The sequence below is a fragment of the Streptomyces sp. NPDC057697 genome, assembly GCF_042799335.1.
GTDB lineage: Bacteria > Actinomycetota > Actinomycetes > Streptomycetales > Streptomycetaceae > Streptomyces.
The window spans coordinates 224,199-279,221 of sequence record NZ_JBHVJA010000006.1 but is presented as its reverse complement, the minus strand read 5'-3'; the positions used below and the strand labels follow the sequence as shown (position 1 = coordinate 279,221).

General features: G+C 72.5%; 54 protein-coding genes (1 of these 54 cut by a window edge). 19 read left to right on the top strand and 35 right to left on the bottom strand.

The features are described from left to right. On the top strand, positions 1–177 hold the end of the coding sequence (locus tag ACFVFH_RS18735; RefSeq protein WP_383769636.1) for a lysophospholipid acyltransferase family protein. 495 nt of this gene lie to the left of the window's left edge; 177 of the gene's 672 nt are visible here — the last part of the coding sequence; its start codon lies beyond the left edge, outside the window; its stop codon occupies positions 175–177. A gap of 115 nt (positions 178–292) precedes the next feature. Here the strand turns inward: ACFVFH_RS18735 and ACFVFH_RS18730 are convergent, their stop codons facing one another. Both ACFVFH_RS18730 and ACFVFH_RS18725 read right to left on the bottom strand, forming a co-directional pair. Continuing rightward, entirely contained in the window at positions 293–1,837 is a 1,545-nt protein-coding gene (locus ACFVFH_RS18730) for an MFS transporter (RefSeq protein ID WP_383769633.1), read from the bottom strand. Beyond that, positions 1,834–2,385, bottom strand: a complete 552-nt coding sequence (locus ACFVFH_RS18725; protein ID WP_383769631.1) for a TetR/AcrR family transcriptional regulator — start codon at positions 2,383–2,385, stop codon at positions 1,834–1,836. The genes ACFVFH_RS18730 and ACFVFH_RS18725 overlap by 4 nt, the downstream gene beginning before the upstream one ends. Positions 2,386–2,466: 81 nt before the next feature. Here ACFVFH_RS18725 and ACFVFH_RS18720 point away from each other — a divergent pair, with 81 nt between their 5' ends. Then, the gene (locus tag ACFVFH_RS18720; RefSeq protein ID WP_383769946.1) at positions 2,467–2,982 is read left to right on the top strand and encodes a hypothetical protein; all 516 of its coding nucleotides are present in this window, start codon (positions 2,467–2,469) and stop codon (positions 2,980–2,982) included. Between the two features lie 20 nt (positions 2,983–3,002). Here the strand turns inward: ACFVFH_RS18720 and ACFVFH_RS18715 are convergent, their stop codons facing one another. Together ACFVFH_RS18715 and argH are read right to left on the bottom strand one after the other, a co-directional pair. Next, positions 3,003–3,974 (bottom strand): aldo/keto reductase, encoded by a 972-nt coding sequence (locus ACFVFH_RS18715; protein WP_383769629.1) that lies wholly within the window; start codon positions 3,972–3,974, stop codon positions 3,003–3,005. A gap of 112 nt (positions 3,975–4,086) precedes the next feature. Beyond that, positions 4,087–5,520, bottom strand: coding sequence for an argininosuccinate lyase (gene argH, locus ACFVFH_RS18710; RefSeq protein WP_383769627.1), 1,434 nt, complete (start codon positions 5,518–5,520; stop codon positions 4,087–4,089). A 282-nt stretch (positions 5,521–5,802) separates the two neighbouring features. Here argH and ACFVFH_RS18705 point away from each other — a divergent pair, with 282 nt between their 5' ends. Further along, complete coding sequence (locus tag ACFVFH_RS18705; protein WP_383769624.1) at positions 5,803–6,417, top strand: pyridoxamine 5'-phosphate oxidase family protein; 615 nt, start codon at positions 5,803–5,805, stop codon at positions 6,415–6,417. Between the two features lie 55 nt (positions 6,418–6,472). Further along, complete coding sequence (locus ACFVFH_RS18700; RefSeq protein WP_383769622.1) at positions 6,473–7,174, top strand: L,D-transpeptidase; 702 nt, start codon at positions 6,473–6,475, stop codon at positions 7,172–7,174. Positions 7,175–7,197: 23 nt separating this feature from the next. Here ACFVFH_RS18700 and ACFVFH_RS18695 read toward each other — a convergent pair whose 3' ends face one another. The 6 genes from ACFVFH_RS18695 to ACFVFH_RS18670 all read right to left on the bottom strand — a co-directional run bounded on the left by ACFVFH_RS18695 (position 7,198) and on the right by ACFVFH_RS18670 (position 12,967). Further along, on the bottom strand, positions 7,198–7,734 hold the full coding sequence (locus ACFVFH_RS18695) for an arginine repressor (protein ID WP_072484461.1): 537 nt from the start codon (positions 7,732–7,734) through the stop codon (positions 7,198–7,200). A 10-nt stretch (positions 7,735–7,744) separates the two neighbouring features. Continuing rightward, a complete protein-coding gene (locus tag ACFVFH_RS18690; protein ID WP_383769619.1) occupies positions 7,745–8,941 on the bottom strand; it encodes an acetylornithine transaminase in 1,197 nt (398 codons plus the stop codon). Further along, entirely contained in the window at positions 8,938–9,840 is a 903-nt protein-coding gene (gene argB, locus ACFVFH_RS18685) for an acetylglutamate kinase (RefSeq protein ID WP_383769617.1), read from the bottom strand. The genes ACFVFH_RS18690 and argB overlap by 4 nt, the downstream gene beginning before the upstream one ends. Beyond that, on the bottom strand, positions 9,837–10,991 hold the full coding sequence (gene argJ, locus ACFVFH_RS18680; protein ID WP_383769615.1) for a bifunctional glutamate N-acetyltransferase/amino-acid acetyltransferase ArgJ: 1,155 nt from the start codon (positions 10,989–10,991) through the stop codon (positions 9,837–9,839). Before argJ ends, argB begins: the two co-directional genes overlap by 4 nt. Then, the gene (gene argC / locus ACFVFH_RS18675) at positions 10,988–12,016 is read right to left on the bottom strand and encodes an N-acetyl-gamma-glutamyl-phosphate reductase (protein ID WP_383769612.1); all 1,029 of its coding nucleotides are present in this window, start codon (positions 12,014–12,016) and stop codon (positions 10,988–10,990) included. Before argC ends, argJ begins: the two co-directional genes overlap by 4 nt. Before the next feature lie 144 nt (positions 12,017–12,160). Beyond that, the gene (locus ACFVFH_RS18670) at positions 12,161–12,967 is read right to left on the bottom strand and encodes a DUF6796 family protein (protein ID WP_383769609.1); all 807 of its coding nucleotides are present in this window, start codon (positions 12,965–12,967) and stop codon (positions 12,161–12,163) included. A gap of 208 nt (positions 12,968–13,175) precedes the next feature. Between ACFVFH_RS18670 and ACFVFH_RS18665 the strand changes: the two genes are divergently transcribed. The 3 genes from ACFVFH_RS18665 (at position 13,176) to ACFVFH_RS18655 (ending at position 15,114) form a co-directional block, all read left to right on the top strand. Beyond that, positions 13,176–13,673 (top strand): peptidylprolyl isomerase, encoded by a 498-nt coding sequence (locus ACFVFH_RS18665; protein ID WP_383769607.1) that lies wholly within the window; start codon positions 13,176–13,178, stop codon positions 13,671–13,673. Between the two features lie 109 nt (positions 13,674–13,782). Beyond that, on the top strand, positions 13,783–14,286 hold the full coding sequence (locus ACFVFH_RS18660) for a hypothetical protein (protein ID WP_383769604.1): 504 nt from the start codon (positions 13,783–13,785) through the stop codon (positions 14,284–14,286). A gap of 84 nt (positions 14,287–14,370) precedes the next feature. Beyond that, entirely contained in the window at positions 14,371–15,114 is a 744-nt protein-coding gene (locus ACFVFH_RS18655) for a Clp protease N-terminal domain-containing protein (RefSeq protein WP_383769601.1), read from the top strand. Positions 15,115–15,346: 232 nt separating this feature from the next. Here the strand turns inward: ACFVFH_RS18655 and ACFVFH_RS18650 are convergent, their stop codons facing one another. Next, on the bottom strand, positions 15,347–15,922 hold the full coding sequence (locus ACFVFH_RS18650) for a histidine phosphatase family protein (RefSeq protein WP_383769598.1): 576 nt from the start codon (positions 15,920–15,922) through the stop codon (positions 15,347–15,349). A gap of 505 nt (positions 15,923–16,427) precedes the next feature. Here ACFVFH_RS18650 and ACFVFH_RS18645 point away from each other — a divergent pair. Beyond that, a complete protein-coding gene (locus ACFVFH_RS18645; protein ID WP_383769595.1) occupies positions 16,428–16,637 on the top strand; it encodes a DUF1918 domain-containing protein in 210 nt (69 codons plus the stop codon). A 129-nt stretch (positions 16,638–16,766) separates the two neighbouring features. Here ACFVFH_RS18645 and ACFVFH_RS18640 read toward each other — a convergent pair whose 3' ends face one another. Beyond that, positions 16,767–18,017 (bottom strand): glycoside hydrolase family 10 protein, encoded by a 1,251-nt coding sequence (locus tag ACFVFH_RS18640; protein WP_383769592.1) that lies wholly within the window; start codon positions 18,015–18,017, stop codon positions 16,767–16,769. 216 nt (positions 18,018–18,233) lie between these two features. Between ACFVFH_RS18640 and ACFVFH_RS18635 the strand changes: the two genes are divergently transcribed. Then, complete coding sequence (locus ACFVFH_RS18635) at positions 18,234–19,094, top strand: 3-hydroxybutyryl-CoA dehydrogenase (protein WP_383769589.1); 861 nt, start codon at positions 18,234–18,236, stop codon at positions 19,092–19,094. 73 nt (positions 19,095–19,167) lie between these two features. On the opposite strand, the gene ACFVFH_RS18630 is transcribed toward ACFVFH_RS18635, so the two are convergent. The 9 genes from ACFVFH_RS18630 to infC form a co-directional block, all read right to left on the bottom strand. Continuing rightward, positions 19,168–19,698 (bottom strand): NUDIX hydrolase, encoded by a 531-nt coding sequence (locus tag ACFVFH_RS18630; RefSeq protein ID WP_383769586.1) that lies wholly within the window; start codon positions 19,696–19,698, stop codon positions 19,168–19,170. 85 nt (positions 19,699–19,783) lie between these two features. Then, positions 19,784–21,133 (bottom strand): transcriptional regulator, encoded by a 1,350-nt coding sequence (locus tag ACFVFH_RS18625; protein WP_383769583.1) that lies wholly within the window; start codon positions 21,131–21,133, stop codon positions 19,784–19,786. Positions 21,134–21,550: 417 nt separating this feature from the next. Then, on the bottom strand, positions 21,551–24,064 hold the full coding sequence (gene pheT / locus ACFVFH_RS18620) for a phenylalanine--tRNA ligase subunit beta (protein ID WP_383769580.1): 2,514 nt from the start codon (positions 24,062–24,064) through the stop codon (positions 21,551–21,553). Continuing rightward, on the bottom strand, positions 24,064–25,191 hold the full coding sequence (pheS, locus tag ACFVFH_RS18615) for a phenylalanine--tRNA ligase subunit alpha (protein ID WP_383769578.1): 1,128 nt from the start codon (positions 25,189–25,191) through the stop codon (positions 24,064–24,066). The genes pheT and pheS overlap by 1 nt, the downstream gene beginning before the upstream one ends. 146 nt (positions 25,192–25,337) lie before the next feature. Beyond that, on the bottom strand, positions 25,338–26,489 hold the full coding sequence (locus tag ACFVFH_RS18610) for an ATP-binding protein (RefSeq protein ID WP_383769575.1): 1,152 nt from the start codon (positions 26,487–26,489) through the stop codon (positions 25,338–25,340). Between the two features lie 103 nt (positions 26,490–26,592). Beyond that, positions 26,593–27,423: a TrmH family RNA methyltransferase gene (locus tag ACFVFH_RS18605; RefSeq protein ID WP_383769573.1), complete on the bottom strand. Its 831-nt coding sequence runs from the start codon at positions 27,421–27,423 to the stop codon at positions 26,593–26,595. A 116-nt stretch (positions 27,424–27,539) separates the two neighbouring features. Beyond that, positions 27,540–27,923 carry a 50S ribosomal protein L20 gene (rplT, locus tag ACFVFH_RS18600; RefSeq protein WP_072484442.1) on the bottom strand — a complete coding sequence of 128 codons (384 nt, stop codon included), beginning with the start codon at positions 27,921–27,923 and terminating at the stop codon, positions 27,540–27,542. A 109-nt stretch (positions 27,924–28,032) separates the two neighbouring features. Beyond that, positions 28,033–28,227: a 50S ribosomal protein L35 gene (rpmI, locus tag ACFVFH_RS18595; RefSeq protein WP_072484441.1), complete on the bottom strand. Its 195-nt coding sequence runs from the start codon at positions 28,225–28,227 to the stop codon at positions 28,033–28,035. A 121-nt stretch (positions 28,228–28,348) separates the two neighbouring features. Further along, entirely contained in the window at positions 28,349–29,047 is a 699-nt protein-coding gene (infC, locus tag ACFVFH_RS18590) for a translation initiation factor IF-3 (protein ID WP_266421725.1), read from the bottom strand. A gap of 344 nt (positions 29,048–29,391) precedes the next feature. Here infC and ACFVFH_RS18585 point away from each other — a divergent pair, with 344 nt between their 5' ends. Then, positions 29,392–29,754, top strand: a complete 363-nt coding sequence (locus tag ACFVFH_RS18585) for a DUF1844 domain-containing protein (protein ID WP_383769570.1) — start codon at positions 29,392–29,394, stop codon at positions 29,752–29,754. Positions 29,755–29,824: 70 nt separating this feature from the next. Here ACFVFH_RS18585 and ACFVFH_RS18580 read toward each other — a convergent pair whose 3' ends face one another. The 3 genes from ACFVFH_RS18580 to ACFVFH_RS18570 form a co-directional block, all read right to left on the bottom strand. Next, positions 29,825–30,553: an SseB family protein gene (locus ACFVFH_RS18580; RefSeq protein WP_383769568.1), complete on the bottom strand. Its 729-nt coding sequence runs from the start codon at positions 30,551–30,553 to the stop codon at positions 29,825–29,827. 393 nt (positions 30,554–30,946) lie between these two features. Next, positions 30,947–32,143, bottom strand: coding sequence for a type VII secretion-associated serine protease mycosin (gene mycP / locus ACFVFH_RS18575; RefSeq protein WP_383769566.1), 1,197 nt, complete (start codon positions 32,141–32,143; stop codon positions 30,947–30,949). Continuing rightward, positions 32,140–33,045, bottom strand: coding sequence for a hypothetical protein (locus ACFVFH_RS18570; RefSeq protein WP_383769943.1), 906 nt, complete (start codon positions 33,043–33,045; stop codon positions 32,140–32,142). Before ACFVFH_RS18570 ends, mycP begins: the two co-directional genes overlap by 4 nt. A gap of 458 nt (positions 33,046–33,503) precedes the next feature. Here ACFVFH_RS18570 and ACFVFH_RS18565 point away from each other — a divergent pair, with 458 nt between their 5' ends. Continuing rightward, positions 33,504–34,706: an amino acid deaminase/aldolase gene (locus tag ACFVFH_RS18565; RefSeq protein ID WP_383769563.1), complete on the top strand. Its 1,203-nt coding sequence runs from the start codon at positions 33,504–33,506 to the stop codon at positions 34,704–34,706. 15 nt (positions 34,707–34,721) lie between these two features. Here the strand turns inward: ACFVFH_RS18565 and ACFVFH_RS18560 are convergent, their stop codons facing one another. After that, positions 34,722–35,636 carry a DUF2510 domain-containing protein gene (locus tag ACFVFH_RS18560; RefSeq protein WP_383769560.1) on the bottom strand — a complete coding sequence of 305 codons (915 nt, stop codon included), beginning with the start codon at positions 35,634–35,636 and terminating at the stop codon, positions 34,722–34,724. Between the two features lie 498 nt (positions 35,637–36,134). Here ACFVFH_RS18560 and ACFVFH_RS18555 point away from each other — a divergent pair, with 498 nt between their 5' ends. Further along, positions 36,135–36,830 (top strand): FadR/GntR family transcriptional regulator, encoded by a 696-nt coding sequence (locus ACFVFH_RS18555; RefSeq protein WP_093541616.1) that lies wholly within the window; start codon positions 36,135–36,137, stop codon positions 36,828–36,830. Positions 36,831–37,087: 257 nt separating this feature from the next. On the opposite strand, the gene ACFVFH_RS18550 is transcribed toward ACFVFH_RS18555, so the two are convergent. Both ACFVFH_RS18550 and ACFVFH_RS18545 read right to left on the bottom strand, forming a co-directional pair. Beyond that, positions 37,088–37,630 (bottom strand): hypothetical protein, encoded by a 543-nt coding sequence (locus tag ACFVFH_RS18550; protein WP_383769557.1) that lies wholly within the window; start codon positions 37,628–37,630, stop codon positions 37,088–37,090. Positions 37,631–37,697: 67 nt separating this feature from the next. Beyond that, positions 37,698–38,633, bottom strand: a complete 936-nt coding sequence (locus tag ACFVFH_RS18545) for a LysR family transcriptional regulator (protein WP_383769554.1) — start codon at positions 38,631–38,633, stop codon at positions 37,698–37,700. 70 nt (positions 38,634–38,703) lie between these two features. Here ACFVFH_RS18545 and ACFVFH_RS18540 point away from each other — a divergent pair, with 70 nt between their 5' ends. Further along, entirely contained in the window at positions 38,704–39,873 is a 1,170-nt protein-coding gene (locus ACFVFH_RS18540; protein ID WP_383769551.1) for a TDT family transporter, read from the top strand. Here ACFVFH_RS18540 and ACFVFH_RS18535 read toward each other — a convergent pair. From ACFVFH_RS18535 to ACFVFH_RS18520, 4 genes are all read right to left on the bottom strand, one after another. Then, on the bottom strand, positions 39,812–40,519 hold the full coding sequence (locus tag ACFVFH_RS18535) for a helical backbone metal receptor (RefSeq protein WP_383769548.1): 708 nt from the start codon (positions 40,517–40,519) through the stop codon (positions 39,812–39,814). The two genes, ACFVFH_RS18540 and ACFVFH_RS18535, sit on opposite strands and share 62 nt — an antisense overlap. Positions 40,520–40,530: 11 nt before the next feature. Continuing rightward, complete coding sequence (locus ACFVFH_RS18530; RefSeq protein WP_383769545.1) at positions 40,531–41,076, bottom strand: helix-turn-helix domain-containing protein; 546 nt, start codon at positions 41,074–41,076, stop codon at positions 40,531–40,533. A gap of 159 nt (positions 41,077–41,235) precedes the next feature. After that, positions 41,236–43,872 (bottom strand): ABC transporter permease/substrate binding protein, encoded by a 2,637-nt coding sequence (locus tag ACFVFH_RS18525; RefSeq protein WP_383769541.1) that lies wholly within the window; start codon positions 43,870–43,872, stop codon positions 41,236–41,238. Beyond that, entirely contained in the window at positions 43,865–44,947 is a 1,083-nt protein-coding gene (locus ACFVFH_RS18520) for a glycine betaine/L-proline ABC transporter ATP-binding protein (protein WP_383769538.1), read from the bottom strand. The genes ACFVFH_RS18525 and ACFVFH_RS18520 overlap by 8 nt, the downstream gene beginning before the upstream one ends. Positions 44,948–45,345: 398 nt before the next feature. Here ACFVFH_RS18520 and ACFVFH_RS18515 point away from each other — a divergent pair, with 398 nt between their 5' ends. Further along, positions 45,346–46,254: a 5'-3' exonuclease H3TH domain-containing protein gene (locus ACFVFH_RS18515; RefSeq protein ID WP_383769940.1), complete on the top strand. Its 909-nt coding sequence runs from the start codon at positions 45,346–45,348 to the stop codon at positions 46,252–46,254. Positions 46,255–46,300: 46 nt separating this feature from the next. Next, positions 46,301–47,143 carry a siderophore-interacting protein gene (locus ACFVFH_RS18510; RefSeq protein WP_383769535.1) on the top strand — a complete coding sequence of 281 codons (843 nt, stop codon included), beginning with the start codon at positions 46,301–46,303 and terminating at the stop codon, positions 47,141–47,143. A gap of 118 nt (positions 47,144–47,261) precedes the next feature. On the opposite strand, the gene ACFVFH_RS18505 is transcribed toward ACFVFH_RS18510, so the two are convergent. Next, positions 47,262–47,966 (bottom strand): MerR family transcriptional regulator, encoded by a 705-nt coding sequence (locus tag ACFVFH_RS18505; protein WP_383769532.1) that lies wholly within the window; start codon positions 47,964–47,966, stop codon positions 47,262–47,264. 104 nt (positions 47,967–48,070) lie between these two features. Here ACFVFH_RS18505 and ACFVFH_RS18500 point away from each other — a divergent pair, with 104 nt between their 5' ends. Both ACFVFH_RS18500 and ACFVFH_RS18495 read left to right on the top strand, forming a co-directional pair. Continuing rightward, positions 48,071–49,069 carry a hypothetical protein gene (locus tag ACFVFH_RS18500; protein ID WP_383769529.1) on the top strand — a complete coding sequence of 333 codons (999 nt, stop codon included), beginning with the start codon at positions 48,071–48,073 and terminating at the stop codon, positions 49,067–49,069. Beyond that, the gene (locus ACFVFH_RS18495; RefSeq protein ID WP_383769527.1) at positions 49,066–49,536 is read left to right on the top strand and encodes an ABA4-like family protein; all 471 of its coding nucleotides are present in this window, start codon (positions 49,066–49,068) and stop codon (positions 49,534–49,536) included. Before ACFVFH_RS18500 ends, ACFVFH_RS18495 begins: the two co-directional genes overlap by 4 nt. Before the next feature lie 9 nt (positions 49,537–49,545). Here the strand turns inward: ACFVFH_RS18495 and ACFVFH_RS18490 are convergent, their stop codons facing one another. The 3 genes from ACFVFH_RS18490 to ACFVFH_RS18480 form a co-directional block, all read right to left on the bottom strand. After that, positions 49,546–50,325, bottom strand: a complete 780-nt coding sequence (locus tag ACFVFH_RS18490; RefSeq protein ID WP_383769524.1) for an ABC transporter permease — start codon at positions 50,323–50,325, stop codon at positions 49,546–49,548. After that, positions 50,322–51,335 (bottom strand): ATP-binding cassette domain-containing protein, encoded by a 1,014-nt coding sequence (locus ACFVFH_RS18485; protein ID WP_383769522.1) that lies wholly within the window; start codon positions 51,333–51,335, stop codon positions 50,322–50,324. Before ACFVFH_RS18485 ends, ACFVFH_RS18490 begins: the two co-directional genes overlap by 4 nt. Positions 51,336–51,571: 236 nt before the next feature. Continuing rightward, positions 51,572–52,273 (bottom strand): PadR family transcriptional regulator, encoded by a 702-nt coding sequence (locus ACFVFH_RS18480; RefSeq protein ID WP_383769937.1) that lies wholly within the window; start codon positions 52,271–52,273, stop codon positions 51,572–51,574. Positions 52,274–52,446: 173 nt separating this feature from the next. Between ACFVFH_RS18480 and ACFVFH_RS18475 the strand changes: the two genes are divergently transcribed. After that, positions 52,447–54,057, top strand: a complete 1,611-nt coding sequence (locus ACFVFH_RS18475) for a molybdopterin-dependent oxidoreductase (RefSeq protein WP_383769519.1) — start codon at positions 52,447–52,449, stop codon at positions 54,055–54,057. Between the two features lie 262 nt (positions 54,058–54,319). After that, a complete protein-coding gene (locus ACFVFH_RS18470; protein ID WP_383769517.1) occupies positions 54,320–54,763 on the top strand; it encodes an SPW repeat protein in 444 nt (147 codons plus the stop codon). The last annotated feature ends 260 nt before the right edge of the window (positions 54,764–55,023 follow it).

Sequence of the window (55,023 nt, the reverse complement as noted above, 5' to 3'; positions counted from 1 at the left end):
CGCCCCGGGAAGGTGACGGTCCGCTTCGGTGAGCCGATGGAGTTCTCCCGGTACGAGGGCATGGACCGCGACCGCTATGTGCTGCGGGCGGTGACCGACTCGGTGATGGCCGAGGTGATGCGGCTGTCCGGTCAGGAGTACGTCGACATGTACGCCACGAAGGCCAAGGCCGCGTGAGAGCGGGCGCGACGCGCTGATCGCGGCGGAGCGCCGCGCGCAGGACGTACGGAAGGGCCCGTACCCCGGTTTCCGGTGGTACGGGCCCTTTCGCGTGTCCGGGTGACCGGGGCGGCTACTGGTGCACGATGCCGTCCTCCAGCCTCTGACCGCGCAGCAGGAACCAGGCGGCGACGGCCGTCGCCAGCAGGACCGCCGCGCCGACCCCCGCGGCGAGCCGCAGCCCCTCGACGAAGGAGTCCTGCGCCACGGCGACCAGGGCGTGCCCCTGTGGGACCGGCAGGCCGTGGGCGGCCTCGACGGCGCCGCCCAGTGACTCGTGGGCCGCGGCGGCGGGGGCCGCGGGGACGCCGTGGGGGGTGTCGAACGTCTGGTAGACGCCGGTGACGATGGAGCCGAGCAGGGCGATGCCGAGCGCCGCGCCGAGTTCGTACGCCGTCTCGGAGACGGCTCCGGCGGAGCCCGCCTGCTCCTTGGGGACGCTGGAGAGGATCACGTCGGAGGTGACGGTGAAGGCGAAGCCCGCGCCCACTCCGACGACGAGCAGCACCGCCCCGATCAGCGGGTAGGCGGTCTCCCGGTGGATCAGGGTGACCGCGGCGAGCGCCAGCCCGATCGCCCCGAGGCCGCCGGTCACCACCGAGCGCACCGAGAAGCGGCGGGCCGCCCGCCCGGCGATCAGACCGGCGACGACGGCTCCGACGGCCGCGGGCAGCTCCGCGAGACCGGCCTCCAGCGGGCCGCGCCCCTGCACCAGTTGGAGGAACTGGGAGAGGAAGAAGACCAGTCCGGACAGGCCGAGGATGGTCAGCAGGTCGGCGAGGACCGCGCCCGAGAAGCCCCGGTGGTGGAAGAGCCGCATGTCCAGCAGGGGCGCGGGAAGCGTGAGCTGTCTGCGGACGAACCAGCAGAGCGCGGCCACACCGCCGATGCCGGCCAGGACCGTCGGCCAGCTCGCGCCGTGCGCCGCCAGTTCCTTGATGGCGTACACGACGCCGATCATGCCGACGAAGGAGAGCCCGACGCTGGCGAGGTCCCAGGGGCCGGGGGACGGGTTCCTGGACTCGGGGATCATGCGGGCGCCGACGACCACGAGGACCGCCATGACCGGCAGGTTGATCAGGAAGACCGAGCCCCACCAGAAGTGCTCCAGCAGGAGCCCGCCGACCACGGGTCCGACGGCCGCGCCGGCGGAGGCCATCGCTCCCCAGATCCCGATGGCGAGGCTGCGCTCGCGGGGGTCGTGGAAGAGGTTGCGGATCAGGGCGAGCGTGGAGGGCATGAGGGTGGCGCCCGCGACACCGAGCAGCGCCCGCGCCAGGATCATCATCTCGGGGGTGTGCGCGTAGGCGTTGAGCACCGAGACCGCGCCGAACGCCGTCGCACCGCAGAGCAGCAGCTTCTTGCGGCCGATGCGGTCGCCGAGGCTGCCCATGGAGACCAGGAGTCCGGCGATGACGAAGGAGTAGACGTCGCCGATCCACAGGAGCTGGGTGCCGGTCGGTTCGAGGTCCTCGGTGAGGAAGGGGGTCGCCAGGCCGAGGACGGTGGCGTCGATCGCCACGAGCAGCACGGCGAGGACGAGGACGGCCAGGGCGATCCACCGCCCGGGGCGGTGCAGTTCGTCCGAGGTTTCCACGCGCTGTTCGATACGGCTCATTGCTCCACGCTCCGGCGTGCACCGCCGAGCAGCAACTCGACGATCATGTAGGGGAAGTCCTGGCTCGCGACCCGGCCGTCCTGGACGGCCCAGGCGCCGGACGAGATGAGCCCGTAGAGGGCCTCGGTCAGCCAGGCGGGGGTGAGGTCGATCCGGAATTCGCCGCGCTCCTGGCCGCGTCTGAAGAACGCGGAGACCCGGGCGTCGAGACGGTTCCAGCCCTCGTTCACCTCTTCGCCCTCGAAGAGCTGGTTCTCGGTGACGAGGAAGGCGAGCAGCCCGGCGCACGGTTCGACGGCCACGACCAGGCGGCGCAGCGCGTCGGGCGCGGCGCCCTCGTCGAGCGCGGCGGTGTCCAGAGCCGCTTCGAACTCCTGGATGCCCAGGGTCTCCAGCGCTCTGACCAGGGCGTCCCGTCCGGCGAAGTGCCGGTGCAGGGTGGCGCGTCCGATGCCCGCGGCTCTGGCGACCTCGTCCATCGTGGCGGTCGATTTGCGGGTCAGCAGAGCGGCGGCGCTCCGTAGCACCTGCTCACGGTCGAGACTCATGAGACAACAATAAACCATATGAGACATCAACGTCTCACCGGAATCCTGTCCTCCCTTCGGGGCAGGGAGGACCATGGCGCCATGAAGCCGCTGCTGCTGATCGACATCGACGGCCCCCTCAATCCCTACGAGGCCCTGGCGCGCCGCCGCCCGCCGGAGGGATACGCGAGGCATCTGATGCGGCCGACGGGGTGGGCCTGCGGGCCGCCGCTGCCCGTTCTGCTCAACCCGGAGCACGGCGGGGCGCTGCGCGCGCTGACCGACCGGTACGAACTGGTCTGGGCGACGACCTGGAAGGACGAGGCAAACGTCTGGATCGGACCGCGTCTCGGGTTGCCCCCGCTGCCGTACATCGACTGGCCCTCGGTGCACGGCAGCGCCCCGGACGGCACGTACTGGAAGACGCAGTACGTCGTGGAGTACGCGGCCGGGCGGCCGTTCGCCTGGGTGGACGACGAGATCGGTCCGGCGGACCGGGAGTGGGTCCTCGGCCAAGGCCCCACCGAGGCGCTGCTCCGGTGGATCGATCCCGGCGTCGGGCTGCTGCCGCCCGATTTCGCGGCGCTCGCGGCCTGGGCGGACGGTGCGTCCCGCTGACCGGGGAGCGCGCTCCCCGGTCAGCTCCAGCGCAGCCCCGCGCGGTGCCGCCAGTAGGCCTCGGGCTCCTCCACCAGCGCGTCGAGCCGGGCGAGCCGCTCCTCGTCGAAGTCGACGAGGGGTGCGTGCAGGTTCCCGGCGAGCTGGCCGGCGGTCGCCGCGCCGGAGAGCACCACCCCCGCCCAGGGCTGGTGCAGCACGAAGGCCAGGGCCACCGCGTCGCTGCCGAGACCGGCCTCGGCGGCGAGTTCCTGGACCACGGCGGGGGCTTCCGTACCGGCGAGCCGCCCGTTGGCCATGGCCTCCTTGACGATCACGGTGAGTCCGGCGGCACGGGCCTCGGCGAGCGCCGCCCCGGCGGAGGTCTCCAGGGCGTTGTAGGTGGCCTGGACGGTACGGAAGAGCGGCTCGCCGTCCACGGTGACGGTGAGGGCGGCCCGGATCGCGTCGGCCTGGGCGGGTCCGCTGGTCGAGAGGCCGACGCTGACGCCCTCCTCGGCGAGCCCGGCCAGCCGTGCGTGCAGTTCCTTGTCGGTGAGGGCCGGGCTGTCGGCGGTGACCGAGTGGATCTGGTAGAGGTCGAGGCGGTCGCCGAGCAGTGCGCCGGTCTCGGCCCGCTGGCGCAGGAAGGTCGCGAGGCCGTGGTCCTTGACCTCGTGCGCCTCTGCCTCGACGCTCCACCCGGCGGTGTAGGTGTAGCCCCATTTGCTGCCGACGACGAGGTCGTCCGCCTCCGGGTGCGCGGTCAGCCAGTCGGCCAGGAACTCCTCCGAGCGGCCGTAGGAGCGGGCCGCGTCGACGTAGCGGACGCCCTGTGCGTAGGCGGCGTCGAGCAGGTCGTGGGTGCGGGCGCGCATCGCCTCGACGCTGCGGTCGGCGGGCAGATCGCGGTCGCGGTGGAGGTTGATGTAGCCGGGCCTGCCGACCGCCGCCAGGCCGAGCCCGATGTGGGCGGTCGGTGTGGTCGCTGTGGCCAGCCTGGCGAAAGGCATCCTCGGGCTCCTCGTCGATCGGGGTCTGCTCCCCCGTCAACGTAACCCAGCCCGGGGAAACCGGAAGGCGGGGGCGTACGGCCGCTCCCCGCCCCGGTACCGCCCCGCGGCGTCAGTTCTTCGCGGTGGCCCAGCTCCGCTGGACGGCGAGGTCGGCCTTGAACTCGGCGAGCTGGACGGCCACGGCCGACGGGGCCGTACCGCCGCGGCCGCTGCGGGAGGCGAGCGCGCCCGCCACGTCGAGGACCGTGCGCACCTCGGGGGTGAGGTGCTCGGAGATCTTGGCGAACTGTTCGTCGGTCAGCTCGTCGAGCTCGATGCCGTGCCGCTCGCACTCCTTGACGCACTCGCCTGCGACCTCATGGGCGACACGGAACGGCACGCCCTGCCTGACCAGCCACTCCGCGATGTCGGTGGCGAGCGAGAACCCGGCCGGGGCCAGCTCCTCCATACGGGCGCGGTTGACGGTGAGGGTGGCCATCATGCCGGTGAAGGCGGGCAGCAGGACCTCCAGCTGGTCGCAGGAGTCGAAGACCGGCTCCTTGTCCTCCTGGAGGTCGCGGTTGTACGCGAGCGGCAGCGCCTTCAGCGTGGCCATCAGACCGGTCAGATTGCCGATCAGCCGGCCGGACTTGCCGCGGGCCAGCTCGGCGATGTCCGGGTTCTTCTTCTGCGGCATGATCGAGGAGCCGGTGGAGAAGGCGTCGTGCAGGGTGACGAAGGAGAACTCCTTCGTGTTCCAGATGATGATCTCCTCGGCGATGCGGGAGAGGTTCACGCCGATCATCGCGGTGATGAAGGCGAACTCGGCGACGAAGTCGCGGGAGGCCGTTCCGTCGATGGAGTTGGCGACGGACCCGTGCTCGAAGCCGAGGTCGGCGGCGACCGCCTCGGGGTCGAGGCCGAGGGACGACCCGGCCAGGGCGCCGGAGCCGTACGGGGAGACGGCGGTCCGCTCGTCCCACTGGCGCAGCCGCTCGGCGTCCCGGGACAGGGACTGGGCGTGGGCCAGGACATGGTGGGCGAAGAGCACCGGCTGGGCGTGCTGGAGGTGCGTGCGGCCCGGCATCGCGACGTCCGGATGCGCCTCGGCGAGGCCGACCAGGGCGTCCTGGAGGTCGGCGATCAGGCCGCCGATGATCCGGGCGTGGTCGCGCAGGTACATCCGGAAGAGCGTGGCGATCTGGTCGTTGCGGGACCGTCCGGCCCGCAGCTTGCCGCCGAGGTCGGGGCCGAGTCGCTCCAACAGCCCGCGCTCCAGCGCGGTGTGGACGTCCTCGTCGGCGATGGTGCCGGTGAAGGAGCCGTCGGCGACATCGGCTTCGAGCTGGTCGAGACCGGCGGTCATGCGGCCCAGCTCGTCCTCGGTGAGCAGGCCCGCCTTGTTGAGGACACGCGCGTGGGCGCGGGAACCGGCGATGTCGTAGGGCGCGAGCCGCCAGTCGAAGTGGACGGAGGCGGACAGCCTGGCCAGTGCCTCGGCCGGACCGTCGGCGAAGCGGGCGCCCCAGAGGCGTACGTCGCTGTTGCCGTTGCCGTTGCTCACTGCGTGCTCCTCGGGAGAACAGGGTGGTGGGTGTGCGACCGCCTCCCCGCGCGGTGGGGCCGGGGAGGCGGAGTCGTAACTGCTGGGGGCCGGGCGAGGTCACGCTCTCCGGGCTTCCGTCCGGTCACGGGACTCCCCGTACGACACGACCACCAACAGGTATAATTATGCGGACCTCTGCATGCTTTGTCAAAGATCCGGTCGGCATCCCCGGCCCGGAAGGGAGGTCCGACCCGTGGAATCACCTCGCCACCGCCGGACCCGGCGCCGACAATGGCCACCATGGGGAAAACATACGAACGCATCGACGGACGGATCAGGACCTTCATCGAAGAGCAGCACATCTTCTTCACGGCGACGGCGCCCCTCGACGACGAGGGCACGATCAACCTGTCGCCCAAGGGCGTCAGCGGTTCGTTCGCCGTCGTCGACGAACTGACCGTGGCCTATCTGGACTTCGCGGGCAGCAACGCCGAGACCGTCGCCCATCTCCGCGAGAACGGCCGGATCACCCTGATGTGGTGCGCCTTCCAGGGGCCGCCGAACATCGTGCGGGTGCACGGGCGCGGTGAGCCGGTCTTCCGGGACGACCCCCGGTTCGGCGAGCTCCTCACCCACTTCCCGGACGTGGACCCCGGCCTGCACGGGCTGCGCGCCATCGTCGTGGTGCGGGCCGAGCTGATCCGGGACACCTGCGGATTCGCGGTGCCGTTCATGACGTACGACAAGGACCGGCCGCTGCACGCCAAGCGCTTCGCCCGCGAGGACGACGCCTCGCTCAACGCCTACTTCGAGAAGAAGGAACACATCGCGACGAGCATCGACGGCCTTCCGGGGCTGCCGCTCCCGCTGCCCGCGATGCCCCGCACGGTCCGGGACACGGCGGATCGGTATTGAGCCGTACGGAGCAGATCCACGGGTGGCGCCCGCCCCGGGGGTCTACCGTCCGGGCATGCGCAGATCCCTGGTGACCCTCTCGGTACTGCTCGCGCTGGCGGGCTCGGTCGCGGCCCGGCCCGCCGCCGCGCCGCCGCTCCCTCGGCGGATGGCCGACACGGGCGGCGGCACCCAGCTGATCACGGCCGAGGCCCCGGCCAAGGGCTCCACCACCGGCACCGTCACCTGGTGGAACCTGCGCCGGGGGGTCTGGGTGAAGGGCGGGTCCACGCCCGCCAGGTTCGGCGCCCAGGGCCTGGCCGAGGGGGCCTCGCGCAAGCAGGGCACCGACACCACCCCCACCGGCCTGTACGACCTGCCGTACGCCTTCGGGACCGGGCCCGCACCGGCCGGCACCGCCCATCCGTACCGCAGGATCAACAGCCGGTCGTGGTGGTGCCAGGACAACGCGGCACGCGACTACAACCGCTGGGTGGAGCCGCGGCCCGCGGACTGCCGGGCGGGCGAGGCGGAGCGTCTGAGCGCGTATCCGACGCAGTACGCCCGCGCGCTGGTCATCGGGTTCAACTACGCGAAGCCGGTGCGCGGCCGCGGCGCCGGGATCTTCCTCCATGTCAACGGCCGCGGCGCGACGGCCGGTTGCGTCTCCGTGCCGGCGGCCGCGATGGACCGGATCCTCGACTGGGTGGATCCGGTCCGCCGTCCGCACATCGCCATCGGGACCCGGTCGGGCCCGACCGCGATCACGCGCTACTGACGGGCCCGCGGGCGCGGGGCCGCTCAGCGCTCGTTCTGGGCCAGCCGCAGCAGATGGTCGGCGAGCGCCTGGCCGCCCGCCGGGTCACGGCTGATCAGCATCAGGGTGTCGTCGCCCGCGATGGTGCCGAGGATGTCGTGCAGTTCGGCCTGGTCGATGGCCGAGGCGAGGAACTGGGCCGCGCCCGGGGGCGTGCGCAGCACCACGAGGTTGGCCGACGCCTCCGCGGAGATGAGCAGTTCGGCGGAGAGCCGCCGCATCCGCTCCTCCTTCGCCGAGCCGCCCAGCGGTGCCTGCGGGGTGCGGAATCCGCCCTCGCTCGGCACCGCGTAGATCAGCTCGCCCCCGGTGTTGCGGATCTTCACCGCGCCCAGCTCGTCCAGGTCGCGGGAGAGCGTCGCCTGGGTGACGCTCAGCCCGTCGTCGGCGAGGAGCTTGGCCAGCTGGCTCTGCGAGCGCACCGGCTGCCGGTTCAGGATGTCCACGATCCGGCGGTGGCGTGCGGTGCGGGTCTGCGGCACGGACGGCCCCCCGTACTCGGTCTCCTGCGCCTCGGTCATCGTCGTCGCCTCATTCTCCGGATCGTCCGTCCCCGCCTGCCGCGTCGAGAGCGCCGGGCAGTGCCCCGAGCAACGCGTCCACTTCCGCGTCGCCGATGATCAGCGGCGGCATGAGCCGCAGCACATCGGGGGCGGGTGCGTTCACCAGGATTCCGGCGCTCTGAGCCGCCTGTTGCACCCGTGGTGCGAGGGGCTGGTTGAGCACGATACCCAGCAGCAGACCGGAGCCGCGCACATGGGATACCAGCGGGTGGCCGAGGCCCTCCACACCATTGCGGATCTTCTCGCCGAGCCGCTTGACCCGGTCGAGGACGCCTTCGGCGGCCAGGGTGTCCAGGACGGCGAGACCGGCGGCGCAGGCGATCGGGTTGCCGCCGAACGTCGTGCCGTGCTGGCCCGGCCGCAGCAGGTCGGCCGCCGGGCCGAAGGCCACGGCCGCACCGATCGGCAGTCCGCCGCCGAGGCCCTTGGCGAGGGTGACGACATCGGGCTCGATGCCCTGGTGGGCCTGGTGCTCGAACCACTGGCCGCAGCGGCCGATGCCGGTCTGCACCTCGTCGAGCACCAGCAGGGTGCCGGTGGCGCGGGTGATCTCCCGGGCGGCCTCCAGATACCCGGCGGGCGGTACGACCACACCGTTCTCGCCCTGGATCGGCTCGATGATCACCAGCGCGGTGTCGGTGGTGACGGCGGCTCGCAGGGCCTCGGCGTCGCCGTACGGCACGTGCGTGACGTCGCCGGGCAGCGGGAGGAACGGCTCGCGCTTCGCGGGCTGGCCGGTCAGCGCCAGCGCGCCCATGGTCCGGCCGTGGAAACCGCCGTCGGTGGCGACCATGTGGGTCCGCCCGGTCAGCCGGCCGATCTTGAAGGCGGCCTCGTTGGCCTCGGCTCCCGAGTTGGCGAAGTAGACGCGGCCGGTCCGGCCGAAGAGCTGGAGCAGCCGTTCGGCGAGGGCGACGGGCGGTTCGGCGATGAAGAGGTTGGAGACGTGGCCGAGGGAGGCGACCTGGGCGGAGACCGCCTCGACGACGGCGGGGTGGGCGTGGCCCAGCGCGTTCACCGCGATCCCGCCGACGAAGTCGAGGTACTCGGTGCCGTCGGCGTCCCACACACGGGCGCCCTCGCCGCGGACCAGGGACAGCTGCGGGGTCCCGTAGTTGTCCATCAGCGTGCGGCTCCAGCGCTGTGCGAGCTCCTGGTTGCTCATGACTCCCCCTGCGCGTCGGGCACGACCATCGTGCCGATTCCTTCGTCGGTGAAGATCTCCAGCAGGATCGAGTGCTGGACCCGGCCGTCGATCACCCTGGCCGTCTCGACGCCGTTGCGCACGGCGTGCAGACAGCCCTGCATCTTCGGCACCATGCCGCTGGAGAGTTCCGGCAGCAGCTTCTCCAGCTCGGTCGCGGTGAGCCGGCTGATGACGTCGTCGCTGCTCGGCCAGTCCTCGTAGAGGCCCTCGACGTCGGTGAGGACCATCAGCGTCTCGGCGTCCAGCGCCGCGGCGAGCGCCGCGGCGGCGGTGTCGGCGTTGACGTTGTAGACGTGGTTGTCGTCGGCGGAGCGGGCGATGGAGGAGACGACCGGGATCCGGCCGTCGTCCAGCAGCGCCTGGATCGCGCCGGTGTCGATGGCGGTGATCTCGCCGACCCGGCCGATGTCGACCAGCTCGCCGTCGATGGTCGGCCGGTGCTGGATGGCGGTGATGGTGTGGGCGTCCTCGCCGGTCAGGCCGACGGCGAGGGGTCCGTGCTGGTTGAGCAGGCCGACGAGTTCGCGCTGGACCTGTCCGGCCAGCACCATCCGTACGACGTCCATCGCCTCCGGCGTGGTGACGCGCAGACCCGCCTTGAACTCGCTGACCAGGCCCTGCTTGTCGAGCTGGGCGCTGATCTGCGGGCCGCCGCCGTGCACGACGACGGGCTTGAGGCCGGCCTGGCGCAGGAAGACCACGTCCTGGGCGAAGGCCGCCTTCAGCTCGTCGTCGACCATGGCGTTGCCGCCGAACTTGATGACGACGGTCTTGCCGTTGTGGCGGGTCAGCCAGGGCAGCGCCTCGATGAGGATCTGCGCCTTCGGGAGTGCGGTGTGCTTCCGCGCCGGGGTCATGAGCTGTACGCGCTGTTCTCGTGGACGTAGTCCGCGGTGAGGTCGTTGGCCCAGATGACGGCGGACTCGGTGCCGGCGGCGAGGTCGGCGGTGATCCTGACCTCCCGGTAGCGCATGTCGACCAGGTCGCGGTCCTCGCCGACGCCGCCGTTCTTGCAGACCCAGACGTCGTTGATGGCGACGTTCAGCTGGTCGGGCTCGAAGGCGGCCTTCGTCGTGCCGATCGCGGAGAGGACGCGTCCCCAGTTGGGGTCCTCGCCGTGGATGGCGCACTTGAGGAGGTTGTTGCGGGCGATGGAGCGGCCCACCTCGACGGCGTCGTCCTCGGTGGCCGCGTTGACCACCTCGATCCGGATGTCCTTGGAGGCGCCTTCGGCGTCGCCGATGAGCTGGCGGGCGAGGTCGGCGCAGACGGTCCGTACGGCCTCGGCGAACTCCGCCTGCTCCGGGGTGATCCCGCTCGCACCGGAGGCCAGCAGCAGCACGGTGTCGTTGGTCGACATGCAGCCGTCGGAGTCGATCCGGTCGAAGGTGGTGCGGGTGGCGGCGCGCAGCGCGGAGTCGAGTCCGGCGGCGTCGACGTCGGCGTCGGTGGTGAGGACGACCAGCATGGTGGCGAGGCCCGGGGCGAGCATGCCCGCGCCCTTGGCCATGCCGCCGACGGTCCAGCCCTCGCCGCCGGCGACGGCGGTCTTGTGGACGGTGTCGGTGGTCTTGATCGCGATGGCGGCCTTCTCGCCGCCGTGCTCGCTGAGGGCGGCGGCGGCCTGCTCGATGCCGGGCAGCAGCTTGTCCATCGGGAGCAGCGTGCCGATCAGCCCGGTCGAGGCGACCGCGATCCCGCCCGCGTCGTGGCCGGTGAGCACCTCGGCGGCCTTCTCGGCGGTGGCGTGGGTGTCCTGGAAGCCCTTCGGCCCCGTACAGGCGTTGGCGCCACCGGAGTTGAGCACGACGGCGGTGACCTCGCCGCCCTTCAGTACCTGCTCCGACCAGAGGACGGGGGCGGCCTTGACGCGGTTGGAGGTGAAGACGCCCGCGGCGGCGCGACGCGGACCGCGGTTGACCACGAGGGCCAGGTCCGGATTACCGCTCTCCTTGATTCCCGCGGCGATGCCCGCCGCGGAGAACCCCTGTGCTGCCGTGACGCTCACGGTGCGACTCCGATCGTGGAAAGACCTGTGTCCTCGGGGAGTCCGAGGGCGATGTTCATGCTCTGCAGGGCCCCGCCGGCGGTGCCCTTGGCGAGGTTGTCGATGGCGCTGATCACGATGATCCGGCCCGCGGCCGCGTCGTGGGCGACCTGGACCTGTACGGCGTTGGAACCGTGGACGGACGCCGTGGCGGGCCACTGCCCCTCGGGGAGCAGGTCGACGAAGGGTTCGTCGGCGAACGCCTTCTCGTACACCTCGCGGAGGGACTCGGCGCTCACGCCCGGCTTCGCCTTCGCGCTGCAGGTGGCGAGGATGCCGCGGGGCATCGGTGCCAGGGTCGGCGTGAAGGAGACCGTGACCGGTTCGCCCGCCGCCGCGCTGAGGTTCTGGATCATCTCGGGGGTGTGCCGGTGGGCGCCGCCGACGCCGTACGGGGACATGTTGCCCATCACCTCGGAACCGAGCAGGTGCGGCTTGGCCGCCTTGCCCGCCCCGGAGGTGCCGGACGCGGCGACGATCACGGCCTCCGGCTCGGCCAGCCGGGCCGCGTACGCCGGGAAGAGCGCGAGCGAGACGGCGGTCGGGTAGCAGCCGGGCACGGCGATACGCTTGGTTCCGGTCAGCGCGGAGCGGCCGCCGGGCAGTTCCGGCAGGCCGTAGGGCCAGGTCCCGGCGTGCGGCGATCCGTAGAACTTCTCCCAGTCCGCGGCGTCCTTGAGCCGGAAGTCGGCGCCCATGTCGACGACCAGCACCTCGTCGCCGAGCTGCTCGGCGACCGCGGCGGACTGGCCGTGCGGGAGTGCGAGGAAGACGACGTCGTGGCCGGCGAGGACCTCGGCGGTGGTCGGCCGGAGCACCCGGTCGGCGAGCGGCCGCAGATGCGGTTGCAGCGCACCGAGCCTCTGGCCCGCGTTGGAGTTGGCCGTCAGCACCCCGATCTCGACCTGGGGGTGAACCAGCAGGAGGCGGAGCAGCTCCCCGCCGGCGTATCCACTCGCCCCTGCCACTGCTGCGCGTACCACCATCGGAACCTCCTCATCGATGGCATGACTATACGTAACGCTGCACTTTTATGCAACGATTCGTCTCACCGACGGTCGGCCCGTTGTGACGGTGCGCTCCGCCGACGCCACCGCCGGAGCGCACCCCGCCCGTTCAGCACCCGGCGGTCACGCGGGGGACGTCTCCCGCCCCGCCGCCCCGTCCGCGTCCGGCGCCGCCGCCGGCGGCCGCTCCGCCCCGGCCTCCGGGCGGGCCTTCCAGAGCACGACGGTCGACAGGGTGAAGAGCAGCAGGTTGCCGATGCTCAGCTGCGCCCCCTGGAGCGCGGTCCCCGGCGCCGCCATCGCGACGAGGCCGCCCACGGGGAGGCAGACCAGCGGATTCACGAACCACGCCCACCGCGGGAGGGTCGCCCCGCCCCGGAGCACGCACACGGCCATCCAGACCGAGCCCAGCACCCAGCAGACCATCAGCGCCCCGTAGGCGATGAACAGCACGTCCGCCATGTCGCCCGGCAGGTCGGCGAGAGCGGCGGACCGGCTCCCCGAGGCGTCCACCGCCTTGACCGCCTGACCCCAGTAGAAGAACGAACCGTGGACGAAGGGGGCGATCGCGAAGCCCGAGATCAGCAGCAGGAACGGCGGCCGGGCGAGCAGCCGCCCGGCCGGACGGAGCCCTTGGTACAGGTGCCAGCAGGCGAGCAGATAGAGCGGACCGGTCAGCACCCCGAGCAGCGCGCCCCACGCGAGCCGCGCCGTGGACGCCGGGAGCATCGCCGCCAGCGAGGCGCCGGTCATTCCGTCGTAGCCGCTCAGCACCGAGTGCTGGGCGGCCGCCACCTCCGGCTTGCCCAACAGCAGAATGTCGCCCGCGAGCCAGGCGACCGAGGCCACGATCCCCGCGATCCCGGCGAGCCTCACTCGCCCGACCGCCTTGTCGTCCAACACCGTGCCGACCTCCCCAATCGTGATCAAATTTAGGCAAGGCTAACCTTACTAATGGGTCATCGGCCATGAACCGGCACCCCCCGCAGGACCGCATACGACTTCCCGCCGCACCGGGAGAGACGCTCCGCTCGGCCCCGGGCCGCCCCGCACCTCCGGGAGCCCCCGGACGCACCCGGGAGGAGGAATCGACCCGCCCGCCCGACCGCGCCGGACACGTCGATGTCAGGATGGTTCCATGACGAGCAAGGTTTACTTCGACATCACCATCAACGACGAGCCCGCAGGGCGGATCACGTTCAAGCTGTTCGACGACGTCGTCCCCAAGACGGCGGAGAACTTCCGCCAGCTGGCGACCGGCGAGAAGGGCTTCGGTTACAAGGGGTCCTCCTTCCACCGGATCATCCCCGAGTTCATGCTCCAGGGCGGCGACTTCACCCGGGGCGACGGCACCGGCGGCCAGAGCATCTACGGCGCCAAGTTCCCGGACGAGAACTTCAAGCTGTCGCACACCAAGCCGGGCCAGCTGTCCATGGCCAACAGCGGCCCGGACTCCAACGGCTCGCAGTTCTTCATCACGACGATCGTGACGTCGTGGCTGGACGGCAAGCACGTCGTCTTCGGCGAGGTCGACGACGTGGAGAGCATGAAGCTCGTCAAGAAGATCGAGTCCCTCGGCTCCCAGAGCGGCCGCCCGCAGGCGAAGATCACCATCGCGGACAGCGGCACCGTCTGAGCCCCGCACCCCTCCGCTGAACGAGCGCGCCGCCCGGCAGTCCGCCGGGCGGCGCGCTCCGTCGTACCGGCGGCCGGACGGCGCCCGCCGCGCTCGGTACCGTGCCGGGATGGGGAACTTCTTCCACGGCGGAGGCCGTGATCTGTCCATGTCCAACGGAGGCACGGCCGTCTTCGTCGAGGTGCTGATGCTGGCCGTGTCCGATCTCGCCGAAAGCCGCTGGGAGTACCGCTTCGCCACCCTGGTGACCTTGCAGGACCAGAGCGTCATGGGCCGTGGGGTGGTCGGATTCGATCTGGAGGACATCGACTGGGGCCGCTCCCCGCGCGAGCGGGCGGCGACGAAGGACTTCGTCCTGCGCGTGCTCGATCTGGCTCTGCGCGGGCACCGGTGGGACGAGCTGGGCTACGACCCGCCTTTCGCCGAGGGATATCTGCGGCGGTACCGGGAGATGGTCGAGGCGTTCGACCCCGCCGACGGCGGACGGACGGGCGGCACCCTCCCTTTCCCGGGGCCGGAGGAGGCCGCCATGGCGATGTGCGTACGCCATCGCGTGCTGTGCGCGCCCGCGTACTGGGAGCCATGCGTCTTCTGCAACGCGTCACCCGGCTGACACCGCGGCCCCACGCACATCCACCCCACCCCGCACTGTCAACCGGTGGTTGACAGTGCGGGGCCGTCAACCTACGGTTGACACATGGAGAATCCCGTACGCCCGACCCATCCCGTGCGCCTCGACGACCTGATCGAGGCCATCAAGAAGGTCCACACCGACGCCCTCGACCAGCTCTCCGACGCGGTGATCGCCGCGGACCACCTCGGCGACATCGCCGACCACCTGATCGGCCACTTCGTGGACCAGGCCCGGCGCTCGGGCGCCTCCTGGACCGAGATCGGCACGAGCATGGGGGTGACCAGGCAGGCGGCCCAGAAGCGGTTCGTGGCCAAGGACCCCGGCGAGGTGTCGGACCTCGACCCCAGCCAGGGGTTCAGCCGCTTCACCCCGCGGGCCAGGAACGTCGTGATGGCCGCGCAGAACGAGGCCCGCGCGGCCCACAACGACCAGGTGGGCACCACACACCTGGTGCTGGGGCTGCTCAGCGAGCCGGAAGGGCTGGCCGCGGCCTTCGTCAAGGCCCAGGGCATCACGCTGGAGGAGCTCCGCCGGGCCGCGACCGAGGCACTGCCACCGGCCGCGAGCGGCGAGCTGCCGGAGATCCTCCCGTACGACGCCGGGGCCCGCAAGGCGCTGGAGCTGACGTTCCGGGAGGCCCTTCGGCTGGGCCACAACTACATCGGGACCGAGCACATCCTCCTGGCACTGCTGGAGCAGGAGGACGGCACCGGGGTGCTGACGGGCATCGGTCTCGACAAGGCCACCGCCGAGGCGGGCATCGCCGAGGCCCTCACCCTGATCACCATCACGCCCGGGAAGGACTGAGGGGGCGGGGCACGGCAGGGGCCCCGGAGTCGACCGTCGTACGTCGGCTCCGGCCCCCGGCACAGCCAATTCCGGCCAGGAGACATCCTTCTCGGCGCGGGAGCGGACCGGAGCGGTCCGCAGGGGGTCCGGCCGTGCTGAGCGGTCGGGCCCCGGCCGCTCACCGGCCGCCGACCAGGGATTCCCGCTGCCGGGCGTCCACGGGAGCTCGCCCGCCGGGCGCGGCGGACGGTCAGCCGACCCCCGCTTCGAGCCTCAGGCTCCAGCGGCCCGGCGCGCCGGTGAGGGTGACCGTGGAGAGCGGTCCGACCTCCACGTTCCAGTACATCGACGGCGGAGCCTTGAGCGCGTAGACGAGCGCGGCCCGGACGACCGCCGGTTCGGCGACCGCGACGATGGCGCCGTCGCACGGCGGGCGGGTGTCCAGCCAGCCCCCTATCCGCGAGATGAAGGCGAGCAGCGGCTCACCGCCGTGCGGGGCGGCGCGCGGGTCGGCTAGCCAGGCGTCCACCGCCGCGGGTTCACGGGCCGCGACGTCGGCGAGGGTCCAGCCCCTCCATCGCCCCATGTCGCAGTCGCGCAGGGCCGGCTGGACGAGCGGGTGGAAGCCGAGTACGTCACCGGTGGCGCGGCTGCGCGGGGTCGGCGAGCAGTAGCGAAGCTCGGCGGCGCCCAGGGACATGAGGGTGGGCGCGGCGAGCCGGACCTCGTACAGACCGGTGGGGTCGAGCGGCCGGTCGTCGTCGAAGCGCTCGGCGAGCAGGGCGGAGCTGCGTGCCGCGGCGACCAACGAGACGCGAGAAGTCATGGCGGTGATCGTGGATCCGAACACTCTGTCGGTCAAGGGGGCCGTCACGAGTCCTTCCGGCCCGGCCCGGTGGGGGTCGTGTCCGGTGGATCGCGCCCTCGATTGGCCTGAATCGGCCCTTCTCACGGGTCTCATGAGGACCACCGGTCAGGCCCGGAGGCCGCTCCCGGCACCGTCACGGCGGTGCGGGGCCGAGGGTTCCGCGCGGAAGTACGGGCGGGCGGGCGCGGCGGCGGCGCCTGCGCCCTGGGCCACCGCGACCGCCGCGATCACCGGACCGATCGCCGCCCGCGAGGACCTGTACAAGCGTGGGGCGAGCAGCTCAGGGCCCAGGGCCGCCTCGTCGGCCGCGCCGGTAAGGCCGTCCCGCCCGCCTGCCTCCCGCTCGGCGGGCAGGGGCCGGTGGGGGCGGCACGGCGAGGCCCGGCCCGCTCCACCGGGCGAAGCCGCCGTTCGGTCATAGACTTGTCGACATGGACCGCCACCCGTGAGGAGGTCAGTCCCGATGGAGGCACACACGGGCGACCGGCTGGTGACGCACGGCAGGACCGTGGGCCGGCACGACAAGGTCGCAGAGATCGTCGAAGTGCTCGGCGACGGGGGTGCTCCCCCGTACCGCGTCCGCTCCGACGACGGACACGAACATCTGATCGCACCCGGTCCCGACAGCGTCGTGGATCACACCTGCGTCCGGAAGCAGACCCCGATTCCGTAGCGGCCTCCGGCGGACGGCAGCGTCCTTCGCCCCGGGCCGCGGGCGGGCCGGCCGGTTCCCGGCGGCCCGCCCCCGACACCCTCGCGCCCGCTCCGCCCCTCGCGTCGGCGGAGCGGGCGCGCCGTCCTGTCAGCGGGGCGGGCGGACCCGGCTGCGGTAGTGGTCGCGCACCACCCGGTCCATGGCCCCGATGCGGTCCGTGACCACGTCCCTCCCCGCGAAGTAGATGTGCCCGCGCACCTGGTCGTGGGCGGCGGCGAAGTCGATGTGCCGGGAGAGTTCGGCGGGGTCCTGCCAGGCGGCCGGCTGGGCGGGGTCACCGGCCTTGTAGAGCGCCTCCCCCACGAACAGGTCGACCCCCGTGCCGCGCACCACCTCGCTCCACCAGGGCACCAGCTTGGCGTAGTCGGCGGCGGCGAAGCCGATGTTCCAGTAGATCTGCGGGCAGATGTAGTCGATCCAGCCCTTCCTGATCCAGCCGCGGGTGTCGGCGTACAGATCGTCGTAGGTCTGCACCCCCGCCTCGGTGTCGGAGCCGAGCGGGTCGGTCGCGGCGTTGCGCCACACCCCGAACGGGCTGATCCCGAACCGGACGTCCTTCTTGAGCTTCTTGATCCGCTCCGCGGTCTCGCGCACCAGCTTGTCGGTGTTGTCGCGCCGCCAGGCGGCCTTGTCCGGGAAGCCCGCGCCGTACTTGGCGTAGGTGGCGTCGTCGTCGAAGACCTGTCCGGCCACGGGGTACGGGTAGAAGTAGTCGTCCCAGTGCACGGCGTCGATGTCGTAGCGGCGGACCGCGTCGAGCATCGCGTCCTGGACGAAGCGGCGGACCTCCGGGATTCCGGGGTTGTAGTAGAGCTTCCCGCCATATGGCAGGACCCAGTCGGGGTGCAGCCGCGCCGGATGGGTGGAGGCCAGCCGGGACGGGTCGGTGTGGTTGGCGACCCGGTACGGGTTGAACCAGGCGTGCAGCTCCAGGCCGCGGCGGTGCGCCTCTTCGACCGCGGTGCCCAGCGGGTCCCAGCCGGGGTCCTTGCCCTGGACGCCGGTGAGGTACTGGGCCCACGGCTCGTAGGGCGAGGGCCACAGCGCGTCGGCGGTGGGACGGACCTGGAGGACGACGGTGTTCAGCCGCCGGGCCACGGCCTCGTCGAGGTAGGCGATCAGCTCGGCCCGCTGCACGGCCGGCGAGAGACCGGGCGCCGACGGCCAGTCGAGGTTGGCGACGGTGGCGATCCACATGCCGCGCAGCTCGCGCCGCTCGACGTGGTGTCCCCCCGGGCGTGCCGGTACGCCGGGCCGCCGGTGCCTCACGGCGGCCGCCGCACCGGTCGCGGTGACGGTGGTCACCACCCCCGCGACCACTCCGGCCGCACCCGCCACAAAGCCTCTTCGGGCCAATTGCCGCATTTCGTTTGCACCTGCCGTCTCTCTGTCCGCATCCGACACCCTGGTATCCGGGCGTAACGCAGAGCATGCCCGCCCCGGCCCACGATGACCCGTAGGTCGCGGGTAACGTCGGGGGGTCGGGGCGGGCACCGGAATCAGACGGGAACCTGCGACACGCAGAACAGCGAAAGGCACGAGGTGACGGACTCTATGGCCGACATTGCACGCGTCGGAGTGGTGGGCTGTGGCCAGATGGGCGCGGGTATCGCGGAGGTGTGCGCCCGCAGCGGTCTTGAGGTCCTGGTGGCCGAGACCACCGGCGAGGCGTTGGAGATCGGCCGCACCCGGCTGCACAACTCCCTCACCAAGGCCGCCGAGCGCGGCAAGATCACTCCCGAGGAGCGCGACGGGACACTCGCCCGGCTGAGCTTCACCACGGACCTGGGCGAGTTCGCCGACCGCGATCTCGTCATCGAGGCCGTCGTGGAGAACGAGCAGGTCAAGACCGAGATCTTCCAGGTGCTCGACCAGGTGGTGACCCGGCAGGACGCGATCCTCGCCTCGAACACCTCCTCCATCCCGCTGGTGAAGCTGGCCGTGGCGACCTCCCGCCCGGACCAGGTCATCGGCATCCACTTCTTCAACCCGGCCCCGGTGCAGAAGCTCGTCGAGCTGATCCCCGCGCTGACGACGTCCGACGAGACGGTCAAGCGGGCCGAGGCGCTGGTGCAGGACGTGCTGGGCAAGCACCCGATCCGCGCCCAGGACCGCTCCGGCTTCGTCGTCAACGCGCTGCTGATCCCGTATCTGCTCTCCGCGATCCGGATGTTCGAGTCCGGGATCGCCAGCCGCGAGGACATCGACAACGGCATGGAGCTCGGCTGCGCCCACCCCATGGGCCCGCTCAAGCTCTCCGACCTCATCGGTCTCGACACGGTGGCCTCGGTCGCCGACTCGATGTACGCGGAGTTCAAGGAGCCGCTGTACGCCGCTCCCCCGCTGCTCCAGCGCATGGTGGACGCGGGCAGGCTCGGCCGGAAGACCGGCTCGGGCTTCTACCCGTACTCCTGATCCTTCTCCGCGTGCCCGTACGGGGCCGGTCCGGGCGACCCCCGGACCGGCCCCGTACGCGGTTTCCGGTGTCTCATCCCAGCCGTAAGTGCCGGAGCATCATCAGCCCGGCGGCCATCCCGGCGGCCGGGACCTCGCCCCGGGCGATCATCCCGGGCACCCGTTTGAGCGGGATCCACTCGCGGCGCGAGGACTCGAAGCCGTCGCGGGGCGCTCCGGTCCAGGCGGCCTCCTCGGACCAGAAGAAGTGGTGCCGGGCGTCGGTGAGTCCGTTCGACGGCTCCACGGTCAGCAGCGGGTGCAGCGGTCCGGGGCGCCAGCCGGTCTCCTCCTCCATCTCCCGGGCGGCCGCCACCGCGGGGGACTCCCCGTCCTCGACGACACCGGCGGCCAGCTCCCAGCCCCAGCTGTCCGTGATGAACCGGTGCCGCCAGAGCAGGAGCACCTCGTCGGAGCCGTTGACCGCGGTGGCCGCGGCGACGGGGCGGAGCCGGATGAGGTAGTGGTCGAGATGGCGCCCGTCGGGGATGACCACATCCGCCAGATTGACCTGGAACCAACGGTTCTCATACACAGTTTGCTCGTTCAGATTCACCCATTGCACGTTTCTGCCACCTTCCGACACGTAGGTGGCAACATCGGAGCAGGAGTGAGTACGGAACGGAACACACCGTTCCCCCGCCGGGCCCTCACAGCGGTACGCGCAACGCCCCGTCGATCAGATCCGCGGCCCGGCCCGCCTCGGCGCAGCCGCTCGCGACCAGGTCCTCGCGCACCGCGCGCAGCCGCTCGCGCAGCCGTCTGGACTCCATGCCCCTGGCCCGCTCCGCCATCTCCTCCGCCGTGGCCGCCGCCCGGTCCGCCTCGCCCTGGCGCAGCTCGACATGGGTCAGCACGGCCAGCCGGTGCACCCGGCCCCGGTCGTGCGCCGGAATCCGTACGGCCTGCGCCGCGTGCTCCCGGGCGCCCGGGAGATCGCCGATACCGAGCAGCGCCTCGGCCACCTGCACATCGACCAGCCCCGGCTGGACGTACCCCGTCTCGTCCGGCTCATGGCCCGGCCTGATGCGCCCGGCCTCCGACTCCGCGCGCCGGATGCACTCCCGGGCGCCGCCCGCGTCGCCGAGGCGGGCGTACGCCTTCGCCTGCATCGCGTACAGATCGGCGGCGAGCGCCGGGCTGATGTGTCCGCCCGCGGACCGCAGCGCCGCCTGGGCGAAGGCCACGGACTGCCGGTAGTCGGCGAGCAGAAGCGACTGGTTGACCAGCAGGGCGATCACATAGCCGCCGAACCCCCGGTCCCCGCTCGCCTTGGCCAGCCGCAGCGCCTGGTGGAAGTAGCGTTGGGCGAGCCCGTGCGCGTCGGAGTCGTAGGCGCAGATCCCCGCGACCGCGACCAGACCGCCCGCCGCCCGGTGCAGTCTGCGGCCCATCGCGTCGGTGTAGCCGCCGCGCAGCAGCGGGGCGGTCTCGGCGTTGAGGAAGCCGACGACACGGGACCGGGTCGCCATCCCGCCCGCCCTGCGGTACATCAGTTCGTAGTGGGCACGGGCCGCGCGCAACGTCACTATGTCGGCCATGCAGACCCGGACCGGACCGCCGCGCGACACGTCGGTGTCCTCCGGCGGGTTCTCCCACTCCCAGACGGGCATCACGGCCGCGGTGCCGGTGACGGCGGCCGGGACGAGGGCGTGCGGGCGCCGCCCCTCGTCGGAGCGCCACAGCGCGGTGGCCCGGTCCACGAAGCCGGTGAGCGGGGAGGCGGGCGCGGCCGGGCCGGTGCCCGGGGCCGCCATGCCGATGTCGTCCAGCGCGAGGGGCCTGCTCAGCCGGTCCCCGAGCACCTCGCAGATCAGATCGGGCACCTGACCGCGCGGGCGCTGCCCCTTCAGCCAGCGGGCCACCGCGGTGTGTTCGTACCGCAGGCGCAGCCCCCGGGAGCGGCCGGCCCGGTTGATGTGGGCGGCGAGACCCGCCCGGGAGACCCCCGCCTCCTCGATCAGGGCAGCCAGCAGAATGTTGGGCTCCGTTGCCCCCATGCGCCCCTCCGGTGGTTCGGCACGCCGAGGCGTGTCGCACCAGTGGAGCACGATTCACACGGGGTGTGAACGCAATGCCCGAACCGTCCCGCCGCGCACCCTGTCGTACCGGCGCGCGGATCGGTTGAATCAGTCGTCTCGCAAGAGGCGGACGGGTCGTCTGCTCCCCCTCGTACAGCACGACGACCCGCATCCGCGCCGTCCGCTCTGCCGACCTGCCCGACGCTCCGCGGCAGCGCGGACGGCGCCGGACCGCACGACCCACTGCCCACGGATCGGAGGGTGGCTGCGGGGTCGGCCCGGGTTCCCCCCGGGCCGTTCCGGAGCCCGGGTGCGGTCCGGGCCGCTCGGCGAGCATGCGGGAGGGGCGCACCCGGTCACCGGATGCGCCCCTCCCGCCGTGTCTCCCGTGCGGTGCTACGCGCCCCGCAGCACCGCGCCCGTCCGCTCGGCGGCCAGGGCCACCGCCGCGTCGCGCGCGGCCGAGGCCTCGTCGACGGTCAGCGTGCGGTCCGCCGCGCGGAAGCGCAGCGCGTACGCCAGGGACTTGCGGCCCGCACCGATCTGCTCACCGGTGAAGACGTCGAACAGCCGCACCGATTCGAGGAGTTCGCCCGCGCCCTCGCGCAGCGCCCGTTCCACGTCGGCGGCCGGGACGTTCTCCGCGACGATCAGCGCGACGTCCTGGGTCGCCACCGGGAAGGTGGAGATCCGGGGTGCCTGGAGCGCGCCGTCGACGGCCTGCTCCAGGACGTCGAGCTCGACCTCCATGGCACAGGTGCGCTCGGGCAGGTGGAGGTCCTTCACCACGCGCGGGTGCAGCTCGCCCGCGTGTCCGAAGAGGGTCTCCTCGCCGTCGACCACGACATACAGCGCGGCGCACCGGCCCGGGTGCCACGGCGCGTGCCGGTCGCTGCGGACGGTCACCTCGACGCCCGCCTCGCGGGCGATGGTGCGGGCGGCCTCGATGGAGTCCGCCCAGTCGGCCGGGCGGCCCTTGCCCCACCAGCCGGCCTGCTCGCGGGCGCCCGCGAGGACGACCGCGGCACGGCGCGGCTGACGCGGCAGCGCGGCGTCGAGCGCGGCGATCTCCTCGTCGGTGGGACGGCGGTCGACGGGCAGCCGTACGGCCCTGGTCTCGGTGCCGGTCGGCCTGAAGACCAGACCGGTCTCGAAGAGCGCGAGGTCGTGGCTGCCGCGGCCGTCGTTGCGCCGCAGCGCGCCGAGCAGGCCCGGCAGCAGCGTGGTGCGGAGCGCCGGCTCCTCGTCGGAGAGCGGGTTGACGAGCTCGACGGTCCGGCGGCGGGCGTCGTCGGCGTCGAGCCCGAGCTGGTCGAGGACCGCTTCGCCGATGAACGGGTAGTTCAGCGCCTCGACGTAGCCCGCTCCGGCGAGCGCCCGGCCCACCCTGCGGTGCAGCCGCTGGCGGTCGGTGAGGCCGCGGCCGGACGGCGGGGTCGGGAGGGTGGACGGGAGGTTCTCGTACCCCTCCAGCCGGATGACCTCCTCGGCGAGGTCGTTCGGCTCGTTGAGGTCGGGGCGCCAGGACGGCACGGTGACGATCAGCTCGTCCTGCCCGTAGACGTCGCAGCCGACCTCCTGGAGGCGGCGTACGACGGTCTCGCGGCCGTACGCGACACCGGCCACCCGGTCGGGGTGGTCGGCGGACATCGCGATGGTGCGGGGCGCGGACGGGGCGCTGACCTCGGTGACCCCCGCCTCGGCGGTGCCGCCCGCGAGCAGCACCAGCAGGTCGACGGTGCGCTGCGCGGCGGCCGCCGCGGCCTGCGGGTCGGCGCCGCGCTCGAAGCGCTTGGACGCCTCGGAGGAGAGCTTGTGGCGGCGCGCGGTCCGGGCGATCGAGATCGCGTCGAAGTGCGCGGCCTCGATGACGACCTCGGTGGTGCTGTGGCCGTCCTCCTGGACGTCCGCGATCTCGGTGTTGGCACCGCCCATGACGCCCGCGAGGCCGATCGGCCCGCGGTTGTCCGTGATGACCAGGTCCTCGGCGTCCAGGACGCGGACCGTGCCGTCGAGAGTGGTGAGCTTCTCGCCCTGCTGGGCGCGGCGCACCCCGATCGGCCCGTCGACGCGGGTGCGGTCGTAGGCGTGCAGCGGCTGGCCGAGCTCCAGCATCACGTAGTTGGTGACGTCGACGGCGAGCGAGATGGGGCGCATCCCGGCCTTCTGCAGCCGGCGCTGGAGCCAGATCGGGGAGCGGGCCTCGGGCTGGAGGCCGACGACGGTGCGCGCGGTGAAGCGGTCGCAGCCGATCGGGTCGGCGACCTTGACCGGGTAGCCGTACGCGTTCGGCGCGGGCACGTCCAGCAGCGCCGGGTCGCGCAGCGGCAGCCCGTACGCGATGGCGGTCTCGCGGGCGACGCCGCGCATGGAGAGGCAGTAGCCGCGGTCGGGCGTGACGGCGATGTCGAGGACCTCGTCGACGAGCTGGAGCAGCTCGATCGCGTCGGTACCGGCCTCGTGCTCCGGCGGCAGCACGATGATGCCGTGCGTGCCGTCGTCGCCCATGCCGAGCTCGTCGGTGGAACAGATCATGCCGTGCGAGGTCTTGCCGTACGTCTTGCGGGCGGCGATCGCGAAGTCGCCGGGCAGCACGGCGCCGGGGAGGACCACGACGACCTTGTCGCCGACGGCGAAGTTGCGGGCGCCGCAGACGATCTCCTGCGGTTCGCCGGTGCCGTTGGCGTCGCCGACGTCGACGGTGCAGAAGCGGATGGGCTTCTTGAAGCCCTCCAGCTCCTCGATGGTCAGTACCTGTCCGACGACCAGCGGGCCCTTGAGGCCGGCGCCGGTCTGCTCGACGGTCTCGACCTCCAGACCCACGGCGACGAGCTTGGCCTGTACGTCACGGCCGGTCTCCGTCGCCGGCAGGTCGACGTACTCCCGCAGCCAGGAAAGCGGGACGCGCATCAGATCTCCATCCCGAACGGCCGGGTGAACCGGACGTCACCCTCGACCATGTCTCGCATGTCTTCTACGTTGTGGCGGAACATCAGCATTCGTTCGATGCCGAACCCGAAGGCGAATCCGCTGTACTTCTGGGGGTCGACGCCGCAGGCGACGAGCACCTTGGGGTTGACCATGCCGCAGCCGCCGAGCTCGATCCAGCCCTCGCTGCCGCAGGTGCGGCAGGGGCGGTCCGGGTTGCCGACGGACGCGCCGCGGCAGACGTAGCAGACCATGTCCATCTCGGCGGACGGCTCGGTGAACGGGAAGAAGTTCGGCCGGAGCCGGGTCTTCATGTCCGGGCCGAAGAGCGCCTGGACCATGTGGTCGAGGGTGCCCTTGAGGTCGGCCATGGTGAGGCCCTCGTCGACGGCGAGCAGCTCGATCTGGTGGAAGACCGGGGTGTGGGTCGCGTCGAGCTCGTCGGTGCGGTAGACGCGGCCGGGGCAGACGACGTAGACGGGCGGTTCCCGGTCGAGCAGGGAACGGGCCTGGACCGGCGAGGTGTGGGTACGCAGCACGACACCGGACTCGTCGGTCCTGGCGCCGTCGGCGCCCTGGACGAAGAAGGTGTCCTGCATCTGCCGGGCCGGGTGGTCGGGCACGAAGTTCAGGGCGTCGAAGTTGAACCACTCCGCCTCGACCTCGGGGCCCTCGGCGACCTCGTAGCCCATGGCCACGAAGACGTCCGCGACGCGCTCCATGATGGTCGTCAGCGGGTGGCGGGCACCGGCCGGGGTGCGGTCGTAGGGGAGGGTGACGTCCACCGCCTCCTCGACCAGCACGCGGGCGTCCCGCTCGGCCTCCAGCTCCGCCTGACGGGCGGCGAGGGCCTTGGAGACGGCGCCGCGGGCCTGGCCCACGCGCTTGCCGGCCTCGGCCTTGGCCTGCGGCGGCAGTGCGCCGATCTCGCGGTTGGCGAGCGACAGCGGCGAGGTACCACCGGTGTGCGCGGTCTTCGCCTGGGCGAGCGCGTCGAGGTCACCGGCGGCGGCGAAGGCGGCGAAGGCCTCGTCCCGCAGGCGCTCGATCTCTTCCGGTTTCAGTGCCTCGACCTCGACTGGGTCGTACGACTTGTTCGGTGCCGACATCTCTTCCCGTGCTTCCGATTGGCTGATACTGCGCTTACCGGGGGGATGCCCCGGACCCCCATGGCCCCGATCGACGACTGGAGGACGCAAAGGTGCCAAAGGTCGAGTCTAAGGGCCACAGGATGTGTGGGAGGCCCGTGGGCCGCTCAGACCAGGTAGGCCGGCGTGCTCACGGGCAGGATAAATCGGAATTCCGCGCCGCCGCCGGGGCCGCGGCCGACCGTGATCGTGCCGCCGTGCGCCTCGACGATGCCCTTGACGATGTAGAGGCCCAGGCCCGTGCCGCCGCGCTTGCTCCCCCGCCAGAAGCGGGTGAAGACGCGGGCCATCGACTCCTCGGGGATGCCGGGGCCTTCGTCGCTCACGGTGACGGCCGTTCCCTTCTCGTCGCTCTTCGCGGGTGCGGGTGCGACTTCGATGGTGACGGTTCCCTCGCCGTGGCGCACCGCGTTTTCCAGCAGGTTGCCCAGCACCTGGTCGACCTTGTCGGGATCGGCCCAGACCGCGATCAGCGGCTGGCAGGTGCGCACGAGGAAGCGGTCGGGGCTCTGGCCGCTCGCGGTGAGGGCCTGGATGTGGCGTTCGACGGCGGCGGAGAGGTCCACGGGCTGGCGCCGCAGCTCCAGGCGGCCGGAGTCGATCCGGGAGATGTCGAGCAGCTCGGCGATGAGGCGGGTGACCCGGCCCGCGTCGGCGTCGACCGTCTCCAGCATCAGGCGCTTCTGGTCGTCGGTGAACCGCTCCCACTTGGCGAGGAGGGTCGCGGTGAAGCCCTTGACGGAGGTCAGCGGGGAGCGCAGCTCATGGGCGACGGTCGCGATCAGCTCGGCGTGGCTGCGCTCGGTGCGGCGGCGGGCCTCGGTGCCGCGGAGCGAGATCACCACGCGGCGCACCGGCCCGGTCGGGTGCTCGCGCACATAGCGGGCGGAGACCAGGACCTCCCGGCCGCCGGGCAGCAGCAGATTGCGTTCGGGCTGGCCGACCCGGGTGGCGAGTCCGCCGTAGGGATCGGTCAGGGACCACCAGCGGCGGCCCTTGAGATCCTCCAGCGGCAGCGCGTGTTCCAGGGGGCGGCCGAGGGCGGCGGCCCGGGGCACCGCGGTGATCCGGGCGGCGGCGGAGTTGAAGCAGATGACCCGGCCGGTCTCGTCGGCGACCACCAGGCCGTCGGGCAGGTCGTCGGGATCGACACTCATGTCCATGGCTCCGAGCTCCGGGCTCCCGTCCGGTCCGGGGAGTTCGCGGGCGCGCACGACGGCCGCGTGCGTCTCGCGCGGCCTGCTCATGCCGACAGCCATATCCCGTACCCCACCTCTCGAACCGGTGCAGTGGGCCCCCGAGTTCGCCACCCTACTAGTCGCCGGTGACGGAGCGACACCCTGCGGTGGCACGGAGGCGCGATCACCTCGGGCGCTGGGCCCGCGCGGAGGCGTACAGGCAGACGGCCGCCGCCGTCGCGAGGTTGAGGCTCTCCGCCTTGCCGTGGATGGGCACCCGTACGACGGCGTCGGCGAGCGCCCGGGTCTCCTCCGGCAGGCCCCAGGCCTCGTTGCCGAAGACCCAGGCGGTCGGGCCGCCCATGGTCCCCGCGTCCAGCTCGTCGTCGAGGTCGTCCTCGCCCGCTCCGTCGGCGGCGAGGATCCGTACGCCCGCCTCCCGCAGGCCCCGCACGGCCTGTTCGACCGGAACGCCCACGGCGACCGGCAGGTGGAAGAGCGAACCGACCGAGGCGCGGACGGACTTGGGGTTGTAGAGGTCCACCGAGGCGTCGGTGAGCACGACGGCGTCGGCGCCCGCCGCGTCGGCGCAGCGCAGCACCGTACCGGCGTTGCCGGGGTCGCGGACATGGGCGAGGACGGCGACGAGCTTCGGCTTCGCGGCGAGGATCGCGTCGAACGGGGTGTCGAGGAAGCGGCAGACGCCGATCAGGCCCTGCGGGGTGACGGTCTGGGAGACGTCGGCGAGCACGTCGCCGTCGGCGAGGTGCACCCGGGCACCGGCCGCGCGGGCGGCGGCGACGATGTCGGCGTACCGCCCGGCCGCCTCGACGGTGGCGAACAGCTCGGTGAGGGTCGGCTCGCCGTCGCTGCCGCGGTGTTCGGCGGCCTCGCGCACGGCCTGCGGTCCCTCGGCGATGAACTTGCGCTCCTTGCCGCGGAAGTTGCGCCTGGCCAGCCGTCGGGCGGCGGCGACGCGCGGCGATCGCGGGGAGATCGGTTCGGGGGTGCCCATGGTCGGCGGCGGGCCTCTCTGCGTACGGAGGTGCGGAAGGTGTCGTGCAACGCACCGGACCCGCAGGCGGCGAGCGCCTGCGGGTCCGGCTCAGAAGACAGGAAGTGCGACCTGGATCAGGCGGCCTTCGGGGCGTTGACGTCGCTCGGGAGGGCCTTCTGGGCAACCTCGACGAGGGCGGCGAACGCGTTGCTGTCGTTGACCGCGAGCTCGGCCAGGATCTTGCGGTCCACCTCGATGTTGGCGGCCTTCAGACCCTGGATGAGGCGGTTGTACGTCATGCCGTTCTGGCGGGCAGCGGCGTTGATGCGCTGGATCCACAGCTGACGGAAGTCGCCCTTGCGCTTCTTGCGGTCGTTGTAGTTGTAGACGAGGGAGTGGGTGACCTGCTCCTTCGCCTTGCGGTACAGACGGGAGCGCTGGCCCCGGTAGCCGCTGGCCTGCTCGAGGATCGCCCGGCGCTTCTTGTGCGCGTTTACTGCCCGCTTGACGCGTGCCACTTTTTAACTCCTTGTAGCGGGGCCGTGGTTGGACTCACACGGCCCGGAAACGAATTGGTCCCGGTCTGAGTCGAGTGCGCCGCCCACGGGTTCACCGCGGGCCGCGGACTCACTTGCCGAGAAGCTTCTTGATCTTCTTGGCGTCGGACGGAGCCACTACGACCGTGCCGGTCAGCGAGCGGGTCTTCTTGGACGACTTGTGCTCAAGAAGGTGGCGCTTGCCGGCGCGCTCACGGAGCACCTTGCCGGAGCCGGTGATCTTGAAGCGCTTGCTGGCACCGCTGTGCGTCTTGTTCTTCGGCATCGCGCCGTTCTCTCCTCGTCAGTGGCGCCCCTCGCGGTGCGGGCACCGGGCAGCAGGGGCGTCAGATCTTGGTGGGGAATTCCGGGGAGACCCGGGGTCGCCTGGATGGCGACCCCTGAGGTCACGCCTCGGAAGGTGTCTCGGCCGGAGCCTCGGGCTGCGCTTCGGCAGCCTCGTCCGCGGCCTCGGCGTCGGGGGTGGAACCCTGACGCCCCGCCTTGCGGGCGGCCTGGGCCTCGCGGGCCTCGGCCATGGCTTCGGTCTTCTTCTTGTGCGGGCCCAGAACCATGATCATGTTCCGGCCGTCCTGCTTCGGGTTGGACTCGATGAAGCCGAGTTCCTCCACGTCCGAAGCCAGACGCTGGAGCAGTCGGAAGCCCAGCTCCGGGCGGGACTGCTCACGACCACGGAACATGATCGTGATCTTGACCTTGTCGCCCTGCTTGAGGAACCGGACGACGTGACCCTTCTTGGTGTCATAGTCGTGCGGGTCGATCTTCGGCCGGAGCTTCATCTCCTTGATGACCGTGTGCGCCTGGTTCTTGCGCGCCTCACGGGCCTTCATGGCCGACTCGTACTTGAACTTCCCGTAGTCCATGAGCTTGCACACGGGCGGACGGGCGGTCGCCGCCACCTCGACCAGGTCGAGGTCGTACTCCTGTGCGAGTTCCAGGGCCTTGGCAAGCGGAACAATCCCGACCTGCTCGCCGCTGGGACCGACAAGTCGCACCTCGGGAACGCGAATCCGGTCGTTGATGCGGGGCTCGGCGCTGATGGATCCTCCTCGGTAGCACCACGCGGCCGCCTGGCGGACAGCCACGTAACGTCTGTTTCGTGAGACCAACCGCACCAGTGCAATAAAAATGCCCCGGACGGGACACAGGCGGGGCTCCTGGAACAACCGGAACCACCGCGGTCAACCGCGGGGCACATCGGGCGGTCTCCATCGTCCGTACGGAACGATGGCCACCGCCTGACCGGATGACCCGCCGCCCTTGGAGAGCAGCCAGGTGGGAGATCGGAGCCTCCACTTGTGGGCCGGGCACATAGCTGCCCAGCCGGTCGTTACACAAGGTTAGCAGCTCCCCCGGGCGGGCGCTAACCGGCCCGCGACCGGCGCTCCCGCGGGCGGGGCGGCATCGGCGTGGGCCTATCGTATGGCGCATGAGTGACGCGACCCCCACCAGTGATTCCCCCGGCTTCGACGACATGGCCCGCGACATCGCGGAGGTGCCCGCGGTCGAGGTGATCGTGACGGTCGCGGTCAATCTGATGAGCGCCGCCGCCGTGAAGCTCGGGCTGACCGAGGACGGCGAGGAGCACAAGGACCTCGACGAGGCCCGCAAGCTGGTGCACGCGCTGGCCGGCCTGCTGGACGCCAGCACGACGGAGATCAGCTCCTTCCACGCGGCCCCGCTGCGGGACGGCCTGAAGTCGCTCCAGCTCGCGTTCCGCGAGGCTTCGCTCGTACCGGACGAGCCCGGCCACGGCCCCGGCGAGAAGTACACCGGTCCCGTCTTCGGCTGATCCGGCACCCTGCTTCCCCGGGTACGACCGAGCCCCCTGTCCGCCTCGGACAGGGGGCTCGGTCGTGCGCTCAGCGCGCGAACAGGGGCTCGCCCGGCGCGGCGGCGTCGGCCGGCAGCAGTGCCAGGTCGAGTCCGCTCACCAGCCGGGCGCGCAGGACCTCGTCGGCCGCCAGCAGCTCCGCGACCCGGCGGGCCGCTTCGGCGGGCCGGGCGCCGGGCGCCAGGACGAGCGCGAGCGTGCCGTCGGCCCGGCCGGGGCCGAGGTGGGCCCGGACCACCGCGGGCTCGGCGGCGACCGCGTTCCGCACCGCGGAGACGACGGCGGGGTCGTCCAGCGGACCGGCTCCGGACCGGCCCTCGGCGAGGGCGAGCAGGGCCGGGCCGGTCAGCTCGAAGGCGACCGGGCCCGCGAGATCGAGGACGACCGTGTCCGCCTTCTCGTGCGCGGCGGCCTGCAACGCCTGGTGAAGCGGTACGGCGACGGGGCGGGCCTGCGGGTCCCAGAGGGCCAGCGAGGCGGTCGAGGTGAAGGCGGGCAGGGCGCGTCGGCCGCCGGCCTGGAGGGTCGGTACGGCCATGTCGCTCGTCTTCTCCCGGCGCAGTCCGTTCTCGTCCTCCTCCACCTCCCCCAGCACCGCGACGACCGGGACCAGGAGCCGGGTGCCCCTGAGGGCTTCGAGTACCGGGCCGACCGCCGCGCGGTCCTGGGCCCAGGCGGCCAGCGCCTCGGTGAGTGCCGGGTCGGCCGTGCCGTCGTCGTCGGAGTATCCGGGGTCCGGAATGTTCTTCTGCGCCACAGGGCGAGCGTAGTGCCTGGGCTTTCGCGCCCCACCGACAGGTCGGCGCCTGCCGGTCCCGTGGCCGGGGCACCCGGCGCGGCCCGTGGCGCTCGGCATCCGCGGCCCGTTCCGGACGGAGGGGCCGGGGGTCGCGCGGGGCGCAGGACCGTGCCTCAGCCGCGCTCGGCGGCCGGACGCGAACCGTCGTCCCGGACGAAGAGGTCAGGGATCGCACGGCGCACAGGACCATGCCTCAGCCGCGCTCGGCGGCCGGACGCGAACCGTCGTCCCGGACGAAGAGACCAGGAATCGCACGGCACAAAGGACCAAGCCTCAGCACCGCGCCACGACCGCACCACGAAGCGTCCCCGACGAAGAGACCAGGAGCCGCACGGCACACAGGGCCGTGCCTCAGCCGCGCGCGGCGGCCGGGCCGCGGCCCCTGCCTCGCCAGAGCGCCACGGCCAGGGCCAGCAGCAGCGCGCCGAGACCGCCCGCGCCGACGGCGAGCCAGGTCGCGGGGCTGCCCTCGTCGTTCCCGGGGCCGGGGCCCGGACCGAAGTACCGCTTGCGGTAGCCCGATGCGGCGGACTCGGCGCGCAGGTCGGCCGGGCGGAGCGCGGACCCGACCTCGATCGCGGCGGCGGGGTCGACGATGCCGTAGCCCCGGGAGTCGTCGCGGCCGGACGAGGGGGCGCTGCGGGCCGTGTCCGTGAGGAGCTTCTTGATCTGGGCGGGCGTCAGCCCCGGGTGTGCGGCGCGGACCAGCGCGACCGCGCCCGAGACGAAGGCGGAGGCGGCGGAGGTGCCCCATTCCACGTAGTACTGGTGGTCGGGGGCGGCGACGACGATGTCGACCCCGGGGGCGCTGACGGTGGCGTACCAGCGGCGGGTGGAGAACGCGGCGTGGGTGCCGTACCGGTCGACGGCCGCGACCGCTATCACGCCGGGGTAGGCGGCGGGGTACGAGATGTGGTCGCCCTTCTCGCCGCCGTTGCCCGCGGAGGCCACGACGACGGCGCCCTTCTTCAGCGCGTACTGGATGGCGGCGTCCTCGCCCGGCTCGGGGTGGGCGGACTTGCTGTCGTCGCCGAGCGAGAGGTTGATGACGTCGGCGCCGTGGTCGGCGGCCCAGCGGATGCCGTCGGCGAGGGCGGTGCCCCGTGATTCCCGGGCCTTGGCGCGGGCCGGGTCGGAGGCTTCGAGGATCACCCGGACCGGGAGGATCTTCGCCTCGGGCGCGATGCCGAGCACCCCGTCGTCGCGCCCGGTTCCATGGCCGTGACCGGCGATGATGCCCGCCATCGCGGTCCCGTGCCGGGCCCAGGAGCGGTCGCCCCGGCCGGCGCCGAAACCGATCATGTCCTTGCCGGGCAGGACCTGCCCGGCGAGGTCGGGGAGGCTGCCGTCGACCCCGGTGTCGACGACGGCGACGGTGATCCCCCGGCCCTTGGTGGTGCGCCACGCCTGCTCGGTGTGGAGCGCCTGGAGGCCCCACTGCTGGTCCCGGATGGCGTCGGCGCGGGCCGGGGCCGCGGGCAGGAGCGCGAACGCGGTGGCGGCGCAGACCGCGCCCAGGGCGCGGCGGCGGCTGCGGCTGCGGCTCATCGCGGCTTTTCCGTGAGGTCGGTGACGGTCCGGCGCAGGCCGCGTTCGATCCGGTCGGCCAGTCCTGCGGCCTCGTGGCCGAGCCCGGCCTGGGCGGCGGCCGTCGTGGCTCCCGGGGCCACGGCCCGGGCGGCGGGCTGCGGGTCGGTGACGGTGCGCCCGTCGGCGAAGCCGGACACGGCGAACACCACGACGGGCACCTCGGTCAGCACATGGACCGTCCAGCTGGCCCGCTGCCGGTCGCCGAATCCGGCGGCGACCGTTCCCTCGACGGGGTAGGTGCGGGGCATCAGGTCGGTACGCCGGCCGAGGTCCTGGGTGGTGAAGCGGGTGCTCAGCGCCTTCATCGCCGCCGCGTCGCCCTCGGTGAAGATCACGCCGACCGTGGTGACGCTGCTGCTGGTGGCGTCGGTATAGGTGGCGCGGAGCAGGCGCTCGCAGCCGACCGGGCCGAGGGTCCTGGCGAGCAGCGGGTCCAGGGCCGACCGGCAGCCGCCGTCCGGGGCGACGGCGATCCGGGTCCAGACCCGGTCGGCACCGCCGGGCCCCGCTCCGTCGCCCTTCAGCGTGCGGGGGAAGAGAGTGTCCACGGGGACGCTGTGCCAGGCGGAGCGGCCCACGGTGTAGGCGCTGCGGGCGGACGCGTCGGCCGAGGAGTCGCTGGTGAGCCAGGCACCGGTGGCCGCGCCGCCGATCAGTCCGAGTCCGAGCACGACGCAGACCGCGGCGCCCGCGGTCCTGGCGGGGTGCCGGGTACGGATCGGACGCAGCCGGGTGGTGGTCTCGGCGGGCGTCTCGGGAGGGACACCGAAATACGGCTGGGGCGGCCGGTACGCGTACGGGACGGGGGCCGGGCCGGCCGGGGGCGGTGGCACCGCTCCGGGGCGCGGGGTGAGGTCCACGGCGCCGACGGGCCGCCGCCGGGTCGCCGCGGGCGGCTGTTCCGGCCGCGGCGGGACGACGGCGGGCGCTTCGGGTGCGGGCGGTGCGGGCACGGGGGCCGGGGGCACGGGCCGGAGCCGGGCCGTGGTCTCCTCGGGCGGCACGTCCGCCGGGGGCGGTGGTGCGTCCGGGGCCGCCGGGGCGGGGGCGCCGTCGTCCGTCGCCGCCGGGTCCGGCGCCGGGGGCGGGGTCGTGGGGCGGGGCGGGACGGGAGCGCGCTGCGCCTCGGTACTCATCCGCCCCCCTGGTCCCATTCCGTACCGTGCGCGGATCGACGTCACAGGCAGGCCCGTTGGTTGCCGCGTGCCGTCACTCTACGGGGTGGAACGGCCCCTGCGGGAGCGGGCGGCCCGGCCCCGGACGATCTGCGCGGATCATCCCCCTACCCAGCGGTACGGACGTCTGGCAAGCTGCGGCCATGACTGCCCGTGCCGCTGACCGGACCCGTTACAACCGGGCCACTGCCCATCTGGACGCCCCGATCGCCGTCGTCGATCTCGACGCCTTCGACGCCAATGCCGACGACCTGGTCCGCCGGGCGGCCGGGAAACCGATCCGGGTGGCGAGCAAGTCGGTGCGCTGCCGGGCCCTGCTGGAGCGTGTGCTCGCGCGGCCCGGATTCGCCGGGATCATGTCGTTCACGCTGGCGGAGTCGCTGTGGCTGGCGCGGGCCGGGTTCGAGGACGTGCTGCTGGCGTATCCGTCGGCCGACCGGGCCGCCTTCGCGGAGCTGGCCGCCGATCCGAAGCTGGCCGCCGCGGTGACGGTGATGGTCGACGACCACGCGCAGCTGGAGCTGATCGACGCGGCGCGGGCGGGCGGCCGCGAGGAGATCCGGGTCTGTCTGGAGCTGGACACCTCGCTGAGGCTGCTCGGGGGCCGGGTCCGGGTGGGCGCGCTGCGCTCGCCGCTGCGCTCCCCCGCCCAACTGGCCGAGCTGGCACGCTCGGTGGCCCGGCGGCCGGGTTTCCGGCTGGTGGGGCTGATGGCGTACGAGGGGCACATCGCCGGTGTCGGGGACGCGGTCGCGGGGCGGCCGTTGCGCTCCCGGGCGATCCGGCTGATGCAGACCGCGGGCCGCAGGGAACTGGCCGTCCGGCGGGCCGAGGTGGTGCGCGCGGTACGGGCGGTGGCGCCAGGCCTGGAGTTCGTGAACGGCGGCGGCACGGGCAGCGTGCAGCACACGGCGGCCGAGCGCGCGGTGACCGAGATCGCGGCCGGGTCGGGGCTCTACGTGCCGAGGCTCTTCGACAACTACACGTCGTTCACGGCGCGTCCGGCGGCGCTGTTCGCCCAGCCCGTGGTGCGCCGTCCGGGCGTGGGCGTGGTGACGGTCCTCGGCGGCGGCTATCCGGCGTCCGGTCCCGCGGGTCCGGACCGACTGCCCGTCCCGTATCTGCCGGAGGGGCTGCGCTACGACCCGCAGGAGGGGCCGGGCGAGGTGCAGACCCCGTTGCTCGGTGCCCCGGCCGACGATCTGCTGATCGGTGACAAGGTGTGGTTCCGGCACGCGAAGGCCGGGGAACTGTGCGAGCGCTTCGACGCGTTGCAGCTGATCGAGGGCGACCGGGTGACCGCGACCGTGCCGACGTACCGGGGCGAGGGCCGTACGTTCCTGTGAGCCGGGCGGCTCGGGTCAGGGGGCGAGGGAGCTGCCCGCGCCTCCGCTCGCCGCGCTGTCGCCGATCGGCCGGATTCCCTTGGTGAGGGTGTCCATCAGCGAGAGCGGCGGCCCGCCGGGGCCCGCGTCGAAGGCGTAGCGCACGATGATCAGGGACTCGCTGCCGACCGTGGACGGGAAGACGAGCGACTGGACGTAACCGCCGGGCCCCTTGCCGGTGTTGACGCGCCAGCGCACCTGGTACCCGGCCCGTCCGGCGACGCTCACGGGCGCGGAGTCGAGCTGGTCGTGGGAGGTGATGCCGCCGTGGATCCGGTTGCCGACGATGTTCTTCTCGTAGGCGCGGTCGGCGGCGGCGGTGATGTCCTGCCGGGCGAGCTGCTCGGCGGAGGTGGTGCCGGTGGCGTTGGCGGTGCGGCTGGTCACCGTGCCGTGGTAGCAGAAGCTGGAGGAGCTGCCGGGGCACTCGTAGGGTTCGACGGTACGGATGGTGGGGACCGGTTCGACGGTCCTGCCGGGCTTCTCCCAGCCGTCGGGGACCGGCAGGGTGATGCCGTTGAGCTGGTCGACGAGGACCTTCGGGTCGTCCCCGCCCGGTGAGCCGTCCGGCGAGGGGGTGGCGGTCGCGGTGGCGGGCGGCGCTGCGGATCCGCTCGGTCCGGACTCGGGCCGCGTCCCGTCGTCGTCCCTGCCCAGCAGAACGGCTCCGGTGACGGCGGCACCGACCACGATCAGTCCGGCCACGGCGACCGCGACGGTCCGGGTGCCGCTCCGGGCCGTGGTGGCGGGTGCGGCGGAGGCCGGCTCGGGCACCCGGGGGATCGTGGCGGCCGGGCGGGTGTGGGCGGTCCACGCCGTCCCGTCCCACCAGCGGTCGGTGCCCGGTATCGCGGCGTCCGGGTACCAGCCGGGCGGTGTCGCGTTGCTCATCCGCACACTCTAGGGTCCGGTCGGCGGAAGAGGCGGAAGAGAACGGAACGTCCGGCGGCGGGTGGCCGGGGCGCGGGCCCCGGGCGTGTGCGTCATGCGTCGCGGCACACGGGACCGACCGCTTCGGCCGGGCCGTGGGCACGGGGGCGACGGCAACGCGTGAGGGGCGTGCTGCGGCCCCGCGGCGCCGCGAGGCCCGGTCTTCGAAGTGCCGTCGTCCGGCCGGAGGCCGGGCCGTGCGGTGCCCGGTGCGTGCGAGCGCAAGGCGCGGGACCGTCCCCGTACCGGGTCCACGGGGACGGTCCCGACCACGCGGCGCGCGTGCGCACCGGACACCGCACGGCAGGCGGCCGTCCGAGGACAGGTCATGGGCCCGCCGCAGGACGCTCTAAGGTGTGACGGTCAACCATTGCCGGTCGACCACTGATCCGATGGTCGGCCGAGTGACCGGGAGGGGAGCGGGGCGTGGCAGGGGAGAGCGAGTTCATCGACCGCCTGATGCCCGTGCTGCGGCCGGTCCGGGCGGGGAACGGCTTCGAGGAGGCGCTGGAGCAGATCCTCCAGGTCATCCGGCTCGGGCTGGTGCCGGGCGGCGGGCGGCTGCCGGCCGAGCGCGATCTGGCCGAGCTGCTGGGGATCAGCCGGGTCACCCTGCGCGAGGTGCTGAAGGTGTTGCAGGACCAGGGCCTGGTGGAGAGCAGGCGCGGCCGGTACGGCGGCACCTTCGTGCTGCTGCGCACCGAGAGCCCCGGCGAGGACGAGCTGCGCCGCAGGATCGCGTCCGTCGACATCGAGGACGTGCTGCGCTTCCGCGAGGTGCTGGAGGCCGGGGCGGCCGAGCTGTGCGCGGCGCGGGGGCTCGACGGCGAGGGCGCGGACCGGCTGCGCGCGGCCCTGACGGCGACGCACGAGGCGCCGCTCCAGGACTACCGCAGACGCGACACGCTGTTCCATCTGACCCTGGCCGAGCTCTCCGGGTCCGCGTCGCTGACCACGCAGTACGCGGCCGTCCGGGCCGGACTGAACGACCTGCTGGACTGCATACCGCTGCTCGTGCGGAACCTGGAGCATTCGCAGCACCAGCACACCAGCCTCGTCGAGGCGGTCCTCGACGGGGACGGGGAGGCCGCGCGCGCGGTGATGCGCGAGCACTGCGCGGGGACGGCCGCGCTGCTGCGCGGCTTCCTGACCTGAGCCCGGAACACTCGAAGCGGCCGGGCCCTCGGTACACGGACGGCCGGGCCCGGAGGGCACGGACAGGCAGGCCAGGAGCACACGGACCAGCCGGGCCCTCGGTACACGGACGGCCGGAGTCCGGAGCACACGGACGGCCGGAGTCCGGAGCACACGGACGGCCGAGCCAGGAGCACACGAGGGGCCGGGCCCGGAGCGGCCGGATGGCTCAAAGGTCTGATCCGTCACCATTGGCGCCTTCTGTCCGAAAGGCGGCCTCACGCGGCGTCGAGCCCGCCCGGATCCCCCGCGGCGAGCAGCTTCCGCCAGCGGCTGAACGCCTCCGCCGCGGCGACGGCCACGGCGGGCGCCGCGAACGGGGCCGGGGTCGGGGCGGGGCCCAGCTCATCGACCGCCGCCAGGACCCGCTCCAGCTCCGCGGGGTCCCAGGGGACGCGGGGTTGGCGGCCGTCGATGTCCTGGAACACGAGCGCGACCACCGTGCCGTCGTCGTACGAACCGAGCAGGGCGGGCACGGGGGCGCCGGGCGGCAGCGCGGCGGTGTGCCCGGCCTCGGCGCGGTGCAGATCGGGGCTGTGCGGATCGGGGCTGTGCGGATTGGTCGCGGCGCTCACGGCCTTGACGAAGGCACGCCGCCCGTCCGCGAGCCGGACGCGGGCGGCGACCCCCGGCGAGAACCCGCCGTCCTGGCCGCGCGCCTCGACGACGCGGGCGCCGGGGATGTCCTCGACGGCGCTCCGGACGCGAGCGGGCAGGTCGGCCCAGTACCGACGGACGCCCATGGCGGGTGGGGCGATCACATCCGTCCGCGCATCCTTCACCACGGGGCAGCCGTCCACCAGCGGGTTCAGCGGGGCGTACGGGATTTCACGGATGTGCCCGGCCGTCCCGCGCGGTCAGGGAGAGCAGGTCGCGGGCCGGGCCCGTCGGGCGGTGTCCGGCGGGCCAGACCGCGCGCAGCTGGCGGCGCAGGCGCACTCCGGCGACCGGGACCTTGACCAGGCGGCGCGAGGACAGCTCCTCGCCGAGTGCCAGTTCGCTCAGGACGCACGGCCCTGCTCCGCTCTCCGCCGCCCCCTTCACCGCGGTCGTGGAGGAGAGTTCGAGCAGCGGCCGGGCGAGGCCGCCGTGCACGGCGAGGGCCGCGTCCAGGACCTGGCGGGTGCCGGAGCCGTGTTCGCGCAGGATCAGCGGGGTCGCGGCCAGTTCCTGCGGGGTGAGCGGGGTGGGGCGGTGGGCCCAGGCGTGCGACGGGGCGACCACGACGACCAGCCGGTCGTGGGCGATGACCGTGCCGTCGAGCCCTTCCGGTACCGACAGGCCCTCCACGAATCCCAGATCGGCGTCGCCCGCGAGCAGCCGGCCCGCGACCGCCGCCGAGTTCCCGGCGCGCAGCGAGACCGCCGTGTCGGGCCGTTCGGCGCGCAGCGCTATCAGCCAGCCGGGCAGCAGGTACTCGGCGATGGTCATGGAGGCGGCGACCCGCAGTCTGGAGTCCCGCCGGTCGCGCAGCGCCTGCGCGCCCGCGTCGAAGGACTCGGCCGCCTCGACGATCCTGCGCGCCCAGTCGGTGACCAGCGCGCCCGCGTCGGTGAGCCGGGAGCCGCGCGGGGAGCGGTCCAGCAGGGCCACGCCGAGCTGCCGCTCCATGGACCGGATGCGGCTGCTGGCGGCGGGCTGGGTGACGCCGACGTCCCGGGCGGCGCGTCCCAGGCTGCCGTGCCGGGCGACGGCGAGCAGGAGTTCCAGCGCCCCGAGGTCGGGGACCCGGTGGGAGAGGGGGACATGCGCTTCGCCGGCCATAAAGCCACCTTATGACCTCATAGATACGGGATCCCTGGTGGGGGTCGGACCCCTTCGGGAAAATCGTGGCATGGCCATCTTTCCGCAGGCGCAGCAGACACAGCAGGCGCAGCAGTCCCCCGTTCCGATCCCGGCCGCCGAGCGGCTGCCGTCGCTGCGGCACATCGGCCCCAACTGGTACGCGACCGTCATGGGCACCGCGATCGTGGCGAGCGCGGGTGTCGCGCTGCCCGTGCACGTCCCGGGTCTGCGGGCGGCCTGCACGGTGGTGTGGGCGCTCGCGGCCCTCGCGCTCGCCGCGGTGCTGGTGGCCCGTACCGGACACTGGATCGCCCATCGCGACCAGGCCCGCGGCCATCTGCTCGATCCGGCCGTGGCCCCGTTCTACGGCTGCCTGTCGATGGCTCTGCTGGCCGTCGGCGGCTCGTCGATGGTGGTCGGCAAGGACGTCGTCGGGCACGGGGCCGCCCTCGCGATGGACGTGGTGCTGTACACGGCGGGCACGCTGATCGGGCTGGCCGCCGCGGTCGCGATCCCGTATCTGATGGTCGTACGCCACCGGATCGAGCCCGGCAACGCGTCGCCGGTGTGGCTGCTGCCGGTGGTGGCCCCGATGGTCTCCGCGGCCCTCGGCCCGCTGCTGGTGCCGGAGCTGCCGGCCGGTCAGTGGCGGGAAGCGATGCTGCTGGCCTGCTACGCGATGTTCGGGCTGAGCCTGCTGGCCACGCTGGTGATGCTGCCGCTGATCTTCGCCCGGCTCGTCCACCGGGGGCCGCTGCCGCTCGCCCTGACGCCCACGCTCTTCCTGGTCCTGGGCCCGCTGGGGCAGTCGACGACCGCGGTCAACCAGCTCGCCGATGTGGCGCCGGGTGCGATCAGGGCGCCGTACGCCTCGGGGTTCGGGGTGTTCGCCGTGCTGTACGGGGTGCCGGTGATGGGTTTCGCGCTGCTGTGGCTGGCGCTGGCCGTCGCGCTGGTGGTGCGGGCGGCACGGAACGGGATGACCTTCGGCATGACGTGGTGGGGGTTCACCTTCCCCGTCGGTACGTGTGTCACGGGCGCCGCGGGGCTGGCCCGGCACACCGGTCTCACGGCGTACACCTGGCTGGCCGTCGCGCTGTACGTCCTGCTGGTGGCGGCGTGGGCGGTGGCCGGGGCACGGACGCTGCGCGGGCTGTTCAGCGGAGCGCTGCTCGCAGCGCCGCAGGCGCCCGCACCAGTGACGGTCCGTACCACGTGAGGTACCGCCCGTCGACGAGCCTGGCGGGCAGGGCCGGGAAGGCCTCGGGTCCGTCGTCGGCGGTGAAGCGGTAGGGCTCGTCGGGCAGCACCACCAGATCGGCGCCCGCCGCGTTCAGCGCGTCGAGCGGGATGCGGGGATAGCGCTCGGCGTGATGCGCGTGGACGTTCTCGACGCCGAGCCGGGCCAGCAGGTCCCCGGCGAAGGTGTCACGGCCCAGCACCATCCAGGGCCTGCGCCAGACCGGCACGATCGCGCGGCGCGGCCCGGAGGGCGGCGGCAGGGCGTCCCAGGCCGCCTCGGCCTCGTCCAGCCAGCGCGGCCGGGCCGCCCCGCAGGCGGTGACCAGGAGCCTGTCCAGCTCCGCGAAGGCCTGGTCGAGGGTGCGGACCGTGGTGACGAGCACCTCGGTCCCGGCGGCCCGGAGCGCCGCGAGGTCCGCCTCGCGGTTCTCCTCCTCGTTGGCGACGACGAGATCGGGCCGGAGCGCGAGGACCGCGGCCACATCGGGATTCTTGGTGCCGCCGATCCGGGCCGCGGTCAGTCCGGCCGGACGGGTGCACCAGTCGGTGGCCCCGACCAGCAGACCCGGCGCGGTGACGGCGACGGCCTCGGTGAGCGAGGGGACCAGGGAGACGACTCGCACGACGGCCCCCCTCAGCGGCGCGGGTCGTAGGTGGCGTCGATGTGCTCGGCGACCGCGACGACCAGCAGCCGCGTACCGGGCACGGTGGCCCGCCAGCGGTGGCGCACCCCGCCGGAGAGGAAGAGGGTGTCGCCCTGCTCCAGCCGGTACGCCTGCCCCTCGGCCTCCACCTCGGCGGCGCCCTGCGCCACGTACATCACCTCGTCGTTGCGGTGCTGGAACTCGCGGCCGAGGTCGAGCTCCCCGGTGAACTCCAGGGCGCTGAGCTGATGGCGTCCGCGTACCACCCTGCGTACCCCGTCGCCCTCGCCCGCGCGGACGACGTCGACGGCGCGGGCGGAGTCCGCGGCGGCGCGCAGCCGGGCCGTGGTGGTCTCCAGGGCCTCGGCGACCCGGTCCAGGGACCGGGCGCTGGGCCGGGCCCGCTCGTTCTCGATCTGGCTGAGGAACGGCACGGACAGACCGCTGCGGCCGGCGACCGCGGCCAGCGTGAGCCCCAGGCTCCTGCGTCTGCGGCGGACCGCGGCGCCCACGCGGAGTGCTTCCTTCTCGTCCATGTCCGGCTCCCTCCCGACTCGCCATCCTCCCGGCTGCCGGCACATTACGCATGCGGTTGCGCAAGGTCGGCCGGGCGGTGGAGGTCCGGAGACCCGGAAAGGGCGGGCCCGCCGTCGGCGGTACCCACCCTTTCCGGTGTTGCGGGGCCTGCGGGAGCCCTACTGCGGAGCCATCTTGTCCGCGATGCCCGGGTTCTTCTCCATCCAGGCCTTCACGGCCTCTTCCTCGTGTCCCGTGCCGCGCTTCTGGATCTGGTTCTCCAGGCCGGCGAGCTGGTCCTCGCTCAGCTTGAAGTCCTTGAACCACTTGGTCAGCCGCGGGTAGTTCTTCGGGAAGTCCTTGGACGCGATGGTGTGCAGCCGGTCGCCGTCGCCGAAGGCCTTCTCCGGGTCCGCCAGCTTCGTCATGCCGTACTCGCTGTACGCCCAGTGCGGGGTCCACAGGAGCACCGCGATGGGCTCCTTCTTGGCGTACGCGCGCTTCAGCTCGGCGAGCATGCCGGGCGTCGAGGAGTCGAGAACCTTGTACTCCTTGTCCAGGCCGTAGGTCGGCAGGACGTTCTTCTTGAGGTTCTCCATCGTGGCGGTGCCCGGCTCGATGCCGACGATCCGGCCCTTGAACCGCGCGCCCTTGCCCTTGAGGTCGGCGAGGGACTTGACGTCCTTCACGTAGGAGGGCACCGCGACCTCGATCGACGTCGGACCGTACCAGGAGCCGAGGTCGCTCAGCTGCGAGCCGTACTTCGTCCAGTAGTTCTTCTGGGTGTAGGGCAGCCAGCCGTCGAACTGCACGTCGATCTGGCCGCGCGACATCGCGGTGTACATCGGACCGACCTCGAACTGCTTGAGGTTGATCTTGTAGCCGCGCTCCTCCAGGACCGCCTTCCACAGGTACGTGGCGGCGATGTCCTCCTCCCAGGGGAACCAGGCCATCTCGACGGCGCGGTCGCGCTCGTCCTTGCCGTTGGCGCCCTTGGCCGTGCCGGCCCCGGTGACCGGGGTCCACTTGTCGGCGGCGTCCGGGTTGGCCTTCAGCCAGGTGCGGACCGCCTCCTGCTCCTTGCCGGAGCCGGACTTCTGGATCTGCGCCTCAAGACTGGTGAGCTGGTCCTCGCTCATCTTGAAGTTCTTGAGCCAGCTGCCGACCTCGGGGTTGTCGGCGGAGAAGCCCTTGCGGGCCAGGGTGTGGATGCCGTCGCCCTTGCCCCAGAGGTTCTTGGGGTCCTTGAGCTTGGTCAGCTCGAACTGGTTGTAGGCCCAGTGCGGCGACCAGAGCGGAACGACGATCGGTTCCTTCTTGGCGTACGCGCGCTTCAGCTCCGCCAGCATCGAGGGCGTGGAGCCGTCGACGACCTTGTACTCCTTGTCCAGGCCGTAACCGGGAAGGATCTTGTCCTTGAGCAGGCCGCTCTCGCCCGCGCTCGGCTCGATGCCGACGATCCTGCCCTTGAATTGCGCGCCCTTGCCCTTGAGGTCCTCCAGCGACCGGACGTCCTTCATGTACGAGGGAACGGCCAGCTCCAGCGAGGTCGGGCCGTACCAGGAGCCCATGTCCTCAAGCTTGTCCTTGTACTTCTTCCAGTAGCTGGCGTGGGTGACCGGGAGCCAGGAGTCGGTCTCGAAGTCGATCTGCCCGTTGGCCATACCGGTGTAGAGCGCGCCGGCCTCGTACTGCTTGACGTCGACCTCGAAGCCGCGCCGTTCCAGCATCTCCTTCCAGAGGAAGGTGGAGGCGATGCCCTCGTCCCACGGGATGTAGCCCATGCTGATCTTCTTGCCCGCGCCGATGTCCTTCTGGCCGGCGGTGTCCTTCTTCCCGTCCGAGCCGGAGGAGCCGAAGATCCCCAGGGCGCCCGCGACGAGCGCGAGGATCACGACGCCGGAGACGGCGACGACGGGCTGCGGGCGGTGGTTCCAGATCTTGAGTCCGCCGGCCATCGCCTGCGCCCTGGCGAGGGCGCGGCGGGCGAGCGGGGAGACCTCGCGGCCGAGCGCGCCGGTCATCCGGTCCAGGTACATCGCCACGATGACGATGGAGATGCCCGCCTCGAAGCCGAGGCCGACGTCCACGTTGCCGATGGCGCGGTAGACGGCGCCGCCGAGGCCGCCGCCGCCGACCATGCCGGCGATGACCACCATGGACAGGCCCAGCATGATGACCTGGTTGATGCCCGCCATGATCGTGGGCAGCGCGAGGGGCAGCTGGACCCGCAGCAGGGTGTTGCGCTTGGTGGTGCCGAAGGCCTCGGCCGCCTCGACGAGCTCGCCGTCGACCTGGCGGATGCCGAGTTCGGTCATCCGGACGCCCGGAGGCAGCGAGAAGATGATGGTGGCGATGATGCCGGGCACCACGCCGACGCCGAAGAAGATGACGCCGGGGATCAGATAGACCATGGCGGGCATGGTCTGCATGAAGTCCAGGACCGGCCGGGTCACCGCGCTGACGGTCTTGGAGCGGGAGGCCCAGATCCCCAGCGGTACGGCCAGCACCAACGCGATGATGGTGGCGACGAGCACCAGGGTGAGGGTGTCCATCGCCTCGTCCCACAGCTCGACGGAGTCGATGACGGCGAAGCCGACGAAGGCGAGCACACCGGCGAGCAGACCGCGCAGCCACCAGGCGATGACCGCGACGATGCCCGCGAAGAGCAGCGGGGCGGGGGCGGAGAGTACGGCGGCTATGCCGTCGAACATGTTGCTGACGATGGAGCTGATCGCGTCGAAGAGCCAGGCCAGATGGGTCTGGAGCCAGTCGACGGCGGAGTCGACCCAGTCGCCGAGAGGGAGCCTAAACACTGGCCACCTTCTTCGTGCCGGTGGTGCCGGTCGTGCCGGTGCGGACGTCCTTCGGGGCCTCGGCGGGGGTCATCGGTTCGCCGAGGACGGCGAGCAGCCGGGCGCGCGGTACGACACCGACGAGCTTGTCCTCGTCATCGGTCACGGCGACCGCGACCCCGCTCTGCGAGCAGGGCGTGAACAGCTCGATGATCGGCGTGGACTCGGTGACGGTGGCCGGGGCGGCCGCGAGCACGTCGGCGGCGGTGCGCAGTTCCTTGCCGTCGTCCGTGCTGGTGCCCATGACGGTGTGCGGCTCGGCCATGATGGCGCCGGCGGTCAGCACCCGGGTCCGGTCGACGTCCTGAGTGAAGGAGGCGACGTAGTCGTTGGCCGGGGTGACGAGGATGTCCTCGGCGGTGCCGAGCTGGACGATCCGCCCGTCGCGCATGACGGCGATGCGGTCGCCGAGGCGCATGGCCTCGTTGAGGTCGTGGGTGATGAAGACGATGGTCTTCTTCAGCCGCTTCTGCAGTTCGAGCAGCTGGTCCTGCATGTCGCGGCGGATCAGCGGGTCGAGGGCGCTGAAGGACTCGTCCATCAGCAGCAGGTCGGCGTCGGTGGCCAGGGCGCGGGCCAGGCCGACGCGCTGCTGCATGCCGCCGGAGAGCTCGTCGGGCCAGGACTTCTCCCAGCCGGCCAGGCCGGTCAGCTCCAGCGCCTCGGCGGCGCGCTGCTCGCGCTCGGCGCGCGGCACGCCCTGGACCTCCAGGCCGTATCCGGCGTTCTCCAGCACGCTGCGGTGCGGAAAGAGAGCGAAGTGCTGGAACACCATGCTGATCTTGGAGGACCGGACGTGGCGCAGTTCGGCGGGGCTCAGGGCGGTCAGGTCCTGGCCGTCGAACAGCACGCGTCCGGCCGTGGGCTCCAGGAGGCCGTTGAGCATGCGCAGCAACGTCGACTTCCCGGACCCGGACAGACCCATCACGACGAAGATCTGTCCCGGTTCCACGGTGAACGAGGCGTCGATCACCGCTGCGGTCGTTCCGTCGGCCCGCAGCTCGTCGCGGTCGGCGCCGCCTTCGAGCTTCTGCACGGCTTGATCGGGTCGTCTGCCGAACACTTTGTACAAGCGTTCAGCTTGCAGCCTTGACACATACACCTCGCGGGTTGAACCGAAAACGGTCTGCCACCCCCTCCGGCAGACCGTGGAGCGGCGCGGATTCGGTCCGCATGGCACGTGCACTGGTTGAAACCGGTACGTGATCCGCTCCGGCTGCGCGCCTGCCCTCACTTACAGAACCCAAACACAAGAGTGATCCAGGTCACATATGAACGGGGGGTTTCCGTCATCCGTCCCCCGCGTTTCCGTGTCCCTGACAGCCCGTGGCCGGGAGGAGCGGCGCGCGCGAGGGGCGGAGCGCGCGACGCCGGTGCGCGCGGCGGCCGGGTGTCCGAGGCGTGCGGCATCATCGGGGGGTGACGCGACGCCTGATGCTCCTCGACACCGCCTCCCTCTACTACCGCGCCTACTTCGGGGTCCCCGACTCGGTGCGCGCCCCGGACGGCACCCCGGTCAACGCCGTGCGCGGGCTGCTCGATTTCATCGGGCGCCTGGTCCAGGACCACCGCCCCGACGACCTGGTCGCCTGCATGGACGCGGACTGGCGGCCCCACTGGCGGGTCGAGCTGATTCCGTCGTACAAGGCGCACCGGGTCGCGGTGGAGACCGCCGAGGGGCTGCCCGACGAGGAGGAGACCCCGGACACCCTGGCCCCGCAGGTGCCGGTCATCAAGGACGTGCTCGACGCGCTCGGTATCGCCCGGGTCGGCGTCGCGGGCTACGAGGCGGACGACGTGATCGGCACCCTCGCCGGCCGGGCGACCGGCCCCGTGGACATCGTGACCGGCGACCGCGATCTCTACCAGCTGGTCGACGACGCGCGCGGGGTGCGGGTGCTCTACCCGCTGAAGGGCGTCGGCTCGCTCCAGCTGACGGACGAGGCGTGGCTGCGCGAGAAGTACGGGGTGGACGGCCCCGGCTACGTCGATCTGGCCCTGCTGCGCGGCGACCCGAGCGACGGACTGCCCGGCGTCCCCGGGATCGGCGAGAAGACCGCGGCGAAACTGCTGGCCGACTTCGGCGACCTGGCCGGGATCATGGCCGCCGTCGACGACCCGGGGGCCGCGCTGACGCCCGCCCGGCGCAAGCGGCTCGACGAGGCGCGGGCCTATGTGGCCGTCGCACCGAAGGTGGTCCGGGTCGCCGATGACGTGCCCCTGCCGGACTTCGACCCCGCGCTGCCCGCGGGACCGCGCGATCCGGCCGCCCTCGAAGCCCTCGCGAAGCGGTGGGGGCTGGGCGGTGCCCTCCAGCGCCTGCTCTCCACTCTCCAGGGATGAGGTGCTAGCTTAGGTAAGCCTAAGCAATCGAATCAGGGAGAACCTCGTGGCAGAACGACCGGAGCGGCAGGCACCCCGGGCACAGGGGGCCGAGGTGGTGCGCACCGAGCAGATCACCCCGCACATGGTGCGTGTGGTGCTCGGCGGCGAGGGCCTCGCCGACTTCGGGCTCTCCGGATACACCGATCACTACGTCAAGCTCTGCTTCGCCCCCGAGGGAGCCGACTACGCGCACCCCTTCGACATGGCGCGCATCCGCGAGGAGCAGCCCCGGGAGCTGTGGCCCACGACCCGTACGTACACGGTGCGTTCCTGGGATCCGGTCGCCCGTGAGCTGGCGATCGACTTCGTGGTCCACGGCGACGAGGGCCTCGCCGGGCCCTGGGCCGCTCGGGCGGTCCCGGGCGACCGGGTGACCTTCCTGGGGCCGGGCGGGGGTTACGGCCCGGACGCCTCGGCGGACTGGCACCTCCTGGTGGGGGACGAGAGCGCGCTGCCGGCCGTCGCGGCGGCCCTGGAGCAGATGCCGGCGGGCGCGGTGGTGCACGCGTTCGTCGAGGTGGCGGACGCCGCCGAGGAGCAGAAGATCATGACGCCCGACGGCGTCGAGGTGACCTGGCTGCACCGCGGCGAGCGCCCGGTCGGCGAGGCTCTGATCGCCGCCGTGAAGGAGCTGGAGTTCCCCTCGGGCGAGGTCCAGGCGTTCGTCCACGGCGAGGCGGGCTTCGTGAAGGAGATCCGCCGCCATCTGCGCCTGGACCGCGAGATCCCGCTCGACCGGCTCTCGATCTCCGGCTACTGGCGGCTCGGCCAGAACGACGACGCCTGGCGCTCGGTCAAGCGCGAGTGGAACGCACAGGTGGAACGCGAGCAGGAGAGCGCCGCGTAGCACCGGCCCGCCGCCCGACCCGGCGGAACGTGCCCCGGGGCGGGCCGCCGGGCAGCAGCGCGCCCACGCCCCCGGCCGCCGCGGCGACCGGGGTACGCCCGCGTCCGAAGGCGCCTGATCATCCGTCGCCGTCCGGCACCCCCCGCGCGCCTTCGCCGTCACCGGCGCCGCCCCCGGCGCCCCGACCGCCCGCCGCGTCGCCGTCGTACGCGCGCGCGGAGGTGTCCGCGTGCGCGAGCCGTCGCAGCGCGGCGAACATGGCCTCCCCCAGCACCGTGCCCACGACCACGCTCTCCACCAGGTCCTCGCGCGCCACCCGCCGCCCCACGTAGTCGAGGTCGGCCCGCGCGACCGGTTCGGCGGCCGCCGCATAGTCGTCGAGCAGTTCGACGAAGCTTCCGTGCCCGGCCCTTCGCAGCGCGACGATCACCTCGGCCAGGGACTCGCCCGCCGCACCGCGCGCCCCCACCCGCCAGCCGCGCCGCTCCACCAGCTCGGCCACCTCTTCACGGGCGTCCTCCAGCTCGTCCCCCGGCTCGACCCCGCGCAGCGGAGTCAGCCGCCGCGCCACGGCGGTCAGCACCTCGTGTACCGGCTGCTCGGCGTCCTCGACCACGCGCAGCACCTCGCCGATCGCGGCCAGCGGGAGCCCGCCCACCTCCAGCAGCGCGCGGATCAGCCGCAGCCTGCGTTCATGCCCGGAGCCGTAACTGGCCTGGTTCGGGCTGGTCAACTCCCCGGCAGGCAGCAGTCCTTCCCGTACGTAGAACTTGATCGTCGGGACCGGGACCCCGGACCTGCTGCTCAATTCGCCGATGCGCACCGCGCGTTCTTCCTTCCGCCTTGCCAACCCCCCGCCTCATCATAGATAGTTCCGCTATCGGATAGCGGAGAGTGCCGCTATCCATAATCACTCGGGGGGTCCTCATGCCTTCTTGGCGTTCCTGGCACCGGCCATTAGTCCTCTTCGCCGCGGTGATGGCCGTCATGACGGTCGTCTCGGCCATCGGTCTGATAGTCGACGACCGAGTCCTCACGGGCGCGGCAATATGGTTCAAACCGTTCAAATTCGCCATCTCGTTCGCGGTGTACGGGCTCGCCCTGGCCTGGATGCTGACGCTGGTCACCCGGGGACGGCGGACGGGCTGGTGGGCCGGGACCGTGGTCGCGCTCGGCGGTCTGATCGAGGTGGCGATCATCACCGGGCAGGTGATCCGCGGAAAGCGCAGCCACTTCAACCACGCCACCCCGTTCGACGAGGCGCTGTTCACCGCGATGGGCGCCACCGTGATCGTCCTGTGGGCCGGCACGCTGGTCATCGCGATCCTGCTGATGCGCGCCCGTATCGCCGACCGCGCCTCCGCCTGGGCGATCCGCTCGGGCGTGCTGCTCGCCCTGGTGGGCGCGGCCTTCGGGTTCCTGATGACCCGGCCCACCCCCGAGCAGCGGGCGGCCGGGAACCTGGACACCGCGGATGTGATCGGCGCGCACTCCGTGGGCGTACCCGACGGCGGTCCGTCGATGGCGCTGACCGGCTGGTCCACGACCGGCGGCGATCTGCGCATCCCGCACTTCGTCGGCATGCACGCGCTCCAGTTGCTGCCGCTCCTGCTGTTCGCGCTGGCCGCCCTGGCCCCGCGCTTCCCGCGGCTGCGCGACCCGCGGGTCCGGCTGCGTCTGATGGTGGTGGCCTCGGCGGCGTACGCGGGGGTCGTCGCGCTGCTCGCCTGGCAGGCGCTGCGCGGCCAGCCGCTGATCCACCCGGACGGTGCGACGCTCGGCGCCGCCGCCCTGATCGTGGTCGCGAGCACCGCCGCCACCTTCGGGGCGCTGCGGCCGACGGCTTCGGCGCCGCGGACCGGCTCGGACCACGACTCCGGATCGAGCGCCCGCTCCGGTCGTGCCGGGAAGGACCTCGTGTCATGACCGGTGCGCTCTTCGAGATCACGTTCGTCCTGGCGGCTCCCTTCTGGCTGTTGATGATCCTGGCGCCCGGCCGCCGCCTCACGGCGCGCGTCGCCGCCTCCCCGCTCACCGTCCTGCCGGTGCTGGCGCTCTACCTGGTCATGGCGGTGCCCGTCTTCCCGGAGCTCTGGGACGCGGTGCGCAGCCCCGACCTCGACGGCTTCCGCGAGCTGACGGCGCTGGCGAACGGCGCGGGGGCGATCTGGGCGCAGGTGATCGCCTGGGATCTGCTGCTGGGCCAGTGGATGTACCTGGAGGGGCGCCGACTGGGCATCTCCCCGCTGGTGATGGGGCCGTTGCTGGTGCTGACGATCCTGCTCTCGCCGTTCGGACTGCTGGTCTTCCTCGCACTGCGGGCGACGCGGAGGCCGCCGGCCCGGCCCGGGGATCGGGCCCCGGACCGGGCCGGCGGTGCGACACCGCCGTAGCCGCACCCGTCAGACGGACCTCTGGTACGAGCGGAACGTCCGGGTCGACAGCCCGACCGCCACCACCGCGAGGACCAGAAGCGCTCCCCCGCGACCGAGCACCAGCCCCGGGTCCGGGTCGCCGCCCAGCGCCGAACGGCCCGCCACCATCGCCCAGTCGACCGGGTTGAAGTCGGCGATGTGCCGCATCCAGGAAGGCATCTGGCCCGGGGCCATGAAGGAGGAGGAGAGGAAGGTCAGCGGCAGCAGCAGAAAGGTGTTGATGCCGATGATCGACTCGCGTCGGCGGACCAGCATGCCCAGCGCGTTGGAGAGCGCGCCGAAGACCGTGCCGAGCAGCACCGAGGCGACGACCAGGATCAGCAGCCCGCCCGCGCCGCCCGGGTAGGTGGCCCCGGCGGCGCGGCCGAGCAGCACGATGACGGCCGACTGCACCGCAGTGCCGATGCCGTTCTCCACCACATTGGCGTTCATCAACGCGCTGCGGCTGACCGGGGTCGTCAGGAAGCGGTTGAGGGTGCCCCGCTCGATCTCCTCCAGGGTGCCCATCCCGGCCCACATGCTCGATCCGAGCGCGCTCATCACCACGATGCCGGGGATCAGGTAGTCCAGATAGGACGTGGTGCCGAAGCCGCCGAGCTCGACGACCTTCTTGAAGAGGTTGCCGAACAGGAACAGCCAGATCACCGGCTGGACCAGGGAGATCGCCAGGAAGACCGGCTGCCGGACGATCGCCATGAGCCGGCGCCGGGTCAGGAACCAGGTCTGCGCGAGTACATGACCGTTCATCGGGCACCTCCGGCGGGGGCGAGGGCGGGGGTGTGCCGGGCGTCCGTGGCCTCGGCCTCGGCGAAGCGGCGTCCGGCGTAGCGCAGATAGACGTCGTCGAGGGAGGGGCGGGCCACGGTGGCGGCGGCGACCGCCGCCCCGGCCCGCTCCAGGGCGGTGAGCAGCAGGGGCACGGCCGCGGCGCCGTCCCCGGCGCGTACGCTCACCCGGCGGCCGTCGACCAGCACCTCGTGCACACCGGGCAGACCGGCGAGCGCGGCGTGGACGGTTCCGGTGTCGCCCTCGGCGCGCAGCTCCATGTGGACCGCGTCGCCCCGGAGTTCGCCCTTGAGTTCGTCGGGGGTGCCCTCGACGACGGTCCGGCCGCGGTCGACGATCGCGATGCGCTCGGCGAGCCGGTCGGCCTCCTCCAGGTAGTGCGTGGTCAGGACGATGGTCAGCCCGTCGTCGCCGGCCAGCCGGGCGATCTCGTCCCACATCGCCGTGCGGGCCTCGGGGTCGAGCCCGGTGGTGGGTTCGTCGAGGAAGAGCACCTCGGGCCGGTGGACCAGGCCGAGCGCCACGTCGAGACGTCGCTGCATCCCGCCGGAGTACCCCTCGACCCGGCGGTCGCCCGCGTCGGAGAGATCGAAGCGGTCCAGCAGCTCGTCGGCGCGGTGCCGGACGTCCGCGCCCCGCATTCCGTACAGCCTGCCCTGGAGCAGGAGGTTCTCCCGGCCGGTGGCGACCGGGTCGGCGCCGGACTTCTGGGCGACGACGCCGATGGCGCGACGGACCCGGTCGGGGTGGCGCAGCACATCGTGTCCGGCGACGGCCGCGGTACCGGAGTCGGGGCGGGCCAGGGTGGTGAGGATCTTGACGGTGGTGGACTTTCCGGCGCCGTTGGGGCCGAGCAGTCCGAAGACCGTGCCGGCTTCGACGGTGAGGGCCATGCCCGCCAGGGCGGTGACATCACCGGGATAGGTCTTGATCAGGTCTCGCGCCACGACTGCGGGCGCACGGGTGCTCATGACAGAGCTCTCCTGTGGTCGGCGGGGTGCTCGGGTGCACCGAGCACTCGGGCATGCCGAGCCGATCCGCGTGAAGAGCGCCGGGCTATCCTTGGTGTGCCGCACCTCGATCGCCCGGTTCGCCTCCACGGCGTGACCGGTTCGGGGTTGGAGACCCTGGCCGTCGCTGCTCCAACAGCTCCGGCCGGGGTCTTTCCCTGTCTGGGTTCGTGTGGTTTCCGGTTCGAATACAAGGCCTAGGGTCGGCGCGTCCCCGGGCCGTGCCCGTCCGCCTGGGGGGCGGGCCGTTCCGGGTCCAGGACGATGTCCTGTTCGTCCAGATCCTTCCAGTTCTGCGGGATCTCACCGGTCTCGTGGAAGGACTTCCACTCCTCGGTTCCGCTGATGGTCCCGTCGGTGAGTTCGGTATGGAACTTCCTGATCCACTCCAGCTGCGCGTCGATCATGTGCAGCTGGTACTCGGTCTCGATGATGAAGACGCGGGGCAGCTTCTCCCCCAGTCGGCCGAGGACGCCCCGCACCGCCGCCGCCTGGATCGCCAGCGCCGAGCTCCGGGTCTCCATCAGCCCCGCCACCTCCTGCGGCGGCAGCGCCGGCAGCAGTGACAACGCCGTCTCGAACACCGGGTACTCGGCGACCGGGACGGCGAGCAGATCGGAGAGCCAGTCCAGCATCTCCGCCTGCCCGGCCTCGGTGATGCCGTAGAGCGTGCGCTCGGGGCGGTTGCCCTGCCGCTGGACACCGGCCACCTCCACGTAACCGTGCTTCTCCAGGTTCTGGACGACGGTGTAGAGGGAGCCGAAATTGATCTTGACGCTGTGTTCCTTGCCGCGCCGCCGGAGCGTCTGGGCGATCTCGTAGGGATGCATGGAGCGTTCGGCGAGCAGCACCATGACCGTCAGCGCCAGCGGATTGCCGAGCTTGCGCCGCTTGGCCACCGGCACCACCACCCTCTACCTCGTCATCGAATACTCGTGGGCGAACATATCGCGTTCACCAGGACGCGTCAACCACGATGTATCGCGAATTCCGGGCGACATGGCAGGATGCCGCGGACCGGCCGATACATACGGAACGTTACGTACCGATCACAGCGAGGAAGGCGGACCGGGTGAAGGAAGCCGACGCGCAGGGCCATGGAACCTCCCGGGGCGGGGAAGGACGCCGGGCCCGCACCGCGCTCGCCGCGCTCGCCGGGCTGATCGCCGGGTTCTGCGCCCTCGCCGCGGCCCAGCTGGTCGCGGCCCTCGTCCGCCCCGAGGCGGGGCCCGTCGCGGCCGTGGGCGAGGCCGTCATCGACCGCTCTCCCCCGGCCCTGAAGGAGTTCGCCGTACGGCACTTCGGCACCGGCGACAAGCTGGTGCTGCAACTGGGCATCGTGGTGGTGCTGGCACTCTTCGCCCTGGCGGTCGGGGTGCTGGCGCTGCACCGCCGGCGGACGGGGTCGGCAGCCGTCCTGGTCTTCGGAGCGATCGGGGCGGTGGCCGCGGTGGGACGGCCCGGGGGCGTGCCGGCCGACGCGCTGCCGTCGGTGGTGGGCGCCGCGGCGGGTGCCGGGGTGCTCCTCCTGCTGGCCGGGCGGCTCGCGACGGCTCCGCCTCCGCCGCCCGGGGCCGGTGCGGCGTACGGCGCCTTCGACCGCCGCGGCTTCGTCGTCACGGCGGCCGTGGCGACGGCGGCCGCGGCCGGTGCGGGACTCCTGGGGCGGCGGCTCACCTCGTCCGTCCAGGCCGGGGCCACCGCCTCACGCCAGAACCTCGTCCTGCCCGCGCCCGACTCCGCCGCCCGCGCGGTTGCGCCCGGCACCGATCTGCGGATCCCCGGCCTGAGCCCCTTCTTCACCCCTGACCAGGACTTCTACCGGGTGGACACGGCCCTGGTCGTGCCCCGGATCGACGCGACCGGCTGGCGGCTGCGGATCCACGGCACGGGCGTCTCCCGGCCTCTCACGGTCGGGCTCGACGACCTGCTGCGCCGGGAGACCGTCGAGCGGGACATCACGCTGGCCTGCGTCTCCAACGAGGTGGGCGGCCCCTATGTCGGCAACGCGCGCTGGCTCGGGGTGCGCCTTGCCGATCTGCTGCGGGATGCCGGGGTGCGGCCGCCCTCGGCGGGCGGGCCCGCCGATCAGCTCGTGGCACGGTCCGTCGACGGCATGACGACCGGCACGCCGGTCGAGGCGGTCATGGACGGGCGCGACGCGATGCTCGCCTTCGGCATGAACGGGCAGCCGCTGCCCTTCGCCCACGGCTTCCCGGTCCGGATGGTCGTGCCCGGCCTGTACGGATACGTGTCGGCCTGCAAGTGGATCGAGGAGATCGAGCTGACGACCTTCGCCGCGTACGACGCCTACTGGGTCAGGCGCAGCTGGGCGCAGCAGGCACCGGTCAAGACCGAGTCCCGGATCGACACCCCCCGCGCCTCCGCGTCCCCGAAGCCCGGCACCGTGCCGGTGGCCGGGGTCGCCTGGGCACAGCACCGCGGCATCGCACGGGTGGAGGTCCGGGTGGACGGCGGTCCGTGGCACCGGGCCCGGCTGGCGGCCCAGGACAGCCGGGACACCTGGCGCCAGTGGGTCTGGGAGTGGCGTGCCACCCCGGGCCGCCACACCCTCGAAGTCCGCGCGACCGACGGCACCGGCGCCACCCAGACCGGGCGGCGGACCGACACCGTCCCCGACGGGGCGACCGGCTGGCACTCGGTGGCGGTCGATGTCTCCTGAACGGGGTCCCGCGCGGCCGTACCGCGTACGCGAAGGCCCCGTCCGCGAAGGTCACGTCCGCGAAGGCCCCGTCCCCGAAGGGCGCGTCCGCTCGCGACGGACGACCGGCCGCCGGACGGTTCGCCCAGGCGTCCGCGCGAGCCCGGCGGATTTTCACAGGCCCCAAATCTACACATAAGAGTGATATAAGCGCAGAATGGCATAGCAGGCCGTTTTCGCCGGAAGGGACGTTCCGGTCTGTACGAGCGAAGGAGACGAACTCATGTCAAACCTCTCGCACACCGGCCGTGACATGGCCAGTCACCCCGATGTATCCGAAATGCGTGATCGCTATGACCGCATGCTCGGTGGCCGCGATGTGGCCCTGGTGGACGCACCGGTGTTCCTTGTCGGTCTCTACTGCGCCATCTCGCCGTGGGTGCTGCACTTCACGACGAGCCAGCCCGCCCTCACGACGCACAACCTGATCATGGGTATCGCGATCGCCGCGCTGGGCCTCGGATTCACCGTCATGCCCGAGCGCATGTACGGCCTGAGCTGGGCCATCTGCGCCATGGGCGCCTGGACCATCGTCGCGACGTGGGTCGTCGGCAGCAGCCCCGGCCTCGGCATCGTCCTCAACAACATCATCGTCGGCGGGCTGACCGTGCTGCTCGGGCTGGTCTGCGTCGGCGCGTCCATGAAGACCGGCAAGCGCCCGGTCTGAGAAAGGCACCGCGCGCAGGGCTGCGCGAGGAAGCGCCCGGCCGGTCCGTGGAGCGGACCGGCCGGGCGCCGGTGTGCACCGGGGGCGCCGGTGCCGCCCGGCGGAGACCCTGCCGGTGCCGCCCGGCGGAGACCCTGCCGGTCCCGCCCGGAGGAGACCCCGGTGCGCCCGGCAGGACACCGGCACGGACCGGCCGGGCGCACCCGGCGCGGCCGCTGCCGGGGGGCCCCGGGGGGGAGAGCGCGGGGGGCGCCGGGACA

Bases quoted from the DNA above. Each gene is read 5' to 3' on its own strand.
- ACFVFH_RS18730 (WP_383769633.1), bottom strand. From the start codon at position 1,837: ATGAGCCGTATCGAACAGCGCGTGGAAACCTCGGACGAACTGCACCGC.
- ACFVFH_RS18725 (WP_383769631.1), bottom strand. From the start codon at position 2,385: ATGAGTCTCGACCGTGAGCAGGTGCTACGGAGCGCCGCCGCTCTGCTG.
- ACFVFH_RS18720 (WP_383769946.1), top strand. From the start codon at position 2,467: ATGAAGCCGCTGCTGCTGATCGACATCGACGGCCCCCTCAATCCCTAC.
- ACFVFH_RS18715 (WP_383769629.1), bottom strand. From the start codon at position 3,974: ATGCCTTTCGCCAGGCTGGCCACAGCGACCACACCGACCGCCCACATC.
- ACFVFH_RS18705 (WP_383769624.1), top strand. From the start codon at position 5,803: ATGGGGAAAACATACGAACGCATCGACGGACGGATCAGGACCTTCATC.
- ACFVFH_RS18700 (WP_383769622.1), top strand. From the start codon at position 6,473: ATGCGCAGATCCCTGGTGACCCTCTCGGTACTGCTCGCGCTGGCGGGC.
- ACFVFH_RS18695 (WP_072484461.1), bottom strand. From the start codon at position 7,734: ATGACCGAGGCGCAGGAGACCGAGTACGGGGGGCCGTCCGTGCCGCAG.
- ACFVFH_RS18690 (WP_383769619.1), bottom strand. From the start codon at position 8,941: ATGAGCAACCAGGAGCTCGCACAGCGCTGGAGCCGCACGCTGATGGAC.
- argB (WP_383769617.1), bottom strand. From the start codon at position 9,840: ATGACCCCGGCGCGGAAGCACACCGCACTCCCGAAGGCGCAGATCCTC.
- argC (WP_383769612.1), bottom strand. From the start codon at position 12,016: ATGGTGGTACGCGCAGCAGTGGCAGGGGCGAGTGGATACGCCGGCGGG.
- ACFVFH_RS18665 (WP_383769607.1), top strand. From the start codon at position 13,176: ATGACGAGCAAGGTTTACTTCGACATCACCATCAACGACGAGCCCGCA.
- ACFVFH_RS18660 (WP_383769604.1), top strand. From the start codon at position 13,783: ATGGGGAACTTCTTCCACGGCGGAGGCCGTGATCTGTCCATGTCCAAC.
- ACFVFH_RS18655 (WP_383769601.1), top strand. From the start codon at position 14,371: ATGGAGAATCCCGTACGCCCGACCCATCCCGTGCGCCTCGACGACCTG.
- ACFVFH_RS18650 (WP_383769598.1), bottom strand. From the start codon at position 15,922: ATGACTTCTCGCGTCTCGTTGGTCGCCGCGGCACGCAGCTCCGCCCTG.
- ACFVFH_RS18645 (WP_383769595.1), top strand. From the start codon at position 16,428: ATGGAGGCACACACGGGCGACCGGCTGGTGACGCACGGCAGGACCGTG.
- ACFVFH_RS18635 (WP_383769589.1), top strand. From the start codon at position 18,234: ATGGCCGACATTGCACGCGTCGGAGTGGTGGGCTGTGGCCAGATGGGC.
- ACFVFH_RS18625 (WP_383769583.1), bottom strand. From the start codon at position 21,133: ATGGGGGCAACGGAGCCCAACATTCTGCTGGCTGCCCTGATCGAGGAG.
- pheT (WP_383769580.1), bottom strand. From the start codon at position 24,064: ATGCGCGTCCCGCTTTCCTGGCTGCGGGAGTACGTCGACCTGCCGGCG.
- pheS (WP_383769578.1), bottom strand. From the start codon at position 25,191: ATGTCGGCACCGAACAAGTCGTACGACCCAGTCGAGGTCGAGGCACTG.
- ACFVFH_RS18610 (WP_383769575.1), bottom strand. From the start codon at position 26,489: ATGGCTGTCGGCATGAGCAGGCCGCGCGAGACGCACGCGGCCGTCGTG.
- ACFVFH_RS18605 (WP_383769573.1), bottom strand. From the start codon at position 27,423: ATGGGCACCCCCGAACCGATCTCCCCGCGATCGCCGCGCGTCGCCGCC.
- rpmI (WP_072484441.1), bottom strand. From the start codon at position 28,227: ATGCCGAAGAACAAGACGCACAGCGGTGCCAGCAAGCGCTTCAAGATC.
- ACFVFH_RS18585 (WP_383769570.1), top strand. From the start codon at position 29,392: ATGAGTGACGCGACCCCCACCAGTGATTCCCCCGGCTTCGACGACATG.
- mycP (WP_383769566.1), bottom strand. From the start codon at position 32,143: ATGAGCCGCAGCCGCAGCCGCCGCCGCGCCCTGGGCGCGGTCTGCGCC.
- ACFVFH_RS18565 (WP_383769563.1), top strand. From the start codon at position 33,504: ATGACTGCCCGTGCCGCTGACCGGACCCGTTACAACCGGGCCACTGCC.
- ACFVFH_RS18560 (WP_383769560.1), bottom strand. From the start codon at position 35,636: ATGAGCAACGCGACACCGCCCGGCTGGTACCCGGACGCCGCGATACCG.
- ACFVFH_RS18555 (WP_093541616.1), top strand. From the start codon at position 36,135: ATGCCCGTGCTGCGGCCGGTCCGGGCGGGGAACGGCTTCGAGGAGGCG.
- ACFVFH_RS18545 (WP_383769554.1), bottom strand. From the start codon at position 38,633: ATGGCCGGCGAAGCGCATGTCCCCCTCTCCCACCGGGTCCCCGACCTC.
- ACFVFH_RS18540 (WP_383769551.1), top strand. From the start codon at position 38,704: ATGGCCATCTTTCCGCAGGCGCAGCAGACACAGCAGGCGCAGCAGTCC.
- ACFVFH_RS18530 (WP_383769545.1), bottom strand. From the start codon at position 41,076: ATGGACGAGAAGGAAGCACTCCGCGTGGGCGCCGCGGTCCGCCGCAGA.
- ACFVFH_RS18515 (WP_383769940.1), top strand. From the start codon at position 45,346: ATGCTCCTCGACACCGCCTCCCTCTACTACCGCGCCTACTTCGGGGTC.
- ACFVFH_RS18500 (WP_383769529.1), top strand. From the start codon at position 48,071: ATGCCTTCTTGGCGTTCCTGGCACCGGCCATTAGTCCTCTTCGCCGCG.
- ACFVFH_RS18495 (WP_383769527.1), top strand. From the start codon at position 49,066: ATGACCGGTGCGCTCTTCGAGATCACGTTCGTCCTGGCGGCTCCCTTC.
- ACFVFH_RS18490 (WP_383769524.1), bottom strand. From the start codon at position 50,325: ATGAACGGTCATGTACTCGCGCAGACCTGGTTCCTGACCCGGCGCCGG.
- ACFVFH_RS18485 (WP_383769522.1), bottom strand. From the start codon at position 51,335: ATGAGCACCCGTGCGCCCGCAGTCGTGGCGCGAGACCTGATCAAGACC.
- ACFVFH_RS18470 (WP_383769517.1), top strand. From the start codon at position 54,320: ATGTCAAACCTCTCGCACACCGGCCGTGACATGGCCAGTCACCCCGAT.